At 69.9% G+C, this 49,588-nt stretch carries 45 protein-coding genes and 1 pseudogene; 23 read left to right on the forward strand and 23 right to left on the reverse strand.

Annotated elements, in window-relative coordinates; genetic code table 11:
• Window positions 1-231: 231 nt before the first annotated feature.
• Entirely contained in the window at window positions 232-2,784 is a 2,553-nt protein-coding gene (locus tag ABT367_RS19790; RefSeq protein WP_352254383.1) for a M14 family zinc carboxypeptidase, read from the reverse strand.
• A 133-nt stretch (window positions 2,785-2,917) separates the two neighbouring features.
• On the opposite strand from ABT367_RS19790, the gene ABT367_RS19795 reads away from it, so the two are divergent.
• Window positions 2,918-3,745, forward strand: a complete 828-nt coding sequence (locus ABT367_RS19795) for an EI24 domain-containing protein (protein WP_352254384.1) — start codon at window positions 2,918-2,920, stop codon at window positions 3,743-3,745.
• Between the two features lie 31 nt (window positions 3,746-3,776).
• Window positions 3,777-4,388 (forward strand): LysE family translocator, encoded by a 612-nt coding sequence (locus ABT367_RS19800; protein WP_352254385.1) that lies wholly within the window; start codon window positions 3,777-3,779, stop codon window positions 4,386-4,388.
• Here the strand turns inward: ABT367_RS19800 and ABT367_RS19805 are convergent.
• Window positions 4,380-5,390, reverse strand: coding sequence for a LysR family transcriptional regulator (locus ABT367_RS19805; RefSeq protein ID WP_352254386.1), 1,011 nt, complete (start codon window positions 5,388-5,390; stop codon window positions 4,380-4,382). The genes ABT367_RS19800 and ABT367_RS19805 overlap by 9 nt on opposite strands.
• Window positions 5,391-5,764: 374 nt before the next feature.
• On the opposite strand from ABT367_RS19805, the gene ABT367_RS19810 reads away from it, so the two are divergent.
• Both ABT367_RS19810 and ABT367_RS19815 read left to right on the forward strand, forming a co-directional pair.
• Complete coding sequence (locus tag ABT367_RS19810; protein ID WP_352254387.1) at window positions 5,765-6,571, forward strand: NAD(P)-dependent oxidoreductase; 807 nt, start codon at window positions 5,765-5,767, stop codon at window positions 6,569-6,571.
• Between the two features lie 70 nt (window positions 6,572-6,641).
• A complete protein-coding gene (locus tag ABT367_RS19815) occupies window positions 6,642-7,028 on the forward strand; it encodes a RidA family protein (RefSeq protein ID WP_352254388.1) in 387 nt (128 codons plus the stop codon).
• Window positions 7,029-7,040: 12 nt separating this feature from the next.
• Here the strand turns inward: ABT367_RS19815 and ABT367_RS19820 are convergent, their stop codons facing one another.
• Window positions 7,041-7,607: a TetR/AcrR family transcriptional regulator gene (locus ABT367_RS19820; protein WP_352254389.1), complete on the reverse strand. Its 567-nt coding sequence runs from the start codon at window positions 7,605-7,607 to the stop codon at window positions 7,041-7,043.
• Window positions 7,608-7,774: 167 nt separating this feature from the next.
• Here ABT367_RS19820 and ABT367_RS19825 point away from each other — a divergent pair, with 167 nt between their 5' ends.
• Window positions 7,775-10,216 carry a glycoside hydrolase family 3 protein gene (locus ABT367_RS19825; protein ID WP_352254421.1) on the forward strand — a complete coding sequence of 814 codons (2,442 nt, stop codon included), beginning with the start codon at window positions 7,775-7,777 and terminating at the stop codon, window positions 10,214-10,216.
• A 32-nt stretch (window positions 10,217-10,248) separates the two neighbouring features.
• Here the strand turns inward: ABT367_RS19825 and ABT367_RS19830 are convergent, their stop codons facing one another.
• Window positions 10,249-11,163 (reverse strand): SGNH/GDSL hydrolase family protein, encoded by a 915-nt coding sequence (locus tag ABT367_RS19830; protein WP_434975499.1) that lies wholly within the window; start codon window positions 11,161-11,163, stop codon window positions 10,249-10,251.
• Window positions 11,164-11,470: 307 nt separating this feature from the next.
• On the opposite strand from ABT367_RS19830, the gene ABT367_RS19835 reads away from it, so the two are divergent.
• The gene (locus ABT367_RS19835) at window positions 11,471-11,965 is read left to right on the forward strand and encodes a DUF3145 domain-containing protein (protein ID WP_352254390.1); all 495 of its coding nucleotides are present in this window, start codon (window positions 11,471-11,473) and stop codon (window positions 11,963-11,965) included.
• Between the two features lie 162 nt (window positions 11,966-12,127).
• Here the strand turns inward: ABT367_RS19835 and ABT367_RS19840 are convergent, their stop codons facing one another.
• From ABT367_RS19840 to fasR, 5 genes are all read right to left on the reverse strand, one after another.
• Window positions 12,128-13,399, reverse strand: a complete 1,272-nt coding sequence (locus tag ABT367_RS19840; RefSeq protein WP_352254391.1) for a beta-ketoacyl-[acyl-carrier-protein] synthase family protein — start codon at window positions 13,397-13,399, stop codon at window positions 12,128-12,130.
• Between the two features lie 122 nt (window positions 13,400-13,521).
• Complete coding sequence (locus ABT367_RS19845; protein ID WP_165335165.1) at window positions 13,522-13,770, reverse strand: acyl carrier protein; 249 nt, start codon at window positions 13,768-13,770, stop codon at window positions 13,522-13,524.
• 67 nt (window positions 13,771-13,837) lie between these two features.
• Window positions 13,838-14,836, reverse strand: a complete 999-nt coding sequence (locus tag ABT367_RS19850) for a ketoacyl-ACP synthase III (protein ID WP_352254392.1) — start codon at window positions 14,834-14,836, stop codon at window positions 13,838-13,840.
• Window positions 14,837-14,854: 18 nt separating this feature from the next.
• On the reverse strand, window positions 14,855-15,769 hold the full coding sequence (locus tag ABT367_RS19855; RefSeq protein WP_352254393.1) for an ACP S-malonyltransferase: 915 nt from the start codon (window positions 15,767-15,769) through the stop codon (window positions 14,855-14,857).
• 89 nt (window positions 15,770-15,858) lie between these two features.
• Window positions 15,859-17,088: a fatty acid biosynthesis transcriptional regulator FasR gene (gene fasR, locus ABT367_RS19860; protein ID WP_352254394.1), complete on the reverse strand. Its 1,230-nt coding sequence runs from the start codon at window positions 17,086-17,088 to the stop codon at window positions 15,859-15,861.
• Window positions 17,089-17,182: 94 nt separating this feature from the next.
• Between fasR and ABT367_RS19865 the strand changes: the two genes are divergently transcribed.
• The gene (locus ABT367_RS19865) at window positions 17,183-17,842 is read left to right on the forward strand and encodes a pirin family protein (protein WP_434975500.1); all 660 of its coding nucleotides are present in this window, start codon (window positions 17,183-17,185) and stop codon (window positions 17,840-17,842) included.
• Here ABT367_RS19865 and ABT367_RS19870 read toward each other — a convergent pair.
• From ABT367_RS19870 to ABT367_RS19880, 3 genes are all read right to left on the reverse strand, one after another.
• A complete protein-coding gene (locus ABT367_RS19870) occupies window positions 17,839-18,441 on the reverse strand; it encodes a GNAT family N-acetyltransferase (RefSeq protein WP_352254395.1) in 603 nt (200 codons plus the stop codon). The genes ABT367_RS19865 and ABT367_RS19870 overlap by 4 nt on opposite strands.
• Before the next feature lie 336 nt (window positions 18,442-18,777).
• Window positions 18,778-19,602 (reverse strand): serine hydrolase domain-containing protein, encoded by an 825-nt coding sequence (locus tag ABT367_RS19875; RefSeq protein WP_352254396.1) that lies wholly within the window; start codon window positions 19,600-19,602, stop codon window positions 18,778-18,780.
• A 103-nt stretch (window positions 19,603-19,705) separates the two neighbouring features.
• Entirely contained in the window at window positions 19,706-20,176 is a 471-nt protein-coding gene (locus tag ABT367_RS19880) for a GNAT family N-acetyltransferase (protein WP_352254397.1), read from the reverse strand.
• Between the two features lie 85 nt (window positions 20,177-20,261).
• On the opposite strand from ABT367_RS19880, the gene ABT367_RS19885 reads away from it, so the two are divergent.
• Together ABT367_RS19885 and ABT367_RS19890 are read left to right on the forward strand one after the other, a co-directional pair.
• Complete coding sequence (locus tag ABT367_RS19885; RefSeq protein ID WP_352254398.1) at window positions 20,262-20,747, forward strand: MerR family transcriptional regulator; 486 nt, start codon at window positions 20,262-20,264, stop codon at window positions 20,745-20,747.
• A gap of 5 nt (window positions 20,748-20,752) precedes the next feature.
• The gene (locus ABT367_RS19890) at window positions 20,753-21,763 is read left to right on the forward strand and encodes an aldo/keto reductase (protein ID WP_352254399.1); all 1,011 of its coding nucleotides are present in this window, start codon (window positions 20,753-20,755) and stop codon (window positions 21,761-21,763) included.
• Between the two features lie 180 nt (window positions 21,764-21,943).
• Here ABT367_RS19890 and ABT367_RS19895 read toward each other — a convergent pair whose 3' ends face one another.
• The 7 genes from ABT367_RS19895 to ABT367_RS19925 all read right to left on the reverse strand — a co-directional run bounded on the left by ABT367_RS19895 (window position 21,944) and on the right by ABT367_RS19925 (window position 30,315).
• Window positions 21,944-23,260, reverse strand: a complete 1,317-nt coding sequence (locus ABT367_RS19895) for an acyltransferase family protein (RefSeq protein WP_352254400.1) — start codon at window positions 23,258-23,260, stop codon at window positions 21,944-21,946.
• Window positions 23,261-23,312: 52 nt separating this feature from the next.
• Window positions 23,313-24,443, reverse strand: a complete 1,131-nt coding sequence (locus ABT367_RS19900) for an alpha/beta hydrolase (RefSeq protein WP_352254401.1) — start codon at window positions 24,441-24,443, stop codon at window positions 23,313-23,315.
• Between the two features lie 202 nt (window positions 24,444-24,645).
• Window positions 24,646-25,329 carry a response regulator transcription factor gene (locus ABT367_RS19905; RefSeq protein WP_352254402.1) on the reverse strand — a complete coding sequence of 228 codons (684 nt, stop codon included), beginning with the start codon at window positions 25,327-25,329 and terminating at the stop codon, window positions 24,646-24,648.
• Window positions 25,330-25,353: 24 nt separating this feature from the next.
• Window positions 25,354-26,904 (reverse strand): sensor histidine kinase, encoded by a 1,551-nt coding sequence (locus ABT367_RS19910; protein WP_352254403.1) that lies wholly within the window; start codon window positions 26,902-26,904, stop codon window positions 25,354-25,356.
• Between the two features lie 228 nt (window positions 26,905-27,132).
• Complete coding sequence (locus tag ABT367_RS19915; protein ID WP_352254404.1) at window positions 27,133-27,990, reverse strand: DUF4429 domain-containing protein; 858 nt, start codon at window positions 27,988-27,990, stop codon at window positions 27,133-27,135.
• Between the two features lie 237 nt (window positions 27,991-28,227).
• Window positions 28,228-29,418 (reverse strand): alpha/beta hydrolase, encoded by a 1,191-nt coding sequence (locus ABT367_RS19920; RefSeq protein WP_352254405.1) that lies wholly within the window; start codon window positions 29,416-29,418, stop codon window positions 28,228-28,230.
• A 246-nt stretch (window positions 29,419-29,664) separates the two neighbouring features.
• Complete coding sequence (locus ABT367_RS19925; RefSeq protein WP_352254406.1) at window positions 29,665-30,315, reverse strand: TetR family transcriptional regulator; 651 nt, start codon at window positions 30,313-30,315, stop codon at window positions 29,665-29,667.
• Between the two features lie 129 nt (window positions 30,316-30,444).
• Between ABT367_RS19925 and ABT367_RS19930 the strand changes: the two genes are divergently transcribed.
• From ABT367_RS19930 to ABT367_RS19940, 3 genes are all read left to right on the forward strand, one after another.
• On the forward strand, window positions 30,445-32,064 hold the full coding sequence (locus tag ABT367_RS19930) for an MFS transporter (protein ID WP_352254407.1): 1,620 nt from the start codon (window positions 30,445-30,447) through the stop codon (window positions 32,062-32,064).
• A gap of 155 nt (window positions 32,065-32,219) precedes the next feature.
• Window positions 32,220-32,624: a peptidase inhibitor family I36 protein gene (locus ABT367_RS19935; protein ID WP_352254408.1), complete on the forward strand. Its 405-nt coding sequence runs from the start codon at window positions 32,220-32,222 to the stop codon at window positions 32,622-32,624.
• A 99-nt stretch (window positions 32,625-32,723) separates the two neighbouring features.
• Window positions 32,724-33,032, forward strand: coding sequence for a small hydrophobic protein (locus tag ABT367_RS19940; RefSeq protein ID WP_352254409.1), 309 nt, complete (start codon window positions 32,724-32,726; stop codon window positions 33,030-33,032).
• Window positions 33,033-33,042: 10 nt separating this feature from the next.
• Here ABT367_RS19940 and ABT367_RS19945 read toward each other — a convergent pair whose 3' ends face one another.
• Entirely contained in the window at window positions 33,043-33,891 is an 849-nt protein-coding gene (locus ABT367_RS19945) for a potassium channel family protein (protein ID WP_352254410.1), read from the reverse strand.
• Between the two features lie 74 nt (window positions 33,892-33,965).
• Window positions 33,966-36,698, reverse strand: a complete 2,733-nt coding sequence (gene aceE / locus ABT367_RS19950; RefSeq protein WP_352254411.1) for a pyruvate dehydrogenase (acetyl-transferring), homodimeric type — start codon at window positions 36,696-36,698, stop codon at window positions 33,966-33,968.
• A gap of 492 nt (window positions 36,699-37,190) precedes the next feature.
• Between aceE and ABT367_RS19955 the strand changes: the two genes are divergently transcribed.
• The 6 genes from ABT367_RS19955 (at window position 37,191) to ABT367_RS19980 (ending at window position 41,907) form a co-directional block, all read left to right on the forward strand.
• A complete protein-coding gene (locus tag ABT367_RS19955) occupies window positions 37,191-37,622 on the forward strand; it encodes a DUF3052 domain-containing protein (RefSeq protein ID WP_199548695.1) in 432 nt (143 codons plus the stop codon).
• A 230-nt stretch (window positions 37,623-37,852) separates the two neighbouring features.
• The gene (locus ABT367_RS19960; RefSeq protein ID WP_352254412.1) at window positions 37,853-38,332 is read left to right on the forward strand and encodes a peroxiredoxin; all 480 of its coding nucleotides are present in this window, start codon (window positions 37,853-37,855) and stop codon (window positions 38,330-38,332) included.
• A 162-nt stretch (window positions 38,333-38,494) separates the two neighbouring features.
• Window positions 38,495-39,070 (forward strand): TerD family protein, encoded by a 576-nt coding sequence (locus ABT367_RS19965; RefSeq protein WP_165336559.1) that lies wholly within the window; start codon window positions 38,495-38,497, stop codon window positions 39,068-39,070.
• 196 nt (window positions 39,071-39,266) lie between these two features.
• A complete protein-coding gene (locus tag ABT367_RS19970) occupies window positions 39,267-39,842 on the forward strand; it encodes a TerD family protein (protein ID WP_165336558.1) in 576 nt (191 codons plus the stop codon).
• Between the two features lie 70 nt (window positions 39,843-39,912).
• On the forward strand, window positions 39,913-41,061 hold the full coding sequence (locus ABT367_RS19975; protein WP_352254413.1) for a DUF475 domain-containing protein: 1,149 nt from the start codon (window positions 39,913-39,915) through the stop codon (window positions 41,059-41,061).
• Window positions 41,062-41,163: 102 nt separating this feature from the next.
• Window positions 41,164-41,907: a TerD family protein gene (locus tag ABT367_RS19980; protein WP_352254414.1), complete on the forward strand. Its 744-nt coding sequence runs from the start codon at window positions 41,164-41,166 to the stop codon at window positions 41,905-41,907.
• 51 nt (window positions 41,908-41,958) lie between these two features.
• On the opposite strand, the gene ABT367_RS19985 is transcribed toward ABT367_RS19980, so the two are convergent.
• Window positions 41,959-42,807 (reverse strand): TerD family protein, encoded by an 849-nt coding sequence (locus tag ABT367_RS19985; RefSeq protein WP_352254415.1) that lies wholly within the window; start codon window positions 42,805-42,807, stop codon window positions 41,959-41,961.
• Window positions 42,808-43,027: 220 nt separating this feature from the next.
• Here ABT367_RS19985 and ABT367_RS19990 point away from each other — a divergent pair, with 220 nt between their 5' ends.
• The 3 genes from ABT367_RS19990 to ABT367_RS20000 are packed head-to-tail and all read left to right on the forward strand — an operon-like array spanning window position 43,028 to window position 47,645.
• Window positions 43,028-44,212, forward strand: a complete 1,185-nt coding sequence (locus tag ABT367_RS19990; protein ID WP_352254416.1) for an HpcH/HpaI aldolase/citrate lyase family protein — start codon at window positions 43,028-43,030, stop codon at window positions 44,210-44,212.
• 50 nt (window positions 44,213-44,262) lie between these two features.
• Entirely contained in the window at window positions 44,263-46,758 is a 2,496-nt protein-coding gene (locus ABT367_RS19995) for a phosphoribosyltransferase (RefSeq protein ID WP_352254417.1), read from the forward strand.
• A gap of 26 nt (window positions 46,759-46,784) precedes the next feature.
• A complete protein-coding gene (locus ABT367_RS20000) occupies window positions 46,785-47,645 on the forward strand; it encodes an HAD family hydrolase (protein WP_352254418.1) in 861 nt (286 codons plus the stop codon).
• On the opposite strand, the gene ABT367_RS20005 is transcribed toward ABT367_RS20000, so the two are convergent.
• Window positions 47,563-48,240: a DedA family protein gene (locus ABT367_RS20005; RefSeq protein WP_352254419.1), complete on the reverse strand. Its 678-nt coding sequence runs from the start codon at window positions 48,238-48,240 to the stop codon at window positions 47,563-47,565. The two genes, ABT367_RS20000 and ABT367_RS20005, sit on opposite strands and share 83 nt — an antisense overlap.
• 133 nt (window positions 48,241-48,373) lie before the next feature.
• Here ABT367_RS20005 and ABT367_RS20010 point away from each other — a divergent pair, with 133 nt between their 5' ends.
• Together ABT367_RS20010 and ABT367_RS20015 are read left to right on the forward strand one after the other, a co-directional pair.
• The gene (locus ABT367_RS20010) at window positions 48,374-49,513 is read left to right on the forward strand and encodes a sensor histidine kinase (protein WP_352254420.1); all 1,140 of its coding nucleotides are present in this window, start codon (window positions 48,374-48,376) and stop codon (window positions 49,511-49,513) included.
• Window positions 49,504-49,588 (forward strand): annotated as a pseudogene (locus tag ABT367_RS20015) (DNA-binding response regulator); the annotation flags it as partial. The gene ABT367_RS20010 and the pseudogene ABT367_RS20015, both read left to right, overlap by 10 nt.

The raw sequence follows: 49,588 nt of genomic DNA on the forward strand, positions 1-49,588 counted from the left end.
ACCCGAGATCATCACTCGAACCCTGCGACTGCGACCGCAGATTCGACAACACGGACGCACCCATGTCGAACTTCATCGGGCCTCCCCCGGCCAGTGGCCATTGATCGATGTAGGCGGAATACATCTCTATCAACCACGGTCCGGAGGAGGCAATCGACGTAGATCGACGATCACGAACCTGTGACACATGAGTCATCGATCCGCGATACGCCGCTCCCGAGGACGGCGGGATCAGCCGGAGGCAGCCCCCAGCAGGGCCCGTCCGATCTGCGGATACACCCCCTTCGGGTGCGCCCGGAACAGCGGCTCCGTACCGAAGAGGAACACCCGCGAGCCCTCCGCCCCGGAAGCGCTCACCACCGAGGCCCGGCCGGCCGCGTCCGCCGGTCCGCCCGTGCCGTCCTCCAGTGGACGCCAGTGACCGGACACCAGCGGGTTCCCGGCGGTGTACGACTGCTCGACGCGCACCCCGGGTCCGAGGTCCGTGAACCAGACGGGGGAGTAGACGAAGGTGTGGTCAGGGGCGCCGCCGGTGACCGGGCCGCCCGTATTGTCCACCCGCACCACGCCGTTGGCGTCGCCATTGCCCGCGACCGCCTTCGCGGCCAGCAACCCCGTATCCGAACTGAACGCCGCCCCCGTCTCGCCGAGGCCGACCACACCGCCGCCGTCCTCGAGGAAGGCGTCGAGTGCGCCGCGCGCCGCGGCGTTCAAGGCGGCGCGGTCCAGGCCCGTCGACACCATCAGGACATCGACGGCCGACCAGTCGAACCCCGCGTTCAGCGTCGCCGTCGACACCGGCACCACATCGAAGTTCATCTCACGCAGCGCGAAGAGCTCGCCGGAGGCGACGGCCGCAGCCACCCGGGTGCGCTCGAACGCCTCCGAGCCCCGGGCCCGAGTCGCCGCGAAGACCACGTCGTACTCGCGCGCGAGCTTCCAGGCCTCGCGCCGTGCGGAGGACGGGACGATCGCGCTGCCGTCCGCGGCCCTGCGTACCGAAATACCCGAAGCGAGCAGTGAGTTGAGCGCCGCGATCTCCTGCGGGTCGTCGAGACGGAGCTGGAGATCGCCGTACGGGGCCACATAGCCGGCCGAGGACGCGGAGCGCACCGGCGTGCGCGGGAAGTCCAGCCGTCCGTCCTTCACCTCGACGACCGAAGCGCCCCACAGCCGGCCGAGGCTCCAGCCCGAGATGTCGTACATCACCGAGACCTTGCCGCTGATGTCCCGCCCGTCCGCGAGCAGCACGTTCGCCATGCCGCGCTTGGGCTGTTCCAGATCCACGAGGTACGAGCCGCGCGGATACGTCCGGGAGCCGACCCGGATGTCGCGCAGGGCCCGCTCCACCCGTACGTCATTGGCCAGGAGATGGTCGACGAGCCGGGCCGCCGCCGTCGCCGAGCGCTGCGAACGACCCGACGCCGGGATCACGTACGCGCGTGGGAAGTCCGTCGTGTAGACGTCCTCGGGCCCGATGCCCGGCACGCCGGGGACGGTCTCGGGGGAGACCGGCACCTGCGCCTCACCCGCGTCCGCGCGCCGGAAGGTCTCGATCTGGTCGGCGATCAGCGCATCGCCCCGCTCCTGGACGAAGTCGAGCGTCGCGCGCATCGCCGCGCCGGCGATATCGGTGTTGATGGCCGAGCGGCGGCGCAGCTCCTCCACCGGAAGCGTGTCGTACGCACGGTTGTTGACCTGCATCGGGAACTCGATGGTGTGCGCGGCTGTCGCGCCATGGAAAGGCATGTACTGCGGCGTGAAGATCGGCGGCCAGTCGTCCCAGCCCTCCTCCGAGTCGCGGAAGGGGATCTGGGCGGGCAGTACGCCGTCCTTGGCCTCCGTGTATCCGAGACCGTTGACCGCGGCTTCCATACCGAGGGCGTTGGCGTACGTGTTCTTGAGGAACAGGTCGTACTCGTAGTTCTCGCCGTGCGGGGGAGTGGTCGGCTCGATCAGCGTGCCGTTGACGTAACCGTGCAGATCGATCATCACGGCCGGCTGCTTGTCGATGGCGATCTGCCGCATGGCACGCGTCTCCGGCTGCGAGGCCGTGACGAAGTCGCGGTTGAGGTCGAAGCCGTTGGCGTTCGCGCGGGTTCCGGCGATCCGGCCGTCCGGATTGGCCGTGATGTTGAAGTAGACACGGGAGCGGTCGAGCAGCTCCTCGGTGTCCGCGTCCTTCGCGCCGGCCAGCTTCTCGATGAGCTTCAGGGCCGCGTCCGTGCCCTCCCACTCATTGCCGTGGATGTTGTTGTTGATGAAGACCGGGGTCTTGTACTCGGCCTTGATCTGCCTGTCGCGGGCTGCTGTTGCCGGGGAGTTCTCGATGCGCTCACGCATCCGCTCCTGCTCGCGCGCCTCCCGCGCGGACTCGGGCGAGGTCACCGTCACCAGATACAGCTGATGCCCGCCCGCGCTGCGGCCCGCGATCTCCACGCTCACACGGTCGCCCAGCTTCTGCAGCGCGTTCAGCTTCGGCGCTATCCCGTGATACGGGGTGAGGCCGAGCTTGATGGACTTGTCGGCCGGATTCACCGGCACCGTGGGGAGCCGGCGCTCACGGGGATAGCCGGCCGTGTGCGAGAACTCGGGGACGAGGCCCTGAAGTGCCCGCTCTGCCGTGCTCTCGGGCGACTTCGCCGCCTTGGACTCCTGCGCCTCCGCGCTGCGGACCGGGGACGGTTCGGGCCGGGGATCGGCCTGCGCTCCGCCCGGCACCAGCAGCGTGCCGGTCAGAGCGGCGCCGACCAGCAGGGCGGGAACGGGTCTGGGTATGCCCACGCGTACCTCCACGATCCACTTGTTGACAGGTACGCGGTGTCTACCGGCTCAACTCCCGTACAACAAGAGGGCCTTGAGGCACCCGAGGCGCCAGTCGTACGCGGTGTCGCAGCCGACCCGTACCCTGTGCGGCATGCGTGATCTAGGAACCGGGTTCGGTTATCTCCTCAAGGGCCAGCGCTGGGTCATGGGCCACGGCCGCTGGTTCGGCTTCGGGCTGATCCCCGGTCTCATCACCTTCGTCGTGTACGTGGGTGCGCTGATCGGACTCGCCTACGGGGCCGACGACCTGGTCGACTGGGCCACCCCCTTCGCCGACGACTGGTCCGGAGCCTGGCTCGGGCTCTTCCGCGGCTTCCTGGTGTTCCTGGTGTTCGCGCTCGGCCTGCTGCTCGCCGTGCTCACCTTCACCGCCGTGACGCTGCTGATCGGCCAGCCCTTCTACGAGTCGCTGTCCGAGCAGGTCGACAAGTCGGTCTCCCCGGACGGCACCGCACCCGAGTCCGGCCTGCCGCTCCTGCGCGAGCTGTGGATTTCCGCGCGCGACAGCTTCCGGATCGTCCTACGGGCCACGGCCTGGGCCGTGCTGCTCTTCGCGCTCGGCTTCATCCCCGTACTGGGTCAGACCGCGGTGCCCGCGATCGGCTTCTGCGTCACCGGTTTCTTCCTGACCCAGGAGCTGACCTCGGTCGCGCTGCAGCGCCGCCGCGTCGAGGTGCGCGAGCAACTGGCCATGATGCGCGCCCGCCGCCTCATGATCTGGGGCTTCGGGGTGCCGATCGCGGTGTCCTTCCTGATCCCGTTCGTCGCCGTCTTCCTGATGCCGGGCGCGGTGGCGGGCGCGACGCTCATGGTCCGGGACCTCCTCGGCGAGGACGATGACGAGAACGAGAACGAGGGTGATTCCCCGGGCGATCCGGCGACGGTGCGACTCACCGTCCAAGATCCGGACGCCCGTTGAGTACCGGTAGCGCGAAGGACAGGATCCGTCCATGACAGAACTGATCGCCGTAGCGGTCATCACGGCCCTCGCCGTGATCAGCCCGGGCGCCGACTTCGCCATGATCGTGCGCAACAGCTATCTCCACGGCCGTACGACCGGACTGCTCGGCGCGACGGGAGTCGCGGCCGGTGTGCTGGTGCACGTCACGTACACGATGCTGGGCGTCGGCCTGCTCATAGCCTCGTCCACCGCGCTGTTCACGGCGATCAAGCTGATCGGCGCCGCGTATCTCGTCTACGTCGGGATCAAGACCTTCCGCTCCAAGCCGGTCGAGCTCGACCTCGAACGGACCACCGCCCTCTCGCCGTTCGGCGCGCTGCGGGCCGGATTCCTGACGAACGTCCTCAACCCGAAGACCACCCTGTTCGTCGTCTCGACCTTCACGCAGGTCGTCCAGCCCGGCACACCGGTGGTGCAGCAGGTGGGATACGGGCTGTTCATGTCGTTCGCGCACCTCGTGTGGTTCGGCGCGGTCGCGCTGTTCTTCTCACACTCGCGGCTGCGCGCGGTGATGCTGCGCGGTCAGCGCGCCCTGAACAAGGTGATCGGATCGGTCCTGGCCGGACTGGGCATCAGCCTCGCCTTCGCGCCGTCAAGCTGAGCCGTTCCGCCCGGCCGCCCGCAGCAGGCGTACGAAGGCGTCGGCGGCCGCGGGTGCCGAACGCCCGCGCAGGGTCGCCGCGTACACGGCCCGCGGCGGGATGTCGTCCTCGTGCACCGCGAGCAGGCGGATGTCCGGCCGCACACCGTCCGCCGCGAGCGCGGGGATGAGCGCGACCGCGAGACCGGCGGCCACGTACCCCTGCTTCGCGATCCACTCGGCGGCGACATAGCCGACGCGGGGGCGGAAGTCCTCGCGTACGGCCGGATGCAGCAGGCTGCGTTCCGTGTGCGGGCTGCCGGACACCCAGTCGTCCTCGACGAGTTCGGTCAGCCGCACCCGGCGCCGGCGGGCAAGACGGTGCCCGGCGGGGACGGCCACGTACATCGACTCGTCGAGCAGCTTGCGCAGGTCGTACGCCGCGAGGTCGGCCCCTGCCGTGGTCGAGACGACGGCCAGGTCGAGCTCGCCGTGGTCGAGCCGGGACAGGAGGTCCTCGGTCAGGCCCTCCGCGCAGCTCAGCTCCACCAGCGGATACCGCTCGCGGAACGCCGCCACCGCACGCGGCAGCAGCGCGGCACCGGCCGTGGGGAACGCGCCGACCCTGAGCCGCCCGCCCGACCCTTGCCGCAGCGCGGTCAAGTCGGCGCGGGCGCCGTCGAGTTGCGCGAGGACCGCTTCGGCGCGTGGCAGCAGGACCCGGCCGCGCTCGGTGGGTGTCACGCCGCGGGGCAGCCGGTCGAACAGCGCGCCGGCGCCGAGCGCGGACTCCAGGGCGTGGATCTGCCGTGACACGGCGGACTGGGTGTAACCGAGCCCGCGGGCGGCCTCGGTGAACGAGCCGAGCCTGGCCACTTCGAGGAAGACCCGCAGCCAGGCGGTGGACAGCGCGGGGGTGTCGGCGGGTCCGGTGGGTCCGGCAGGGGTGCGCGGGCTGGGTGGTGCAAGGGGAGGAGCGGCTTGAGCGGCTCGGCCGACGTCGTCCGGGGGCTGTCGGTTCATTGTGTGCCTCTGGTGTGTGGTGGTCGGTGGCGCGATGGCCCGGTGGCGCGGTGGCTGGGTGGCCCGGTGGCTCGGCCACTTGATGGCTCGGTGGCTCAGCCACTCGGCCAGTCGGCCACGCGGAGGTGTGGTGGCTCAGCCACTTGGCCAGTCGGCCACGCGGAGGTGTGGTGGCTCAGCCACTCAGCCACTCAGCCACGCGGCGGCCTGGTGGCCCAGCCACTTGGTGGCCCAGCGGCCTGGTGGCTCAGCCACCCAGCCACCAACCACCCCGCCCCCAGCCACCCGACCCCGACTATGCCATGCGAATGTCGCATGGATGCCATGCCAGACCCTCGCTTGTCGCATCGGTCTCCCGCTCCTAGCGTCGAGGCATGGAAAAGATCGCCTTCCTCGGCCTCGGACACATGGGCGCCCCCATGGCCGCACAAATCATCGCCGCAGGGCACCCGTTGACCGTCTGGAACCGCACCGCCTCCCGCGCCGAACTCCTCGTCGCCAAGGGTGCCCGCCTCGCGCCCTCGCCTGCCGATGCCGTACGCGACGCGGATGTGGTCCTCACGATGCTCGCCACCCCCGAGGCCGTACGGGACATCGCCCGGCAGATCGTCCCGGCGCTGCGCCCCGGCTCCCACTGGGTCGAGATGTCGACCGTCGGACCCGATGTCGTACGGGAGCTGTCGGCCGGACTGCCCCCGGAGGTCACCCTGGTCGACGCCCCCGTGATGGGCAGTACCGACAAGGCGGAGGCCGGCACGCTCGGCATCCTCGCGGGCGGTGACGCGGACGCCGTCGAGCAGCTGCTCTCCGCACTCGGCACGGTCACGCGCACCGGCCCCCTCGGCACGGGCGCCGCCCTGAAGCTGGTCGTCAACACGGCCGTGCTCGGGGGAGTGGCCCTGGTCGGCGAGGTGATGCGGCTCGCCGACGCGCTCGGCATCCCGGAGGACACCGCGAAGGCGACCATCGGCCGCAGCGCCCTGGGCGGCGCCGTGCCGCGCGCCTTCGCCGAGGGCGTCCACTTCGCGGTCGAACTCGCCGTCAAGGACGTTCGACTCGCCACCGAGATCACCCGGCTCCCGGCGATGGAGGCGATCCGCGACCACTTCGCGGCCCACCCCGACCTCGCCCACGAGGACATCGCGGCCGCGGTAACCCGTATCCGTACCGAAAAGCCGTAAGCGCGTACCGAAGCACCGAAGCACCGAAGCACCGAAGCACCGAAGCACCGAAGCCGATAGGAACCCGACCATGCAGATAACCCTGGACAACCCCACCTCCGCACCCGCCCCGCTCAGCCCGTACTACTCGCAGGTCGCACGCGTCGAACTCCCGGGCGGCGGCGCCCTGTTGCAGCTGTCGGGCCAGGTGGCCGAGGGGCCGGACCTCGCGGCCCAGAGCCGGGGCGTCTTCGAAGCCCTGGACGCCCTGCTCGAGGCGCACGGCGCGACGCTCGCCGACATCATCAACATCCGCACCTATCTGACGGACATCGACCTCCTGCACGAGTACGGCAAGGTGCGGCGCGAGTACCTCACGGGCACCCCGCCGACCAGCACCACGGTCGAGGTCTCGAAGCTCTTCCTGCCGTGGGCGCTCATCGAGGTGGAAGTGGTGGCCGCGCTGTCGGCGACCTAGGGCGGGGGAGCGCTAAGAGCCCTGCTCCCCGAGCAGTACCAGGAAGTTCCGGAAGGCCCCCGGCATGTCCACGTTCTCCGGGTCGAGCAGCCACTGGTACTGCAGGCCGTCGAGCACGGCCACGAGCAGCGGCGCCGCCTGCTCGGGCGTGAGCCCCGACGGCAGCCGCTCGCCGTACTCGGCGCGCAGCAGCCGGGCCATGTCCTCGCGTACGGACGCATAGCGCCGGGTGAAGTAGCCGCGCGCCGGATGGTCCTCCGTCACGCTCTCGCCCAGCAGGGCCGAGAAGGTCTGCACGATCGCGGGCCGCATCGCGTTGTACTCGACCAGCGACGCGAGCAGCTCCATCCGCCACTCGCGCGCAGACGGTGTGGCATCCCACTGGTCGCGCTCTTCCAGTACGGCGACGAGCAGCGCCTCCTTGGTGGGGAAGTGGTGCAGCAGCCCCTGCTGGGTCAGCCCCACCCGCTCGGCCACTGCGGCAAGGGACGCGCCGCGGTAGCCGCGTTCTGCGATCACCTCGAGCGCGGCCCGCACGATCTCCGCACGCCGCTGGTCGCTTCTCGTCTTCGCCGCCATGCCCACTCACCCTCGTCGGCGCCTCTCCGGATGCCACCGTACGGCGTCCGTCCACCCCAAAGATAACTGCCAGGTAACGAAACCTACCGTTTCACAGGTAGGCGGTGCAGGATGGGAGCGGGTCAGGGGTACGTCGATGAGGAGGTACGGCAGTGACTGAGCAGGCCATGGACACAGATGCGTACGAGGCGGTCGTCGAGGCCGCGCTCGGGAAGCTCGATCTCGATACGAAGGCCCGCCTCCTCGCCGGCCAGGACATGTGGACCCTGCCCGCACTCCCCGAGATCGGGCTCGAGTCCCTGGTGATGTCCGACGGTCCGATCGGAGTACGGGGAGTGCGCTGGAGCGCGGACGACCCGTCCATAGCCCTGCCTTCGCCGACCGCGCTCGCCGCCGCCTGGGATCCGGAACTCGCCTACCGGGCCGGGCAGTTGATCGCCCAGGAGGCCCGGCGCAAGGGCGTGCATGTGCTGCTCGCGCCGACCGTCAATCTGCAGCGCTCCCCGCGCGGCGGACGCCACTTCGAGGCGTACAGCGAAGACCCGTATCTGACCGGCGAGATCGGCACCGGCTATGTGCGGGGCGTGCAGTCCGGCGGAGTCGGCACCACCGTCAAGCACTTCGTCGCCAACGACGCGGAGACCGACCGCTTCACCGTGGACAACCTGGTGCCCGAACGGGCCCTGCGCGAGCTCTACCTGGCGCCCTTCGAGGCGATCGTCAAACAGGCCGCGCCCTGGGGCATCATGACCGCCTACAACGCGGTCAACGGCCTCACCATGACCGAGAACACCGCCCTGGTGAACGGCATCCTGCGCGACGAATGGGGCTTCGACGGGTTCAACGTCTCCGACTGGATGGCCGCCCGCGACACCGTGGGCGCCATCAAGGGCGGCCTGGATGTAGCGATGCCAGGCCCGATGACCGTGTACGGTCCCGCTCTCGCCGAAGCCGTACGCGACGGCCAGGTCGAGGAGGCGACCGTGGACGAGGCGGTCCGCAGGGTGCTGCGGCTCGCCGCCCGCGTCGGCGCGCTCGACGGCGCCGAGCCCGCCGTCACCGCACTGCCCGAGCCGGTCGACGGCGAGGCCCTCGCCCGCGAGATCGCCCACCGCTCCTTCGTCCTCGTCCGCAACGAGCTCCGCGACGGCCAGGGCATCCTGCCCTTCTCCGGCGTCGGCAAGGTCGCGCTGATCGGAGCCGCCGCCCGCGACGCCCGCGTGCTCGGCGGCGGCTCCGCCACGGTCTTCCCGCGCCGGGTCGTCTCGCCGCTGGGCGGGCTCACCGCCGCGCTCGGCGAGGGTTCTGTCGCGTACGCGAGGGGCGCGGAGCCGAGTGAGGAACTGGGCGTCGCGAAGGCGGGGTTCGAGCTGCGCGCCGTATGCCGCGACGCCGAAGGCCGGGTGCTCGGCGAGGCGCCGCTGGCCGACGGGGCGATCCAGTGGTTCGGCGGCGGGTTCCCCGAAGGGGTCACCTACGCGGAGCTCAGCCGGGTCGAGATCAAGGGCACCTTCACACCGCGCGTCGACGGCGCCCACCGCTTCGGCACCCGCGGACTCGGCACCCTGCGGCTCACCGTCGACGGGCGCGAACTCTTCGACGGCGAACAGCGGATGCCGGTCGACGGCGACCCCTTCGAGGCCTTCCTCGGCGCGCCCACCGAGCGCGGAACCGTCGATCTGAAAGCCGGAACACCCATCGAGGTCTCCCTGGACGTCACCCCGCCGAAGATCGAGGGCATGCCCATCGAGGCCGTCGCCCTCAGCCTCTCGCACGCCGAACCCCGGCGCGACGCCGACGAGATGATCGCCGAAGCGGTCCGCATCGCACGGGAAGCCGAGGTGGCCGTGGTCCTGGTCGCCACCACCGACCGCGTGGAGTCCGAAGGCTTCGACCGCCGCGACCTGCACCTGCCCGGCCGCCAGGACGATCTCGTACGTGCCGTTGCGGCCGCCAACCCGAACACCGTCGTGGTCGTCAACTCCGGTTCCCCGGTGGAACTCCCGTGGCGCGAGGACGTCGCCGCAGTGCTGCTCAGCTGGTTCCCGGGCCAGGAGGGCGGCGCCGCGCTCGCCGATGTGCTGACCGGAGCCGAGGAGCCCGGCGGCCGGCTGCCCACCACCTGGGGTGCGCTCGCCGACGCACCCGTCACGGAGGTCACTCCGAACGCGGAGGGCCAACTTCCGTACGGCGAAGGCGTGTTCATCGGCTACCGCGCCTGGGACAAGGCCGGCGCCACCCCCTCGTACCCCTTCGGACACGGCCTCGGCTACACCGACTGGACGTACGAGAGCCTGCGGGTGACGGGTGAGGAGGCCACCGTCCGTATCCGCAACACCGGGGCCAGGACCGGCCGCGAGACCGTCCAGCTCTACCTCGCCCCGCCCGCGGACGGCGCCGTCGAGCGGCCCGCTCGGGCCCTCGCTGGTTTCGGATGCGTCACCGCGGACGCGGGCGAGAGCGTCGAGGTGCGGATCCCGCTGCCGCGGCGGGCGTTCGAGATCTGGGACGAGAGCGCCGCCGCATGGGCGTACCAGAAGGGCACGTACACGCTGGAAGCCGGCCGTTCGCTCACGGACCGCAGGCTGAGCGCGACGATCGAGGCATGACGCGCGAGGGGCCTCACCTGCGTGTGGGGCCCCTACGCGGGCGACTTCTCCGCGGTGATGGCGGTGAACGCCAGCTCGGCGAGGCGCGCCTGCCCGTTCCTGCTCGGGTGGAACCAGTCCCACCTGCTCAGCTGCCCCTGACCGAAGCGGTAGTCGAAGACCGACCCGCCGTCGTAGCGGCAGTACTTGTCCTTCGCGCACACGTCCTCGAGGACTTCGTTGTACGCCTCCACGCGCGCGTGCACGTTCCCGCGCCGCTCGACCGCCAGGCTGTCCATGGCGTCCGGGTCGGCGAGCATCGACTGGCAGATACCGAGCTTCCAGATCTGCTTGGCCATCGCATTTCCCTTGCCCGAGGACCAAAGGCGCGAGAGATCCGGGACGCTCGCCACGAACACCTGGGTCTTGGGCAGTTCACGGCGCAGGGCGCGCATCCCGTCCTCGAAGTCCGCGCGGAAGGAGGCGACGGAGGTCATCGCCGCGGCCGTCCCCCGGCAGGCGTCATTCGCGCCCATCAGAACCGTCACCAACTCGGGTGACTTCTCGGCCGCTTGCTCCATCTGCTCCGGCAGCGCGCTCATACGTGCCCCCGTACGGGCGAAGTTCCAACTCTTCGTCGCCGCCGCTTCCTTGCCCAGCAGCCGTACGGCGAGGCTGTTCACCGACGAGTCGGTGCCCGTGGCCCAGGACGACTCCGGGCAGTCGGAGAGCACCTGGCAGGCGTCGAAACCGCGGGTGATCGAATCGCCCACCGCCGCCATCGAGCGCGGGCTGGTGTCCCAGGTGGGAGTGGGTGTGGGGGAGGGCTTGGGCCGGTCGGCGGCCGCGGCGCCTTGTGGGGCCGGGGAGTTGCCGCCTTGCGCGTCACAGCCGAGGAGCGCGGTCGCGAGTACGGCGGCGGTCGCCGCCGAGGCCGCGGTACGGCCACGGAACCAGTTCCGGATCACGGTCGTCCCTTCTCTCGCCGTCCTGTGCACAGGCGCCCCGCCGGGTGAATGACCGGCATTCCCGGGACCTGGACCCGACGGTACGTCACACTCGGGCCCGCACCGCACGGTAGTTTTGCTGCGGTCGACCCGGAGTCGGAGCGCCGTCCCGGTTCCGGTAAATTACATCACGTCAGAAATGTCCCCTTTCGGGGAGTTTCCTCGATTCCGTGGATGTCCTGGATTTCCTCGGGAATCTTGGCGAAACTCCCGGCAACTGCCCGGCCAGGTGCGAGGCCGCAACCCTCGCCCCACCCTGGAGGTCCCGGTGACGACACGTGGAGTCCTGTACGTGCACTCCGCACCGCGCGCGCTGTGCCCGCATGTCGAGTGGGCGGTCGCGGGTGTGCTCGGCGGCAGGGTCACGCTCGACTGGATCAGGCAGCCCGCGGCGCCGGGGACTTGGCGTGCGGAGTTCTCCTGGCAGGGCGAGGCCGGTACGGGCTCCAAGCTCGCCTCCGCACTGCGCGGCTGGCAGCAACTCCGCTTCGAGGTCACGGCCGAGCCGTGCGCCACGGCGGAGGGCGAGCGCTACAGCTCCACCCCCGACCTCGGCATCTTCCACGCGGTCACCGGCATCCACGGCGACATCCTGATCCCGGAGGACCGCCTCCGCGCGGCTCTCGCGCGGTCGGGAGGCGGCGAAAGCGACCTGGCGGCCGAACTCTCCAAGCTCCTGGGCAAGCCCTGGGACGACGAGTTGGAACCCTTCAGATACGCGGGCGAAGGCGCCCCGGTCCGCTGGCTCCACCAGGTGGTGTGACCCGCGCCGCTGTGGGCAGTCGTGCCGCAGGGCGGCACGGGTGGGCACAGCGGCACCCCACGGCTACGCCGCCCTGTACGGACCCGCACCCCCGACCCCGTACACACGACGAAGGCCCACCCGAACGAACAGGGTGGGCCTTCGTCGTAAGAGCGAAGAGGATCAGACGGTACGGAACGCCAACACCACGTTGTGCCCACCGAACCCGAACGAGTTGTTGATCGCGGCGATCGTCCCCTCGGGCAGCACCCGAGCCTCACCGCGCACGATGTCGGCCCCGTCCGAGGCGATCTCCTCGTCCAGCTCCTCGACATTGATCGTCGGCGGCGCGAGACGGTGGTGCAGCGCGAGCACGGTCGCGACGGTCTCGATACCACCGGCACCACCGAGAAGGTGACCGGTCATCGACTTCGTACCGGAGATGGCCACGTGATCGAGATCCGCACCGAGCACCTTGCGCAGCGCCTTGATCTCCGCGATGTCACCCTGCGGAGTCGAGGTCGCGTGAGCGTTCAGGTGCACGAGCTCCGACGGCTTGAGGTCCGTGGAGTCGAGCAGGTTCTGCACGGCCGCGGCCACGCCGCGCCCCGTCGGCTCGGGCTGCGCGATGTGGTGGCTGTCGGCGGACAGACCCTGGCCGAGCACCTCGCAGTAGACACGGGCGCCACGGGCCTTCGCGTGCTCCTCGGACTCGAGGATCACGACACCCGCACCCTCGCCGAGCACGAAGCCGTCACGGCCCTTGTCGTACGGGCGGGAGGCCTTGGTGGGCTCGTCGTTGTTCTTGGACATCGCCATCATGTTGGCGAACGCCGCGATGGGCAGCGGGTGGATGGCCGCCTCGGTACCGCCGGCGACGACCACGTCGGCACGGCCGGTACGGATCATCTCCACGGCGTAGCCGATCGCCTCGGCGCCCGACGCACAGGCCGAGACCGGGGTGTGGACGCCCGCCTGGGCGTTCACCTCCAGGCCGACGTTGGCGGAGGGGCCGTTGGGCATGAGCATGGGAACGGTGTGCGGGGAGACCCGGCGTACACCCTTCTCCTTGAGCACGTCGTACTGGTCGAGCAGCGTGGTCACACCGCCGATACCGGACGCGATGACCGCGCCGAGACGCTCGGGGGCGACCTTGGACTCCTCGCCCGCCTTGCCCTCGTAACCGGCGTCCGCCCAGGCCTCCTTGGCCGCGATCAGCGCGAACTGCGCCGAGCGGTCCAGCTTGCGGGCGAGCGGGCGGGGCAGGACCTCGCCCGGGTCGACCGCGGCGGGGGCGGCGATACGGACCGGCAGTTCGGCGAAGCGCTCGCCCTCGAGCGGCTTGACGCCCGAGCGGCCCGCGACGAGACCTTCCCAGGTCGATGCTGCGTCGCCACCCAGCGGTGTGGTTGCGCCGATACCGGTGACGACCACGGTGCGATTGGTCGGGCTCACAGGAATTCTTTCTCCACGTGTAGAGGGTCGTGAATAAGCGGCACTACCGCTAGGTGGCGGCAGACAGCCGGCCCTGACGGGCGGCCCTTGCGGGCCGACCCGGGGCCAGGAAGGACCTGAGGTCAGTCCTGGTGCTTCAGGATGTAAGACGCGGCGTCGCCGACGGTCTTCAGGTTCTTGACGTCGTCGTCCGGGATCTTGACGTCGAAGCGCTCTTCGGCGGCGACGACGACCTCGACCATGGACAGCGAGTCGACGTCCAGGTCATCGGTGAAGGACTTGTCCAGCTGGACGTCCTCGACCGGGATACCGGCGATCTCGTTCACGATCTCGGCGAGACCGGCGACGATCTCTTCCTGAGTGGCGGCCATGTTGGCGCTCCTTCTTGTGTATCAGTGAGGTGGCAGGGTCCCGTACGGAATGGTCCGTGCAGGGTGCCTAGGGGAGGGTAACGACGGTGGCTGCGTAGACGAGACCCGCCCCGAAGCCGATGACGAGCGCGGTGTCGCCGCTCTTGGCTTCCCCGGTCGCCAGAAGCCGCTCCATCGCGAGCGGGATCGAGGCGGCCGAGGTGTTGCCGGTGGTCTCGATGTCACGGGCGACCGTGACATGCTCCGGCAGCTTCAAAGTCTTCACCATCGAGTCGATGATCCGCATGTTGGCCTGGTGCGGGATGAAGACATCCAGGTCGTCCGCGCTGATTCCGGCCGCGTCCAGCGCCTGCTGGGCGACCTTCGCCATCTCGAACACGGCCCAGCGGAACACCGCCTGGCCCTCCTGCGTGATCGCAGGGAACTTGTGGACCGCGCTGTCGTACTCGGTCCAGGCGACGGTCTGCTTGATCGTCTCGGACTTGTCGCCCTCCGAGCCCCAGACCGTCGGGCCGATGTGCGGCTCGTCCGAGGGGCCCACGACGACCGCGCCCGCGCCGTCACCGAACAGGAAGGCCGTCGCGCGGTCCTCCAGGTCGGTCAGGTCGCTCAGGCGCTCGACGCCGATGACGAGCACGTACTGCGAACTGCCTTCGACGACCATGCCCTTGGCGAGCGTCAGGGCGTAACCGAAGCCCGCGCAGCCGGCCGAGATGTCGAAGGCGGCGGCCTTCTGCGTGCCCAGCTTGTCGGCGATCTCGGTCGCGACGGCCGGGGTCTGCTTGAAGTGCGAGACGGTCGAGACGATCACGGCGCCGATCTTGTCGGCGGTGAGCCCGGCGTCGGCGATCGCCTTGCCGGAGGCCTCGATGGACATCGCGGCGACGGTCTCCTGGTCACTCGCCCAGTGCCGGGTCGCGATGCCGGAGCGGGAGCGGATCCACTCGTCGGACGAGTCGATCGTCTCGAGGATCACCTCGTTGGGCACGACCCGCGTGGGCCGGTAGCCGCCGACGCCGATGATCTTGGCGTACGGCGCGCCCTTGCTCGGCTTGATCTTCGACATTGCTCAGAGGCTCCTTCGTCAGGCAGCGTGCTCGGCGATGAGCTCGCGAGCAGCGTCGAGGTCGTCGGGGGTCTTCAGGGCCAGCGTCTTGACGCCGGGCAGCGCGCGCTTGGCGATACCGGTGAGGGTGCCGCCCGGGCACACCTCGATGAGCGCCGTCGCGCCGAGCTCCTGGAAGGTCTCCATGCACAGGTCCCAGCGGACCGGGTTGGCGACCTGGCCGACCAGGCGCGAGATGACCTCGGCGCCGTCGGCGACGGCCTTGCCGTCCTTGTTGGAGACGTAGGTGACCGTCGGGTCGGCCGGGGAGAGCTCCTCGGCGGCCTTGCGCAGGGTCTCGACCGCGGGCGCCATGTGGTGCGTGTGGAACGCGCCGGCCACCTTCAGCGGGACGACCCGGCGGGTGCCCTCGGGCTTGTCGGCCTCCAGGGCGGCGATCTGCTCCAGGGTGCCGGCGGCGACGATCTGGCCCGCGCCGTTCACATTGGCCGCGGTCAGGCCGAGCTTCTCCAGGTGCGGGACCACGATCTCCGGGTCACCGCCGAGCAGGGCCGCCATTCCGGTCTGCGTGATCGCGGCGGCGTCGGCCATGGCCAGACCCCGCTTGCGTACGAGCTGGAGCGCGGCGGTGTCGTCGAGGACGCCCGCGAAAGCGGCGGCGGTGAACTCGCCGACGCTGTGACCTGCGACGGCACCGGGGGCGACCTCGCCGAGCGCGGCGGCGGAAAGCAGTCCGGCCGCGACGAGCAGCGGCTGCGCGACGGCCGTGTCGCGGATCGCGTCCGCGTCGGCCTGCGTGCCGTAGTGGGCGAGGTCGAGTCCGATGGCGTCCGACCAAGCGGCGAGCTTGTCGGCAGCGCCGGGGAGGTCGAGCCAGGGAGTCAGGAAGCCGGGCGTCTGAGCGCCTTGGCCGGGAGCGACGAGTACGAGCACTCTCACACTCTCTCTTGTGGACGGTGGGCGCCGCCCGTGGGGACAGGGACGAAGAACGGTCAGGGGAATTGTCGACCCCCGACAAAAGTCTAGGACTGCGGATCTCCGTCGGCCAGACGCCCCAGGATGAGGGCGATACGCAGCGTGAACGCGGAGCGGACATCCGAGGGCGACCAGCCGGTGACGTCTGTCACACGTCGCAGCCGGTAGCGGACGGTGTTGGGGTGCACGAAGAGCATCCGGGCCGCGCCTTCGAGACTGCTCGCCTGTTCCAGATAGACGCTCAAGGTCTCCAGAAGCGCGGAGCCGGCCTCCTCCAGCGGTCTGTAGATCTCCTCCACCAACTGCTCCCGCGCCGCCGGGTCTCCGGCGATCGCGCGCTCCGGAAGGAGATCGTCCGCGAGTGCGGGGCGCGGGGCGTCCTGCCAGGCCGAGCACGCCTTGAGTCCGGCGGCCGCGGCCTGCGCGGACCTGGTGGCCGCGAGCAGGTCGGGGACGACGGGCCCGGCGACGACGGGACCGGCCGCGTACGGGCCGATGAGCGCCTTCGCCACGGCGAGCGGATTGTCGCTGCCACCTGCGATGACGACCAGACGGTCACCGAGCACACCGGTCAGGACCTGCAGCTTCGCATGCCGGGCGGCCCGGCGGATGGCCTCGACGGTGAGCTCGCTGTCTCCGTCGGGTGCCGTGCCGAGGACGACGCAGACATGCTCCGGCGAGTTCCAGCCGAGCGCCGCGGCCCGGCTGACGGCGCCCTCGTCGGCCTCGCCGGACAGCACGGCATTGACGACGAGCGACTCGAGCCGCGCGTCCCAGGCGCCCCGGGCCTCCGCCGCCTGGGCATAGACCTGGGCGGTGGCGAAGGCGATCTCCCGGGCGTACACGAGCAGCGCCTCGCGCAGCACCGACTCGTCGCCCGGCGCCGCGACCTCGTCGATCGCGGACTCCATGACCTCGATCGTCGTACGGACCATCTCGACGGTCTGGCGCAGCGTGATCGCCCGGGTCAGCTCGCGGGGCGCGGTACCGAAGACATCGGTCGAGATGGCCTGCGGGGCGTCGGGGTGCCGGAACCACTCGGTGAACGCGGCGATACCGGCCTGCGCGACCAGACCGATCCACGAACGGTTCTCCGGCGGCATCGCCCGGTACCAGGGCAGCGTCTCGTCCATGCGCGCGATGGCCTGCGCGGCCAGGCTGCCGGACGACTTCTCCAGGCGCTTGAGGGTGGCGATGTGCGGATGGGCCGGGCGCGCTCCGGCGCCGGCCGGGGGCGCTCCGGAGTCGGGGTTTGGGTTCGCTGCGGGTTCGGGCACGGGACAAGACTGCCTTATCGGGGCGGCTCGGCTAAGTGGCGGGTCCCCGACCGACCGGTCACCATGCGCCTTTGTGGCAGCTACGGTGGGGTCCGTGATGGACGTACGGCGCTCCGGCGACCGGTACCGCGGCGGGGAGCCGGCGAGTGGTATCGAGTCGCTGCACGCGTTCTCCTTCGGGGCCCACTACGACCCGGACAATCTCCGCTTCGGACCGGTCATCGCCTGCAACGAGGAACACCTCGCGCCCGGCGCCGGCTTCGACGAGCACACCCACAGCCATACGGAGCTGGTCACCTGGGTCGTCGAGGGCACTCTGACCCACCGCGACTCCGAGGGCAACGAGACCGTGGTGAAGCCCGGCGATCTGCAGCGGCTCAGCGCGGGCGGGGGAGTGCGCCACGTCGAGCGCAACGACGGCGCCTCGTGCCTGGTCTTCGTACAGATGTGGCTGGCGCCCACCGCGGCCGGCGGCGACCCCTCGTACGAGATCGTCCGCGGTATCGCCGACTCCACGCCCTACGCGGTCCCCGCGGCCGGCGCGCTGCTCCACGTCCGCCGCCTTCGCCCCGCGGAACGTGCCGCGGTGCCGGACGCCGCGTTCGCGTACGTCCATGTCGTACGGGGCGAAGTCCGGCTCGGCGGTGTGGAGTTGCGACCGGGTGACTCCGTACGCCTGGTGGACGAGCCGTCCCTGGAGCTGGAGGCGCTGCGGGGGTGGGCCGAGGTGCTGGTGTGGGAGTTCGCGGGCTAGGAGCCCTTTGTTCCGTGCTGGGGCTCGCGCCACATCCGCCACATCGGAGGGCTCGACCGGTAGGTGATCTCCTCCTGCACGGTGAAGCCGTGCCGCTTGTAGAAGCTGAGATTCCGCTCGTTGCTCGACTCGAGGTACGCGGGGAGCCCTGAGGCGTCCGCCTGGTCGAGCAGCGCTCCCAGGACCATGGATCCCCGTCCGGTCCCGCGCGCGGACGAATGCGTCCCGATGAACTCCAGGTACCAGTGCTCGGGTTCGACGGGGTGCTTGCGTTCCATGTGCTGCAACATCCCGAGCAGAAGCGGCAGTCGGCTCCGCCCGGTCCGCACGAGCACCGGCAGGTTCCGTACGAGATCGCCCGCCCCGACTTTCCACTCGCCGGGCGGGCACCACACGGCGGCGACGGTCCGGTCGATATCGGTCCACAGACGCTCGCGGTCGGCCTGCATGGCCAGCAGATCCCTGAAGAACCTGCGCAGCCTCGGCACCCGATCCCGTGGCACGAGCCATTCCCAGATCGGATCGTCCTCGTAGGCGTCGGCGAGCACATCGGCCAGCGCGTGAACATCGGCCCGGGTGGCGCGGACTATGTCAGCCATACCGGCCAACTTAGCCGCCCGCCCACGACCGAACATCCACCGTGAGACGGATCCGAATCCTGAGCCCTACTCAGCCCCTCCGACGTCCCGGCGGGTATCCACCCTGGGTGGGTACGGCGGCTTCTGGGGTGGGGGTGGTCGGGAGTGGTGGGTGTGGTCGGGGGTGGGGTTTGGGGACGGAAAGGGTGGGCTCAGGGGGGTGGGTGCGAGGTGGGTGGGGGTGCGGGTTCAGTGGGTCGAGTGAGGTGCGGGATGTGCGGCCTTAGTGGGTCGGGCGAGGGACGGGGGCCGCACCCGACACCAGGCCGGACCGGACCAGGCCAGGCCGGACCGACCTCAGAGCGAACGGCCCCCCAACTCCGAAAGCACCGCATCCGTAAAGGCAGGCCAAGCCTCAACAGCCCACGCCCCGAACGCCCGACCCGCGAGAGCAACACACGCGGCAGCAGCATCCGGATCGATCCACAGGAACGTCCCCGACTGACCGAAGTGCCCGAACGTCCGAGGCGACGACGAACCCCCCGTCCAGTGCGGCGCCTTGGAGTCCCGGATCTCGAACCCCAGCCCCCAGTCATTGGGCTTCTGATGCCCGTACCCGGGCAGGATCCCGGAAAGCCCGGGATGCACCACCGACATCGCATCGAGCACGGTCCGCGCGTCGAGCAGCCGCGGCGCCTGCACCTCAGCCGCGAACTTCAGCAGATCCGAGACCGTCGACACCCCGTCCTTCGCCGGCGAACCCTCGAGCGACGTCTGCGTCATCCCGAGCGGTTCGAGCACGGCCTGGCGCAGATACTCCGCGAACGGAATGTCCGTCGCCTTGGCGATGTGATCCCCGAGCACCTCGAACCCCGCGTTGGAGTACAGCCGCCGCGTTCCGGGCGGGGCCATCACGCGGTGCTCGTCGAAGGCGAGCCCACTCGTGTGCGCGAGCAGATGCCGCACGGTCGACCCCTCGGGCCCGGCCGGCTCGTCGAGCTCGACGGCCCCTTCCTCGTACGCGACGAGCGCGGCGTACGCCGCAAGGGGCTTGGTCACGGAGGCCAGCGGGAAGCGCTGCGCCACCGGACCGTGGGTGCCGACGACGGTCCCGTCCGCGCGGACGACCCCGGCCGCCGCGCTGGGGACCGGCCAGTTCTCGATGAGGGCGAGGCTCTGCATGGCTACGAGCGTACGGTCCCGGGCAATGCGGAGCCGCCCGGGGTGCCGGGCCCGGTCCGCGGGCGATCCGGAGCCGTCCGGGAAGCCGGGCGGTCCCGGAACGTCAGAGCACCAACCGCATCGCCGGATCCGGAGTCCGCGCGAACCCGAGCGACGCATACAGCGGCTCGCCCGCATCGGAGGCCCGCAGATCCACCTTGCGCACCCCGCGCCGCCCGAACCAGGCGATCAACTCCTCCATGCAGGTCCGGGAGTAGCCCCGCCGCCGCAGCTCCGGATCCGTGGCCACGCTGAAGACATAACCACTGGCCCCCAGCGGATTCTCCGGGCCGCCGAGCCGGTACTCGATGGTCCCGACCGCGCACGCCGCAAGCCGGCCGGGATCGTCCGGCCGCTCCACCACGGTCGCGGCCAGCTGCCCCTCCTCGCCCACGAGCTTGGCGCGCAGGACCTCCACCGAGACCGCCATCCACGCGGTGTCCGACTGCACACCGAGGTACTCGTCGAGCATCACCTTGCGCAGGCGTACCAGTTCAGGGGCATCATCGGGCGTGGCGAGGCGGGATGTGACCATGCCGGGCACCCTAACCCCGTCCGCTCCGTGAACTCCTGCCGATATGGCTTGCTTGGAGTGCACTCCAAGGTTCTAGCGTGGGGGCATGACGGTGATGGAGAGCACCCCCGTACCAGTACTCGAGACGACCTCACCCGCGGCCCCGGTCGACGTCTGCGCCTCGGGCCCGCGCCCCCATCCGCGCCCCGAGGGCCAGGACCGCTACACGATCAGCGAGGTCGCCGAGTACACCGGGCTCACCGCGCACACACTGCGCTGGTACGAGCGGATCGGTCTGATGCCGCACGTGGACCGCTCCCACACGGGCCAGCGCCGGTTCACCAACCGCGACCTGGACTGGCTCACCTTCGTCGGCAAGCTCCGCCTGACCGGCATGTCCGTGGCGGACATGGTCCGCTACGCCGAGCTGGTCCGCGAGGGCGACCACACCTTCGAGGAGCGGCGACAGCTCCTGGAGAGCACGCGGCGCGACGTTCTGACGCGGATCGCGGAGCTCCAGGGGACGCTGGCCGTCCTCGACTACAAGATCGAGTTCTACGCGGGCGCCCCTGCGGCGCCGGAGAGGTCCTGAACCTGATGAGCACCATCGCGAAGGCACAGCTCGGCACCGGCGGTCCCGAGGTCTCCGTCCAGGGACTCGGCTGCATGGGCATGAGCTTCGCCTACGGGCCCACCGACGCCGACGAAGCACGGGCCACCCTCGACCACGCCCTCGGTCTGGGCGTCACCTTCTTCGACACCGCCGACATGTACGGCGCCGGCGAGAACGAGAAGTTCCTCGCCCCGTTCGTCCAGGAGCACCGCGACGAGATCGTGCTCGCCACCAAGTTCGGCATCGTCCTCGACCCCGACGACCCGCTGAAGCGCGGCATCGACAACTCCCCGGCGTACATCCGCAAGTGCATCGAGGGCAGCCTGAGCCGCCTCGGCGTGGAGAGCATCGACCTCTACTACATGCACCGCCGCGATGTGACCGTGCCGATCGAGGAGACCGTCGGCGCGATGGCCGAACTCGTCGCCGAGGGCAAGGTCAAGCACCTCGGTCTCAGCGAGGTCACCGCCGACGAACTGCGCGCCGCCCACGGCGTCCACCCCATCGCGGCGGTGCAGTCGGAGTGGTCGCTGTTCAGCCGCGACATCGAGCAGCACGTGGTCCCCGCCGCCACCGAACTGGGCGTCGCCCTCGTCCCGTACTCGCCGCTCGGCCGGGGCTTCCTCACCGGCTCCTTCGCCAACGCGGACAGCGACCTGGACGCCTCGGACTTCCGCCGCACGATGCCCCGGTTCAGCGGCGACAACGCCGCGGCGAACGCCGCCCTGCTCGCCCCGATCCGCTCGGTCGCCGAGTCCCGTGACGCGACACCCGCCCAGGTCGCCCTCGCCTGGGTGCAGCAGCGGGCCCAGGTGCACGGCCTGACCGTGGTGCCGATCCCCGGCACCCGCAAGCGCACCCGGATCGAGGAGAACACCGGCGCCACCCACCTGATCCTGACCCCGTCCGAGCTCGAACTCCTGGAGCCGATCGCGGGCCAGGTCGCGGGCGGCCGCTACGCGGACATGTCCTTCACCTCGGCCGGCCGCGAGTAGCGACCACGGGGGCGGGGGTGGGCACTGGGCCGTCAACTCCCATCCACTGTTGAGTTGTTGTACGACGGGCAGGTGCCGGTCCGCTGACAGCGGACCGGCACCAGCCGGCTGGTGGCGCGGGCGTCGCCCTGGGCCGCCATCAGTACGGCCGGCCGCAGGCGCCGGCTCCGGGGGCCGTCATCACGCGAGCCCGAGGGCGAAGACCGCGAAGGAGGCCGCGAGCAGACCGGCCACCGCACGCCGTACGTTCGCCGCACGCGAGCCCGCCTGCCACGGCGCCTCGAACCGCCGCGCCCAGCGGCCGATCAGGACCAGCAGCGCCGCGAACACCGGCAGCCACGCGATCCGCGCCGCGATCCAGCCGAGCGTGTCCGGCGCCGTGGTCAGACCGCCGATCGGGCCGATGAACGAACCGAGCGTCGCCGCACCGAACATCGCCGTCTGGTGCCAGCACAGGATCGTCATCGCCGACAGGTTGATGATCACGACAGGGGCCCACAGCGCGGGACGCCGGAGCAGTTTGCCGAGGCGGTCACGCAGCAGGATCGCGGCGCCGCTCTGCGCCGCGGCCAGCGCGAGCACAAGCAGGGACGGCGGGTGCGAGTTGGTGCGGGCCTCACCCGGCACGCCGACCATCGACGCCGGGTAGTGGAAGGCGAGCAGCAGCGCCGCGAACAGCGCCGTACCGCCGACGAGCAGCAGCCACGCGCCCCGCTTGCCGATCTTCTTCTCGCCCCAGCTGACGCCCAGTTGGTAGGCGAACATCCAGCCGGGCAGGATGTTCAGCATGCTCAGCCAGGACGGCATGGACTCCGCGAACGGCCCGTAGCGCAGGAAGTCCACGACCGCGACCGAGGCGAGCAGCGGTGCCGCGGCCCATGCGCCGAGGCGCTCGGCGGCCCGCACACAGAACGGTGTGAGCGCCGTGATCACGGTGTACACCCCGACGAACCACAAGGGCTGGATCACCAGCGTCGCCCCGGTGTGCAAGGTCGTGCCGGGCACGCCCAGTGCGTAGAGCACAGGGATCAGCGCCGCCCACACAGCGGTCACCCCGAGCACCGGGCGCCCGAGCCGGGCCACCCGTCCGCGCAGCCAGCGTCCGGAGGACTCCCTGCGCGCCAGGGAGCGGCGGTACGAGAGCACCGAGGCGTATCCGCCGACCAGGAAGAAGATCCCGAGCATCTGCAGCACCCAGCTCATGGGCGCGAAGAACTCGAAGGCGGACAGCGGGCTCGCATTGCGCAGTGCCCCCTCGCCGTCGACACGGAAGCCGCCGAGCAGCCAGTGCCCGATCGGCACCGCGAGCAGCGCGAGGGCGCGCAGCCCGTCGATCGCGCGGTCGCGATGGTCCGGCGTACGGGCGTCGATGCTCGTGGCGGTCTTGCGCAGGGCGCCGAGGGCCTTGGCCGGACGGGAGCCGGACCGGGAGCCGGATCCGGAGCCGGACCGGGACTCCGGGTCGACTGGTCGTGGGGCGAGTGCGGTGCTGGTCATGACGGTGTCCTCAAGTCGTCGAGAAGTACGGGGGGTCGGAGCCGCGACGGGCTCAGGTCTGCTCGCCGAGAGCGATGCGCGCGAACGCGCGCAGGGAGTCCGTGCCGGGCTCGAAGTAGCCCGTGTGGCCGTCGACTTGGGCAGTCGGCACGGTGCGGGCACCGAAGTCCGGGTCGGCCGGGTCGGCGCCGTGGCCGATGCCGAAGAGCTCCACGTTCGGTACGTCGTCGATCCAGTCGCCCTGGGCCTTGGCCGCCCAGACCCGCGCGTCGGTGTGGAGATCCGCGACGTCGTCCGCGTGCATCCCGGGCGAACCGGCCACGACCAGATCGGCGGCGGGCAGCTCGGGGGCCGCCTCGCCGCAGACCACCGAGCCGTAGCTGTGGCAGAAGAGCACCGGGTCGGGTGTGCCCGCGGCGTCGAGCCCCTGTACGAAGCGGGCCAGGCGCGGTGCACCCGCCTCGGCGAGCCGTCCGGTGGCGGCGTCCGGGCCGATCCCGACCGGCGTGGTGTACCCGGCCCAGGCGATCACCGCGCTGCGGTGCCCGGTGGCCGCGTACAGCGAACGGGCCATCCCCGTCGGTGTGCCGTACGGGTCCTTCTCGCGGTCGAAGCTGTTCAGATCGATATCGGAGCCCGGCACGATCACCGACACATGCGCGGCGCCGTCCAACGTGCCGTACACCTCGGCGACCTGGCCGCGCTCGCGCGGGTCGAAGGCGATGATCTGCCGGCCGTCCGCCCGGAGTGCGTCATAGCGGTCGGCACGGTCGCGGGCCGCCTCGCGGTCACGGGAGGGCAGCGTCCGGTCCTGGGCGCGCCGCAGTTGCTTGGCGCCCTCCTCCCGCAGGGCCCGTGCGTTGGCCTCGTACCGCAGCTCCACCGGTGCACCGTCGAGGTTGCCGACCACCAACGGGTGCCGGTCCAGCAGCTCCTGCTGCTGTGCGGTGCTCAACGAGCGGAAGAACGCGGCCACTTCGGCCGGCTTCGCCGTCGCCGGGTCGGGCAGCTGATGACCGAGCGCGCGGTCGGCGCGCCAGGAGCTGGCGCCCGGGACGGGGCCGGTCACCGGGGTCTGCTGATTGCCCGCGGCCCAGCCGGCGGTGCCCGCGACCAGCATCCCGCTGAGGGCGGCCGCGACCAGAGTCCTCTTGCCGCGTGCCTTCCAAGCCTGAAGCCGCATGACCGGTCTCCCCTTCGCATCCGTCCGCCGTGTTGCTGACGGAGGGAAGGTAGGAAGACGGTGGGTGGCAGGGCGTCACACTGCGGAGCCAAACCGCGGCTGATACCCCAGTACTAGGGGGTCTAGTGGGGGAGGCCTGTCAGGGGCGTGCCGATGGGGGAGCGTTCTTGTGTGCCAGGTAGCCCGGGGTTTCCAGGAGCTCCTATTCGTCGCCCCTGGCAGGGACGACAACCCCGGCCTCGTACGCGAAGATCACCAACTGCGCCCGGTCGCGCAGATCCAGCTTGGACAGGACCCGGCCGATATGGGTCTTCACGGTCTGCTCGGCGAGGACCAGATGACCGGCGATCTCCTGGTTGGACATCCCGCGCGCGATCAGCTCGAGCACCTCGGCCTCGCGCGGCGTCAGACCGTTCAACTTGAGGGCGGGGTCCTTGCGCTGCACCGGCCGCTGTTTCACGAAGTCCGCGATGAGCCGGCGGGTGACGGAGGGTGCGAGCAGCGCCTCTCCGGCCGCGACGATCCGTACCGCCGAGATCAGATCGTCCGGCGGCGCGTCCTTGAGCAGAAATCCGGACGCCCCCGCCCGCAGCGCCTCGTAGACATAGTCGTCCACATCGAAGGTGGTCAGCATCAGGACCTTGGGGCGGTGGATCACGCCCGGCGGCGGATCGAGCAGCCGCCTGGCCGCCTCGAGACCGTCCATCTCGGGCATCCGCACATCCATGAGGACCACGTCGGGATGGGTGGAGCGGCCGAGCTCGACCCCCTGTTTACCGTCCTCCGCCTGCCCGACCACATCGATATCGCTCTGCGCGGCCAGGAGCGCGGCGAAGCCCGCCCGCACCATGGCCTGGTCGTCGACGATGAGTACGCGGATGGTCACAGGAGTGGTGCCTTTCTCGGGCAGCTAGGTGTCCTGCTCGGACTGCGGGGTGTCCTGCTCGGACCGCGAGGTGTCCTGCTCGGACCGCGAGGTGTCCCGCGCGGGCCGGGAGGGGCCCTCCGCGGGCGGCTCCCCGTCCTTCTCGTGCAGTGGAATCCGGGCCTCGACTCGGAAACCGCCGCCGGCGTCGGGGCCCGCGTCGAGAGAGCCACCGGTCAACCGTACGCGCTCACGCATGCCGACCAGACCATGCCCGGTGCCCGAGGTCTCCAGGGCCGAACGTGGCTTCTGGGCGGGCCCGTTGACGATGGACAGGATCAACTCGCGCTGGTGTACGTCGAGTTCGACCCGTGCGAGGGCGCCGGGCGCATGCCGGATCACATTCGACAGGGCCTCCTGCACGATGCGGTACGCCGAGAGGTCCACGGCCGGCGGGACCCCGGTGACCAGCTCCTGCAGACGAGCCTCGGCGGGCGTCATGGCCACCTGGACGCCGGCCCGACGGGTGGCCTCGACCAGCTGGTGCAGCCGGTTCAGACCGGGCTGCGGGGTGCGCTCGGCCTGCGCCTCCTCATTGCGCAGCACCTTGAGCAGCCGGCGCATTTCGGTCAGCGACTCGCGCGCGGCGGCGGCGATCTCACCGAACTCCTTCTCCACCTCGGGCGAAAGCCCGGGGAGCCGGTACTTGGCCGTGTCCGCCTGCACGGTGATCACCGACATGTGGTGAGCCACCACGTCGTGCAGCTCCCGGGCGATCCGCGCCCGCTCCTCCAGCAGCGTGCGCTGCGCCCGTTCCGCCTCGCTGATCGTCTCCTGCTCGGCCAGCTTCGCCTGGGCCTCACCGCGCAGCCGCAGGGCGTACGTCACGACCAGGGTGACCCCGGCGAGAACCAGCATCAGGACCCAGGAGCCGTCGCTGTACGTCTGCGAGAGCTGCTCGAAGAACACCCCGGCCGCCGCGGTGACCAGGAAGATCGCGATCAGGGTCCGGCGGCTCTCGCGCAGACCGAGCAGCACCATCAGGAGCACATAACCGACGATGATCATGGGAGTCCACGGCCAGGACCGCCCGTCGACATGCTTGCCCGCATACAGCGCCAGACCACCGATCACATCGGCGGGGAAGATCACCCACCACGCGTGCAGGGGGCGGGTCAGGGCGAGCAGCAGGGGCAAGGTCTGGGCGACGGCGAGGCCGCCCGCCATGCCGCCGTTCATCCCGTAGTCCTGGATGAGCACCGTGACGGTGGTGGGCAGCAGGGCGGCGACGAAGGCGAACACCACTACATACGGAGTGGCCCGGACCCAGCCCTTCTGCGCCTGCGCGAGGGGAGCGCGCCCGGCGGCCGCGGGGGTGGTCAGCGCGATGCCGAACTCCCGCAGCCCGTCCCGCACCGCGGGCCAGGGACCGTCCGCCGTCTTGTCCAGGCGGACCGGGTCCGGATCGGGCGCCGCACCCGAAGCCGGACCCCCGCCCGCCGCCCGCCTCCAGGGCAGGCGTGGCAGCCACCGTCGTGCCCGGCGTCCGGGCTGGTCGGTGGTCTCGTCGGTCGAGGACTGCTGCGCGTCATTCATGGCCTGATCAGCGTAGGCAGGAAGCCGCGCCTCTCGCGTCATACCGCAGAGCCGGACCTGACCTCATACCCCGGTATTACCTCCGGCCCCAGCGCCACCGGGGGCGCCGCCAGGAACCCGAGCCCGGCCGACACTCCGTACCCCTGAAAGCTCCACCGCGCTCAACGCCCCACCGGGCTCAAAGCTCCACCAGCTCACAGCCCCACCGCGCTCAACGCCCCACCAGGCTCAAAGCTCCGCCAGCAACTCCGCCTTCTTCGCGGAGAACTCCTCATCCGTCAGCAGCCCCGCCCCGTGCAGTTCCCCGAGATGCCGGATCCGCTCCGCGATGTCCGCCGGATCCCGCCGCCCCGAGGGCCGCGCGTCCTCGATGGCCGTCGCACCCCGCGCGCGCACGGTCGCGAGCACCGCCGCCGCGAACGGCAGCGATTCGTGCACCGGTCCGTACCCGAGCCCGAAGACCACCGCGGCCGGATCCTGATCGGCCTGCGCGGGCTGGACGACCGAACCGGGCCGGCGGATCAGCCGCATGTAGCCGTCGAAGATCTCCGGCGAACGCCACTCGACACCGCTGAGGTCGGACACGGGGAAGGTCTGGTCGCCCGCCTTCCACTTCGCCGACGAGGCCCCCGTCCAGAACCAGCGGAAGCTCACCGCCTTCCCGTCGAACGAGGCCTTCCCGTCGTACGCCTTGAAGTGCAGCGGTCCCTGAGGCGCATCCACCATGAAGCGGTCGGCGGGCCCCTCGGAGGACGGCAGGACGGCGCGCAGCTCGTCGCGGTAGTACTCGGCGAGCGTCTCGCGCTCGGCCGGCAGCACCAGGCGGTACGGATCGCAGCCGTCCTTGAGCTGCCCGGCCGCCGCCTCCATCAGCGGATCGGCGCCGGCTCTCGGTACGGCGTGCAGCACCACCGTGCCCCTCTTACCCGGGGCCAAGGTCACATCCGCCAACGCCTCGTGGGGGATGCGGCGTTCACCGAGCGCATGGAACAGCTTCGGTGTCCTGATCCCCCGTTCGAAGCGGATGAGCACGGAGTCCGTGTCGAACTCCCAGGCGGCATGAAATCCGGCCAGTACGTCACCCATGCGGCTCATCGTATGCGGCATGCGCCTGTACGTCCCCCCTCGATACGTTCCGGCGTCTTCCCGTCCCGGCGCTCTTCTACGCGCGTCGGCCAGGTCCGGGACCGCAGCTCTTGCTCTCAGTGACCCGGAACGGGAAGCTCCGCCCGCGGACGGGGACGCTCCGTTCCCGGACCGCGGCACCGCGCCGCGGGACACCGTCCGTTCCCGCCGGTCGGACCCTGCCCCGTCCGCGCGGCCTCACACGTGAGCGCGGCACGTATCCCCGTCATCCGCGCAGCTGACCTCGTCGAGACGGCCGACGCCGATCCGCGCGAAATTGCGCAGGCTCTCCGTGCCCGGCTCGAAGTAACCGGTGTGCCCGACCGAGTCCTTGGCCGAAAGCACCCGCGCCCCGAACCCGGCCGACACCGGATCCACGCCGTGGCCGAAACTGCCGACTTCCAGATGCGGGACGTCCGCGATCCAGTCGTCTTCGTCGCGCATTGCCCACACCCGTGCGGAAGTTCCCAGGTCGGCGGCGGTCTCGGCGCGCATTCCAGGGCTGCCCGCGACCGCGATGTCCCCGACGCGTGGCGGCAGTTCACGCGCGGCGAGCCCGCAGACGACCGAGCCGTAACTGTGGCAGTACAGGGCGGTCGGCGCCTGTCCGGGCAGTGAGCGGAGCATGGCGTTGAGCCGCAGCGCCCCGTCCTCGGCGCGCCGGACCGTGAAGGCGTCCATGCCCACACCGGCGGGCGCCGTGTAGTCGGCCCAGGCGATCACGGCGGTACGGGTGTCGGGGTCCTCGGCGCGCTGGGTGCGGTACAGCGCGCGGGACATGCCGGACGTCGCCGAGTACCGCCCGAAGGTCTTCTGGAACGTGAGCAAGTCTGTGTCCACACCGGGCACGACGACCGACACCCGCTCGGCCTTCTCGAGGTTGCCGAGCACCTCGGCCACCCGCCCGCGGCCGGACGGATCGAAGGCGAGGAGGTCGCGGCCGGGCTTCAGGAAGGATTCGAAGCGGTGCATACGGCGTCCCGCGTCGCGTCTTCCCGTGTCGGACAGGCGTGTGTCGTTCATCCGCTCCCTTTCGGCCTTGACAGCCTTGTGCAGGGAGTGACGGTTCGCCGCGTAACGCAGAGTCACCGGTGCGCCGTTGAGGTTCCCGACGACCAAGGAGTAGCGCTCGGCCAGGCGATCTTGCTGTGCGTTGCTCAGCGTGGCGAAGAAGCGCGAGATCCGCGTGGCCGGCGCCTCGGGATCGGGCAGATCCCGGCCGTCGATGCCACCGCGGTTCCAGGCGGCGAGCGCGGCTTCGAGCGGTGTCGACCCGCCCTTGCTGCGGACCGCGGTCCAGCCGGTGGCCGTCAGCATGACGAAGACAACGGCAACGGCAAGGAGGGCGCGCCAGATGTTCAGCGAGGGCGTGGAGTCGAAAGAAGTCACGATCCGGCCACCCTAGGAGAACCGGACGGCCCACCGCACGGACCGTGGCGCGGATCACGTTACGTATCGGATGATCGGGCCAAAGCGGGCACTCGGTGGTTTCGCCGCTCACGGAACGTAACCATCCGTTCCGTTTCGCGTACGAAGCGGGGTGCGGCGACCGCCGCGCTGTCACCGGCCGCCTGTCACCGGTCGGCGGTCACCGGCCGCCTGTCACCGGCCGCCAGTCACCGGTCCGGTCGACGGTCATCGCCGCCAGTCCTCGGCCAGCGAGGGCTCCAGCCGTTCGAGCAGAGACGCCGTGAGCCGTCGCATGGACTCCACGCTGATCTCCTCCCCGGCTCCCCAGCGCCGCCCCGCCAGCTGCATCACGCCGCTGAACGCCGCGACCGCCACCCAGGGCCGAGGATCCTCTTCGGGGTCGAGGCCCTCCCGTGCGGCGACGATCCGCACGATCTCCTCCTCGGTCTCGGCCGTCCGCCTCATCTGTACGGCGAGCAGCGCGGGCGTCGACTCGATCATGCGGAACGCCCGCATGTACATCTCCACCGGCACGAACTCCTCGATGGATTCGCCGATCGAGTCCCAGGCGTCGAGCACCGCGCGCCGCAGCGCCTCGAACGGTGACTCCTCGGGCGGGCGGCCGCGCAGCGACTCGACGAAGCGGGCCTCGACCATCTCCTGTACGGCGAAGACCACTTGCTCCTTGCCCGCGAAGTAACGGAAGAAGGTGCGCTGCGAGACATCGACGGCGGCGACGATCTCGTCGACGGTCGTGCGCTCGTATCCCTGGGTCGTGAAGAGTTCGATCGCGGCGCGCACCAGCGCGTCCCGGGTTCGCTGCTTCTTGCGCTCGCGCAGCCCCGGCAGCCCCGGAGTCACTCCACGCCCTGTCACTCCACGGCCCTCTTTCTTCCCGTTTGCCGGGCTTCACGTCTCGGCTCAGATTACCTGTGAGCAACGTGACAGTTACCGACTAGTGGCTGACGTTGTCAACTGTCAGCGACTGTCACTAGCCTTTTCTCCATGACTAGTCAGACCACCGTCGACAAGGCCGGCAAGGCCCCCGATTCCCCGGCGAGTACCTCGGAACCGACCACGGCCAAGGGGCTGCGCGGCCACCCCTGGCTCACCCTGTTCGCCGTGGCCATCGGCGTGATGATGGTCGCCCTCGACGGCACGATCGTCGCGATCGCCAACCCCGTGATCAAGTCGGATCTGGGTGCCACCTGGCAGCAGATCCAATGGATCACCAACGGCTACTTCCTCGCCCTCGCGGTCACGCTGATCACCGCGGGCAAGCTCGGTGACCGGTTCGGCCACCGGCAGACCTTCCTCATAGGCGTCGTCGGCTTCGCCGTGGCCTCCGGCGCCATCGGCTTCTCCAACAGCGTCGGTTTCGTCGTCGCCTTCCGTGTCCTCCAGGGCCTGTTCGGCGCGCTGCTCATGCCGGCCGCGCTCGGCCTGCTGCGCGCCACCTTCCCGGCCGAGAAGCTCAACATGGCCATCGGCATCTGGGGCATGGTCATCGGTGCCTCCACCGCGGGCGGCCCGATCCTCGGCGGCGTGCTCGTCGAGCACGTCAGCTGGCAGTCGGTCTTCTTCATCAACGTGCCCGTGGGCATCATCGCCGTGGTGCTCGGTGTGGTGATCCTGAAGGACCACCGGGCCGAGAACGCGCCGCGCTCGTTCGACCTCCTCGGCATCGCGCTGCTTTCCGTCGCGATGTTCTCCCTGGTGTGGGCCGTCATCAAGGCGCCCGAGTGGGGCTGGGGTTCGACCAGCACATGGGCCTGGATCGGCGGCTCCCTCGTGGCGTTCGCGCTCTTCGCCTTCTGGCAGACGCGGGCCAAGGAGCCGCTCGTACCGCTGCAGCTCTTCCGCTCCGTTCCGCTGTCCGCCGGTGTGGTCCTGATGGTCCTCATGGCCATCGCCTTCATGGGCGGCCTGTTCTTCGTCACTTTCTATCTGCAGAACGTGCACGGCATGAGCCCCGTGGACAGCGGTCTGCACCTGCTGCCCCTCACCGGCATGATGATCGTCGGCTCGCCGCTGGCCGGCGTCATGATCACCAAGGTCGGTCCGCGGATCCCGCTGGCCGGCGGTATGGCGGTGACGGCGCTCGCCATGTACGGCATGTCCACGCTGGAGACCGGCACCTCCAGCCTCACCATGTCGATCTGGTTCGCCCTGCTCGGTCTCGGCCTCGCGCCGGTCATGGTCGGTGCCACCGAGGTCATCGTGGGCAACGCCCCGATGGAGCTCTCCGGCGTCGCGGGCGGTCTGCAGCAGGCCGCGATGCAGATCGGCGGCGCCCTCGGCACCGCCGTGCTCGGCGCGATCATGGCCTCGAAGGTCGACAACAGTCTCGCCGACAACTGGGCGGACGCGGGTCTGCCGCCGATCCCCGAGGCGCAGATGGGCCAGGCCGCCGAGGCCGTCCAGTCGGGTGCGGCGCCCGTACCGCCGAACACGCCGCCGGAGATCGCCGCGAAGATCACCGACGTGGCACACGACACCTTCATGTCCGGCATGGGCCTGGCCAGCCTCACCGCCGCCGGTGTCGCCGCCTTCGCGATCCTGGTCGCCCTGCTGACCAAGCGCGGCGCCAACGCGGAGGCGGGCGCGGGAGTCGGTCACATCTGACGTTCCGCACGCGAAGCAGCTGCCGAAATCCCCGCCGGGTCGCCCGGCGGGGATTTCCCCTATCAGGGTGACGGCCGCGGAACTCCCTTCCCGGCCGCTCCCGGCGCAGGTCAGAGTTGCGCCAACTGATCGGCACGACACGGGGGTTCACCACCATGCGCACGAAGAGCACCCAGCTCCGTACGACCATCACCGCGGCCGCGCTCGGCGTCGCCGCACTCGCCGGAGCCACAGCCGCAGCCACGGCACAGGCGGCGACCGCACCACCGGGGCCGTCGGGCTGCGGGCCGGGGGAGCTGTGCCTGTGGACGGCACCCGACTACACCGGCGACCGCACCACGTACGAACTGGCGGAGCTGACGAGCGAGGCCTGTACGGCGCTGCCGGAGGGGAGCAGCGCCCAGGCCCTCGCCAACCGCACGGCCCGCCCCGTCACCACGTACCAGTCCGCGGAGTGCGAGGAAACGGGCGACTTCGAGACCTACCCGGGCCGTGGGGGCGGCACGTGGGCCCCTGAATCGCCGTACAAGGTCAGGGCGTTCAAGATCTGGGAGAGCTAGCCCCGCGGCCGCTGTGTCAATCGGAGCCTGTCGCCGATGACTTGAACTGCCGGAGCGGGGCACTCGTACGTCAAGCCCCGTCCACCAAGGCAGGGAGTGATGATGGCGGGCTTCGGACACAGCACGCGCAGGCGCCCCCGCACACGAGGCCGCACATGGTCCCGGTCCGGGCCGGATCGCGCGACGCTGGGAATCATCGGAGTCATCTGCGCGATCGCGGGATTCTTCGCACTCAGCATCGTGCTGGGCCCGATCGCGATCATCTGCGGATGGCTCGCCATGGGCCGGCGCTGGGACGGCGGACACCGCCTTCCGGCGCTGGTGGCCGTGGTGCTCGGCGCGATCGACACCGTCCTCGCGCTGACATGGATCGCCGGTGCCGCGGGCCCCGGCAACGGGATGTTCTGAGAGCCCGTTGCTAGGTCCGTGGCCCGGGCCCCGAGGGCGACGGCAGCGTGGCCGGCGTAGGAGCGGAAGGGGCGCCGGCCGCCGCTGTCGTCCCCTTGGCTCCTGAAGGGGCTCCCGAAGACGCACCCGAAGACGCACCCGAGAGCGCCGCCACCTGGGCGCGCAACGCCTTGACCTCATCGGTCAGTTCGAGGATCGCCGCCGTCTGCCGGCGTTCCTCCGCATCGTCCTGCTCGAAACGGGCCATGAACCACGCGGCGATGTTCGCCGTGACCACACCGAGCAGCGCGATCCCCGAGAGCATGAGCCCGACCGCGATCAGCCGCCCCAGACCCGTCGTCGGCGAGTGGTCGCCGTAGCCGACGGTGGTCATCGTCGTGAACGACCACCACACCGCGTCACCGGGCGTCTTGATGTTCCCGGTCTTCTGCTCCACCGAGAGCACCGCGAGCGATCCGAAGATCAGCAGCCCCACGACCGCACCGCTGACGTACGTGGTCAGCCGGATCTGTGTCGCCATCCGGGCCCGCCGCCCTACCAGCATCAGCGTGGAGACGACCCGTAGCAGCTGGAAGGGCCGCAGCAGCGGCAGCACCACGGCCGCGAGGTCCAGCCAGTGATGCCGTACGAAGTGCAGCCGGTGCTCCGTCAGGACGAGACGAACGAGGTAGTCGGCGGCAAACGCGCCCCAGACCACCTTCTCCGCCAACCGGCACGCGTCCTGCAAGCCCTGCGGGGCGTCCGGCGCCACGATCGGCACCGCATACGCGACGGCGAAGACGACCGCGAGAGCAAGGAGCGGCCGCTGAGTGCGGTTCTCCCAGCGGATCTGCGGCGGCTGTTGTTTGAGGCTGGCCATAGCGCGCATCGTAAACAACGCATAAGGGCGGCGGGACCACCCGGTCCCACCGCCCTCAGCAGCTGATCTCCGTGCTACGCGTCGCCGCCCTCGGGGCCCGGGTCGGCCGCCGCCACATCGAGCAGCTGGTAGCGGTCGATGGCCTGCTTCAGGGCCGAGCGGTCGACCTTCCCGTCCTTCGCGAGCTCGGTGAGCACACCCAGGACCACCGACTGCGCGTCGATGTGGAAGAAGCGGCGGGCCGCGCCACGCGTGTCCGCGAAGCCGAAGCCGTCCGCACCGAGCGACTGATAACGACCGGGCACCCAGCGCGAGATCTGGTCGGGTACGGACCGCATCCAGTCGGAAACCGCCACGAACGGACCCTCGGCACCGGAGAGCTTCTGCGTCACGTACGGGACGCGCTGCTCCTCCTCCGGGTGCAGAAGGTTGTGCTCCTCCACGTCCACGGCCTCACGCCGCAGCTCGTTCCAGGAGGTCGCCGACCAGACATCGGCCTTGACGTTCCACTCCTCGGCGAGGATGCGCTGGGCCTCGACGGCCCACGGCACCGCGACACCGGAGGCGAGGATCTGCGCCGGGATCGTGCCTGCCTCACCGCGCTTGTACAGGTGGATGCCCTTGAGGATGCCCTCGACGTCCACGTTCTCCGGCTCGGCCGGGTGCTGGATCGGCTCGTTGTAGACGGTGAGGTAGTAGAAGACGTCCTCACTGTTCTCGCCGTACATCCGCCGCAGACCGTCCTTGACGATGTGCGCGATCTCGAACCCGTACGCGGGGTCGTACGCGACACAGGCCGGGTTGGTCGAGGCGAGCAGGTGCGAGTGGCCGTCCGCGTGCTGGAGACCCTCACCGGTCAGAGTCGTACGTCCGGCGGTCGCACCGAGGACGAATCCGCGCGCCAACTGGTCGGCCATCTGCCAGAACTGGTCGCCGGTGCGCTGGAAACCGAACATCGAGTAGAAGACGTACACCGGGATCAGCGGCTCGCCGTGCGTGGCGTACGCCGAACCGGCCGCGATCAGCGACGCGGTGCAGCCGGCCTCGGTGATGCCGTCGTGCAGCATCTGCCCGGTCGGCGACTCCTTGTAGGCGAGCAGCAGTTGGCGGTCGACCGACTCGTACTGCTGGCCGAGCGGGTTGTAGATCTTGGCGCTCGGGAAGAAGGCGTCCATGCCGAACGTGCGGTACTCGTCCGGCGCGATCGGCACGAACCGCTTGCCGATCTCCTTGTCCCGCATCAGGTCCTTGAGGATGCGGACGAACGCCATGGTCGTGGCGATCGACTGCTGGCCCGAGCCCTTCTTGGCGGTCGAGTAGGCCTTGTCGTCGGGCAGCTGAAGCGGCTTGGCGCGCACCACGCGGGTCGGGACGAACCCGCCCAGACCCTTGCGGCGGTCGTGCATGTACTGGATCTCTTCCGAGTCACGGCCCGGGTGGTAGTACGGCGGGGCGCCGCCCTCGAGGTCCTTGTCCGCGATCGGGATGTGCAGCCGGTCGCGGAAGTGCTTGAGGTCGTCGACCGTCAGCTTCTTCATCTGGTGGGTCGCGTTGCGGCCCTCGAAGTTCGGGCCGAGCGTCCAGCCCTTGACCGTCTGCGCCAGGATCACGGTGGGCTGGCCCTTGTGCTCCAGGGCCGCCTTGTACGCCGCGTAGACCTTCTTGTGGTCGTGACCGCCGCGGCCCAGGTGGAGCAGCTGGTCGTCGGTCATGCCCTCGACCATCGCGCGAAGGCGGTGGTCGTCGCCGAAGAAGTGCTCACGGATGTACGAGCCGGACTCGGTCGCGTACGTCTGGAACTGGCCGTCCGGCGTGGAGTTCATCTTGTTGACCAGCGTGCCGTCGCGGTCCTGGGCGAGCAGCGGGTCCCAGCTGCGGTCCCAGATCAGCTTGATGACATTCCAGCCGGCGCCGCGGAACTGCGACTCCAGCTCCTGGATGATCTTGCCGTTGCCGCGCACCGGGCCGTCGAGGCGCTGCAGGTTGCAGTTGACGACGAAGGTCAGGTTGTCGAGGCCCTCACGGGCGGCGAGCGAGAGCTGGCCGAGCGACTCGGGCTCGTCCATCTCGCCGTCGCCGAGGTAGGCCCACACATGCGACTTGGAGGTGTCGGCGATGCCGCGGTGCTCCATGTAGCGGTTCATCCGGGCCTGGTAGATCGCGCCGAGCGGGCCGAGGCCCATCGACACGGTCGGGAACTCCCAGAAGTCCGGCATCAGGCGCGGGTGCGGGTACGAGGAAAGCCCGTACGGAGCCTTGGACTTCTCCTGGCGGAACGCGTCGAGCTGCTGCTCGGAGAGCCGGTCCAGGAGGTACGCACGGGCGTAGACACCCGGCGAGGCATGGCCCTGGAAGAAGATCTGGTCGCCGCCGTCGCCCTCGTCCTTGCCGCGGAAGAAGTGGTTGAAGCCCACGTCGTAGAGCGAGGCCGAGGAGGCGAAGGTCGCGATGTGGCCGCCGACGCCGATACCGGGGCGCTGGGCACGGGAGACCATGACCGCCGCGTTCCACCGCGTGGCGTTGAGGATCTTGCGCTCGATCTCCTCGTTGCCGGGGAAGAACGGCTCGTCCTTGGTCGCGATGGTGTTCACGTAGTCCGTGCTGCGCATCTCGGGCACGGCCACGCGCTTCTCACGGGCCCGCTCGATCAGCCGGAGCATCAGGTAGCGGGCCCGCTCGCGGCCGCGCTCGTCGACCGCCGCATCCAGCGAGTCGAGCCATTCCTGAGTCTCTTCGGGATCGAAGTCCGGGACCTGGCTGGGCAGGCCGCCAATGATGATCGGGTTGCGATCGGATCCGGAAGCCACGCTGTTCCTTCGCTGTCGGAGTGTCGATCTGGGGTTTCACGCCGTTGTCCATCGTGTACCCCGGTGCTTCCCGCGTCATCTGTACCGACTGGTAACCAAGGCCCGGGACGCCCAAATCGCAACGATACGCCCAAGTAGGACCCTCGTTCCCCAGGGACCTTCGGCCTGGAGCGGCAGGCGAAGGTCCCGACTGAACAGCTCGCGCCTTCCCGCTGTATTTTTCCCGTACGTGCTTCGTACGGGTCGGGTGCTCACGCTCCCGCCCACTTGCCGCAGGCGCCCGCAAATCTGACGTATCGCTGTGGGATGAATCACCGATCGCGGAGAAATCGGGCATTGGGTTGCGGTGACACGGCCGGGATCGTCACCGTTTCGGCGGTCTCGGCGGCCGGGTACTTGCGCGATCCGCCCCGCCCGTGTGGACTACGGCCAACGCTTCGCGCACGCGCGAGGCGCAAACGACATCCGAAAAACATGATCAGGAGGCAATCCGTGAGCGCGACCGCGGACCACGCGGAGTCGAACCTGGCCGCCAGGCTGGGTTTCCAGCCCGAGCAGGTGGTCCAGGAGATCGGCTACGACGACGACGTCGACCAGGAGCTCCGCGAGGACATCGAAAAGATCATCGGCAGTGAGCTCGTCGACGAGGACTACGACGATGTGGCCGATGGCGTGGTGCTCTGGTTCCGTGAGGACGACGGGGACCTGACCGATGCGCTGGTGGATGCCATCGCGTACATGGAGGAAGGCGGCTCCATCCTCCTTCTGACCCCGAAGACCGGCCGCGACGGCTACGTCGAGCCGAGCGAGATCGGCGAGGCCTCGACCACCGCCGGTCTGTCCGCCGCGAAGAGCATCAGCGCCGGCAAGGACTGGACGGCCAGCCGTCTGAGCACCCCGAAGGCCGCGACCAAGAAGCGCTGACCACGGGCAACACGTCGAGCAGAACCCCCGCCGATCCGTCGGCGGGGGTTTCTTGCGTGGCACAGGGGCACAGGGCCACAGGGGCGCAGGGCCACAGGGGCACAGGGGCACAGGGGCACAGGGGCACAGCGCACCGGATCGCGGTGCGACGGGTGGTTGTCGGCGGCTGCGCATAGGGTGGGATTCACCCGATCAGGCCCTACGAGGTTCTCCGAAGGGACAGCTCAGGCATGACCACAGCCGGAACCGCAGCCGGAACCGCCGTCGGAACGAAGGCTCCGGACTTCGCGCTCAAGAGCCAGCACGGCGAGACGATCCGCCTCGCCGACCTCCGCGGCGCGAAGAACGTGGTGCTTGTCTTCTACCCGTACGCCTTCACCGGAGTGTGTACGGGAGAGCTGGCCGCGCTGCGCGACGCGCTGCCGCAGTTCGTCAACGACGAGGTGCAGCTGCTCGCCGTGTCCTGCGACGCGCCCTTCAGCCAGCGGGTCTTCGCCGAGCAGGAGGGCTTCGGGTTCCCGCTCCTGTCCGACTTCTGGCCGCATGGCGAGGTGTCGCGGGCGTACGAGGTCTTCGACGAGGAGAAGGGCTGCGCGGTGCGCGGGACCTTCATCATCGACAAGGAGGGCGTCGTGCGCTGGAGTGTGGTCAATGCACTGCCGGACGCGCGTGACCTGAACGAGTACGTCACGGCGCTCGACAGCCTCTGATTTTCCCTGATTTTCCCGGGACTTCCGGGTGAAGAAACGATCCGAGGTGATCCTTGCGGCGAAGAGCCTTTTTGCCGCGGGAACCCGTCACTAGGATCCAGTCGTTGATCCGATGCCAATGCACCACGGGGGCGCTGCCCCTGGAAACTATTTGGAGGACTCGTGGGAGTCAGCCTCAGCAAGGGCGGCAACGTCTCGCTGTCCAAGGAGGCCCCCGGCCTGACCGCCATCACGGTCGGCCTGGGCTGGGACATCCGTACCACTACAGGTCAGGACTTCGACCTGGACGCAAGCGCCATCCTGACCCAGGAGGACGGGAAGGTCAGCAGCGATGCGAACTTCGTGTTCTTCAACAACCTGAAGAGCCCCGACGGCTCGGTCGAGCACACCGGTGACAACACCACCGGTGAGGGCGAGGGCGACGACGAGCAGATCAAGGTGAACCTGGCGGGCGTGCCCGCCGAGATCACCAAGATCGTTTTCCCGGTGTCGATCTACGACGCCGAGAACCGTCAGCAGTCCTTCGGCCAGGTCCGCAACGCGTTCATCCGTGTCGTGAACCAGGCCGGCGGCGCCGAGATCGCGCGCTACGACCTCTCCGAGGACGCGTCCACCGAGACCGCCATGGTCTTCGGTGAGCTCTACCGGCACGGCGCCGAGTGGAAGTTCCGGGCCATCGGCCAGGGCTACGCCTCGGGTCTGCGCGGTATCGCGCAGGACTTCGGCGTGAACGTCTGACGTTCGACCCGGTTTCCTTTCGTACGTCGCGTACGTACGCCGGTGCGTGAGGCCTCACGCACCACCGCCGTACGTCCCTCAGGGGGCGTCCGGCTCGTCCGGCGCCGCACTCGCAGTGCGGCGCCGGACGTCCTTGACCAGCAGCATCGCGCTTGAACCGGCATCATCGCGCCGTAACTCCGGGGAGGACACGAATATGGGCGTCACACTCGCCAAGGGAGGCAATGTCTCCCTCTCCAAGGCCGCACCGAACCTCACACAGGTGTTGGTCGGGCTCGGCTGGGATGCGCGCTCCACCACCGGAGCCGACTTCGACCTCGACGCCAGCGCCCTGATGTGCAGTGGCGGACGGGTGCTCGGGGACGAGTGGTTCATCTTCTACAACAACCTCAAGAGCCCCGACGGCTCGGTCGAGCACACGGGGGACAACCTCACGGGTGAGGGCGACGGGGACGACGAGTCGGTCCTGATCGACCTCTCCAAGGTGCCGGCCAACGTCGAGAAGATCGTCTTCCCGGTCTCGATCCACGAGGCGGACAACCGCGGCCAGACCTTCGGCCAGGTCAGCAACGCCTTCATCCGTGTCGTCAACCAGGCCGACGGCCAGGAACTGGCGCGCTACGACCTGTCCGAGGACGCCTCCACCGAGACCGCGATGATCTTTGGCGAGGTCTACCGCTATGGCGGAGAGTGGAAGTTCCGGGCCGTAGGACAGGGGTACGCGTCGGGGCTGCGCGGTATCGCTCTAGACTTCGGGGTCAACGTTTCGTAAAGCCGCGCGCGGCGGGGGGTACCTCCGTACTCGGCGCGGGGGAGCCCCGTACACAACGATTGGGTAGCCAGTGGTACTGAAAACCTTCGGCTGGTCGTTCGCGGTCACCGCGCTCGGCCTGGTCGCAGCGGTGTTCATCGGGGGGTGGCAGGCGTTCGGGATCGTGGCGATCCTGTCCATCCTCGAGATCTCGCTGTCCTTCGACAACGCGGTGGTCAACGCCGGAATCCTGAAGAAGATGAATGCCTTCTGGCAGAAGATCTTCCTCACCATCGGCATCCTGATCGCCGTCTTCGGTATGCGGCTGGTCTTTCCCGTCGTCATCGTCGCCATCAGCGCAAAGCTGGGCCCGATCGAGGCCGTCGACCTGGCGCTGAACAACAAGGACCTCTACGAGCAGTACGTGACCGACGCGCATGCGTCGATCGCCGCCTTCGGTGGCATGTTCCTGCTCATGATCTTCCTCGACTTCATCTTCGAGGACCGTGACATCAAGTGGCTCGGCTGGCTCGAGCGGCCGCTGGCGAAGCTCGGCAAGGTCGACATGCTGTCGGTCTGCATCGCGCTGATCGTGCTGCTGGTCTCGGCGATGACCGTCGCGACCCACGCGCACACGCACTCGGGCCCGGTCGACAAGGCGTCGACCGTCATGATCTCCGGTATCGCGGGTCTGATCACGTACCTCATCGTGGGCGGTCTCTCCAGCTACTTCGAGAACAAGCTCGAGGAAGAGGAGGAGCGCGAACACGAGGAGGAGGAAGCCGCCAAGAAGGCCGGCAAGCCGGTCTCGGCGGTCAAGCTCGCCGGCAAGGCCGCGTTCTTCATGTTCCTCTACCTCGAGGTCCTGGACGCGTCCTTCTCGTTCGACGGTGTCATCGGCGCCTTCGCCATCACCAACGACATCGTCCTGATGGCCCTCGGCCTCGGTATCGGTGCCATGTACGTCCGGTCGCTCACGGTCTACCTGGTCCGCCAGGGCACCCTGGACGACTACGTGTACCTGGAGCACGGCGCGCACTACGCGATCGGTGCGCTGGCCGCGATCCTGCTCATCACGATCCAGTACGAGATCAACGAGGTCATCACCGGTCTCATCGGTGTGGTCCTGATCGCCGCCTCCTTCTGGTCCTCGGTGCGCCGCAACAAGCGGCTCGCGGCGGAGGAAGCGGGAAACGGTGAGGGCTCGGACGAGAAGTCCGAAGTCTCCTCAGGGGTGTGACCTTCCGGTAGACCAGGGAACGCTCTGAGGCGGGGCGGCCACGAGGTGCTGAACCTCGGGCCGCCCCGTTGTCGTGATGCGGGGCAGGGGAATGGGGGCGGGATGTCCTTCTGGGACGGTCTGCGGCGCGGGCGTGCCGCGCAGTTCGAATCGGGAAGCGCCGCGACCAACGCGATCGCGCTCACCAAGCGGCACCCGGTGGTGTCGCTCAACCGTCAGGGGGCGGCCACCGGCAATCTGCGGGTCAATCTGTCCTGGCGGATGCGTACGTCGGACATCGAGGGGCGCTCGCGGCAGAGCGGTCTGCTCAGGCACCCGTTCAAGATGTTCAAGCCCGACGTGGTGCAGGCGCACACGCAGGGCGTGGTCAACGTCGACCTGGACATCGGGTGCCTGTACGAGCTGACGGACGGCGCCAAGGGCGTGGTCCAGCCGCTCGGCAGCTTCTTCGGGAACCTCAACGCACCGCCGTATGTGAAGCTCAGCGGCGACGACCGGTTCGGTGCGCCCTCGGGTGAGACCATCTACGTCAATCTGGACCACCGCGAGTCCATCAGGCGGCTGCTCGTCTTCGTCTACATCTACGACCAGACACCGGCCTTCGACCGTACGCATGCCAAGGTCACGCTGTATCCGAGCAACGGGCCGCGGATCGAGATCGAACTCGACGAGCGCGCCCCGCAGGCGCGGTCCTGCGCGGTGTTCTCCCTGGAGAACGTCAAGGGCGAACTGACCGTGCGGCGTGAGGTGAAGTTCGTCTACGGGTTCCAGGCCGAGCTGGACCGGTTGTTCGGCTGGGGGCTGCAGTGGGGGCGGGGGTACAAGTCGAAGGTGGGGGACCGGTGAGGGCCTTGACCTGCGCCGACGTGCCCCGGCACGCCCGAGCTCCCGGCCGCCTCAGCGGCCGATGAACTGAGGTCCCTGGGGCGGCAGTTTGAAGTGGGGGTCCGGGGCGGGCGCCGGCTGGACGGGCTGCGCGGCGGGCGCCGGCTGCGGATAGCCGTAGGCGGGCCCGGGCGATGCGGGCTGCGGGTAACCGTAGGCGGGCTGGGTGGCAGGTGTCGGGTCCTGCCGCTGGTGCGGGTATCCATAAGCCGGCTGGGGCCCCGGCGCGGCGGGCCCCGGATCCGGGGGCGCGACCGGCGGTGCGGGGGCGGGGACCGGAGCGGGCTGCGCGGGGGCCGGGGACTCCGCCTTGTTCTCGGACTCGTCGACCGAGATGCCGAAGTCCGTGGCCAGGCCGACCAGACCGTTGAGGTACCCCTCGCCGACGGCGCGGAACTTCCAGCCCTCCTTGCGCCGGTACAGCTCGCCGCAGATCAGCGCCGTCTCGTTGCCCGTCTCCGGCTTCACATCGAAGACGGCATACGGCTTGTCGCCGCCCTGTGCCGCGTCGTACAGCGAAATGCGCAGCGACCGTACGTGCTCGAAGGGCACGTCCTCGGCCGAGGCGACGATGAGGATCTTGAGCACGGCCGGGTCGAGCCCCGCCAGATCCGCCTGGATCGTGTCCGTGAGGCCTTCGACCAGCCGCTTCTTGCCGAGACGCCAGACCTTGCCCGAAGGGTGGCGAGGCTGGTTGAAGAAGACGAAGTCCTCGTCGGAGCGGACCCGGCCGTCCGCGCCGAGCAGCAGCGCCGAGGCGTCCACGTCGGGCACATCCGAGCTCGGGGCCCAGCGCAGCACCGCGCGTACCGCCGTCGCTTCCAGCGGGACGTTCGACCCCTTCAGCATCGTGTGCGTCATGACGGTCATCCTGCCTGTTGCGGGGGTGCCGGGACAACGCGGGGGCTCTACCGGGTGCGGGCCGAAGGCTTACGGTGAAGGGCGGAATCCGACACATGCGAGAGTGTCGGTCATGGCCGGGTTACCTGAATTTCATGCGTGAGGGGAACTGCCGACACAGGTCCCTACGTACTATTACCGGCCACATCAAGCGGTCGCCTTGTCGTTACGGGGGAGTCTCATGCGTCATTTCGGGCATATAGCGCCTGAGATCCGGAAGGGTTTGTTCCACCAGGAGCCCGGCGAGTTCGATGCCGACTCTCCTGCCGGGCTGCTCTCGGCCGCCCTCGGCGCGACCCTGTACAGCCCTGCCACCCGGCCCCGGCTCGCCCAGGACATCCTCAAGCAGGGCGGCCGCGGGGTGGTCTCGATGGTGCTCTGCCTCGAGGACTCGATCGACGACGCCGAGGTCGACGGCGCGGAGGCGAACCTGGTCACCCAGTTCGCCGAGCTCGCCGCCCTGAGCGCGGACCCGGGTTCCCAGGCCGCCGGCGACCTGCCGCTGCTGTTCATACGGGTGCGCAAGCCCTCGCAGATACCCGATCTCGCGCGCCGCCTCGGATCCTCCGTCTCGCTGCTGTCCGGATTCGTACTGCCGAAGTTCACCGAGGAACGCGGAGTGCCCTTCCTGGAGGCGCTGACCGCGGCGGAACTGGCCAGCGGGCGGCGGCTGTTCGCGATGCCGGTCCTCGAATCGCCCGAGCTGCTGCATCTGGAGTCCCGGGCCGACACCCTCGCCGGCATCTCCCGCACCGTCGACAAGTACCGCGACCGGGTGCTCGCGCTGCGACTCGGCGTGACCGACTTCTGTTCCGCGTACGGGCTGCGCCGGCCGCCGGACATGACCGCGTACGACGTGCACATCGTCGCTTCCGTGATCGCCGATGTGGTGAACATGCTGGGCCGGGCCGACGGCACCGGCTTCACCGTGACCGGCCCGGTGTGGGAGTACTTCCGCCACCAGGAGCGGATGTTCAAGCCGCAGCTGCGCTCCAGCCCCTTCCTGGGGCGTGCCGAGGAGCTGCGCACGGCGCTCATCGAGCACGACATGGACGGACTGCTCCGCGAGATCGCGCTCGACCGGGCCAACGGACTGCTCGGCAAGACCTGCATCCACCCCTCCCATGTGCTGCCGGTGCACGCCATGTCGGTCGTCAGCCATGAGGAGTTCAGCGACGCCCAGGACATCCTGCGGCCCGAGAAGGGCGGCGGGGGCGTGATGCGCTCCGCGTACACGAACAAGATGAACGAGGTGAAGCCGCACCGCGCCTGGGCCGAGCGCACCCTGCAGCGTGCGCAGGTCTTCGGTGTGGCCCATGCCGATGTCGGCTTCGTGGAACTGCTCACGGCCGGGCTCCCGGGCTGAACGTGCCGGACGGGACAGCTGCCGTGACGAACGTAAGGAAGACAGAGAACGTGGTGTGGTCGGGTACCTGGGTCGGCGAGCGACTCGGCGTGGAGCTCATCGGCGATACGCAACTGAACGACATGCTGGGGCTCGCGCTGCGCCGCAACCCCAAGCGTGCGCACCTCCTCGTCTCCCAGGTGCTCGGCAAGCATGTGCCGCAGAGCCCTCGGGTGGTGTGGCGCTCGGGGTACGAACTCGGCCTGCGGGTCAAGGAATTGCTCGGTGAGCAGGACGCCGCACGCGCGGTGGTCCTCGGGTACGCGGAGACCGCGACCGGACTCGGCCACTCGGTGGCGGACGGTCTGGCCCTCGCCCCGTATCTGCACTCCACCCGACGACCCGTGGCGACGGTGGCCACGGCGGGCGGGTTCGAGGAGTCCCATTCGCACGCCACCTCCCATCTGCTGCTGCCCGAGGACCCGTCGCTGCTCGCCGGGGACGGTCCGCTGGTCCTCGTCGACGACGAGTTCTCCACCGGCAACACGGTCCTGAACACGATCCGCGCGCTGCATGAGCGCTATCCGCGCGAGCGGTACGTGATCGTCGCCCTTGTCGACATGCGCTCGGCCGAGGACCGGGGGCGGCTCGCGGAGTTCGCCACGGAGATCGGCGCGCGCGTCGACCTGGTGGCCACGGCCTCGGGGACGGTGCGGCTGCCCGAGGGGGTCCTCGAGAAGGGGCAGGCGCTGGTGGCCGAGCATGAGCAGGCCGCCTGGCGCCCGGAGGCGGGGGACGGACCGGTGGCCGACCGGCTTTTCGTGCCGCGTCAGGAGCGCCGGCAGTCCGTGCGGCGCGTAGAGCTGGGCTGGCCCGACGGCGTCCCGGATGGCGGACGGCACGGTTTTCTGCCCGGGCACCGTGCCGAGCTCGATGCCGCGCTGCCCGCGATGGCCGGACGTATCGCGGCCGAGCTGGGCGCGGCGCGGCGCGTACTCGTCCTCGGCTTCGAGGAGTTGATGTACGCCCCGCTCGCTCTCGGTGTGGCCCTGGAGGAGCAGACCGACGCCGAGGTCCGCTTCTCGACCACCACCCGCTCGCCCGTCCTCGCCGTCGACGACCCGGGCTACGCGATCCGCAGCCGGCTCACCTTCCCCGCCCATGACGCCCCGGCCGACGGGCCAGGGCCGCGCTTCGCGTACAACGTGGCGGGCGGTGGCTTCGACGCCGTGGTCGCCGTCGTCGACTCCAAGGCGGACACCCCCGAACTGCACGCCCCCGACGGCCTGTTGGCGCAGCTCGGCCTGCACACCGAACAGGTCCTGCTCGCCGTCGTGCCTTCTTACGTACCCGCCCCGCCTCGCGCGGCGGCACCGACCAGCACCCCCGAGGACCACCTGATGCTGCCCGAGCCCCTGCGCGGCCCCGCCTTCTCCTCCTACGGACCGGACGAGGTGGGCTGGCTGCTTCAGGACCTCTCGGAGGTCGAGCTCGAAGCGCCGACCGAGGAGCGCGAGGAGGCGATCCAGAGCGGCGGCGCCCACTACGCGGAGTCGCTGCCCGTGGAGTACCAGCCGAGCGAGCAGTACCAGGACCTGTTCAAGGCGGCCCTCGACACCTCGGCGGCCCGGATCGCGCAGGCCGTCGGCGTGGTCACGGAGACGGTGCTCGCCGAGCACGCGGGGGACACCACGCCCGTACTCGTGTCGCTCGCGCGCGCCGGTACGCCGGTGGGTGTGCTGATGCGCCGCTGGGCCCAGCACCGCCACGGCCTCGACCTGCCGCACTACGCGGTCTCGATCGTGCGCGGCCGCGGTATCGACGCCAACGCGCTGCGCTGGCTCGCGGCCCATCACGACCCCGCCGATGTGGTGTTCGTCGACGGCTGGACCGGCAAGGGTGCGATCACCCGCGAACTCGCCCAGGCCATCGAGGAGTTCGAGGCCGGCGGCGGGGCCGCGGGCTTCTCGCCGGAGATCGCCGTGCTCGCCGACCCGGGCTCCTGCGTCCGCACCTACGGCACCCGCGAGGACTTCCTCATACCCTCCGCCTGTCTCAACTCCACGGTGTCCGGGCTGATATCGCGCACCGTGCTCCGCTCCGACCTGGTCGGCGCGGACGACTTCCACGGCGCGAAGTTCTACCGCGAGCTGACGGACGTGGATGTGTCGGGCCTCTTCCTCGACACCGTGGCTGCCCGCTTCGACGAGGTGGCCGAAGCGGTGGACCTCCAGGCCAAGGAGCTGCTCGCGGCGGACCGGGCGCCCACCTGGGAGGGCTGGGCCGCGGTGGAGCGGATCAGCGACGAGTACGGCATCCACGATGTGAACCTCGTCAAGCCGGGCGTCGGCGAGACGACCCGGGTGCTCCTTCGCCGGGTGCCGTGGAAGATCCTCGCCCAGCGCGGCGCCGGAGCGGACCTCGACCACGTACGGCTGCTCGCCGAACAGCGCGGTGTCCCCGTCGAGGAGGTCGACGACCTCCCGTACACCTGCGTGGGCCTCATCCACCCCCGCTTCACGCGCGGCGCGACCGGTGCCGACGGCAAGGCGGTGGACGCGAAGTGAGTACGCCTCCCGTGACTCCGGCTTCCATGGCCCCGGCTCCTGTGACCCCGGCTTCCACGGCCCCGACGTCCCATGGCCCGACCCTCGTCGCCAGCGATCTCGACCGGACCCTGATCTACTCCCCGGCCGCGCTTCAGCTCGGCATGCCCGACCCCCAGGCGCCCCGGCTGCTCTGCGTGGAGGTGCACGAGGGCAAGCCGCTCTCCTTCGTCACCGAGACCGCGGCCGTGCTCCTGGACGAGCTGGCCCGCAGCACCGTCTTCGTGCCGACCACCACCCGCACCCGCAAGCAGTACCGCCGGATCAACCTGCCCGGGCCCCGGCCCCAGTACGCGATCTGTGCCAACGGCGGCCACATCCTCGTGGACGGTGTCTCCGACCGGGACTGGCGTCGCCAGGTCGCCGCGCGGCTCGCCGACGAGTGCGCCTCCCTCGACGAGGTGCGCGAGCATCTGCGCCGTACCTCCGACGACTCCTGGCTGCTCAAGGAGCGCGTGGCGGAGGACCTGTTCGCCTATCTCGTGGTCGAGCGCGCGCTGCTGCCCGAAGGCTGGGTCAAGGAGCTCGCCGAGTGGGCCGAAGGGCGCGGCTGGACCGTGTCGCTGCAAGGACGGAAGATCTACGCGGTCCCGAAGCCGCTCACCAAGAGCGCCGCCATGCGCGAGGTCGCCCGCCGTACGGAGGCGGGCCTCACCCTCGCGGCCGGCGACTCCCTGCTCGACGCCGACCTGCTGCTCGCCGCGGACCGCTCCTGGCGTCCGGGCCACGGCGAGCTGGCCGACGAGGGCTGGGCGGCCCCGCAGCTCACCGCTCTTGAGGAGCGCGGAGTCGCTGCGGGCGAGGAGATCCTGCGGCAGCTCCTCGACGCCGACCGCGACCGGGCCTGAGGATCCGCAGGGCCACGAAGAGCAGTACGGCGACGGCAGCCGCGATCAGGACCACCTTCGAGTACACGGACACATAGCCCGAGACCTGCTCCCAGTTCTCCCCCAGGAGATAGCCGGACAGGACGAAGACGGTGTTCCAGATCGCGCTGCCGAGCGTCGTCAGACCGAGGAAGACCGGCAGCCGCATCCGTTCGATGCCCGCCGGCACGGAGATCAGGCTGCGGAAGATCGGCACCATCCGGCCGAAGAAGATCGCCTTGGTGCCGTGCCGCTGGAACCAGGCCTCGGTCCGCTCGATGTCCGACAGCTTCACGAACGGCACCTTCGCCGCGATGGCCACGGTGCGCTCACGGCCGAGCAGCGCCCCCACCCCGTACAGGGCGAGCGCGCCCACGACGGAGCCGATCGTCGTCCACACCAGGGCGGCGATCAGATTCATGCTGCCCGTGCTCGACGCGAAGCCCGCGAGCGGCAGGATCACCTCGCTGGGCAGCGGCGGGAAGAGGTTCTCGAGCGCGATGGCGAGCCCGGCGCCGGGGGCCCCTAGGGCGTCCATGAGCGTGTTGACCCACTGCGTTGCGGTGTCTTCGATCATTTCTCCACCGTAGGAACCGGTGCCTGAAGCCACACTGAAGCCGACCGCAAGGATCAGGTGCGGTGCACCGCAGTCAGGAATTGCGGTTTTCCGCAGTGCGCACGCCCTGCCTCCCTGCCTAGCCTGGGTGATCATGAAATCTCTGGTACGCCGCGGGCTCCGGCTCACCGCGGGACTCGCGCTCGGCGCCTGCTCGGCTCTCGTCGAGCTGCTCTTCGCGCTGCTCTCGGGTCTGGCGCTGCTGCTCGTCCAGGCCTGGCCGCGGGCGCGCGGCGCGGTGCTGCGGCCGGTGCACCGGCTCGCGCGGCGGCTCGCGGAATGGGAGCGCAGGCGCCTCGCCGTGTATCTGGGAGCCGAGTCATCCTCCGCGTACACCCCCGAGCGGGCGCTGCGTTACGTCGCCGCGCGCTGGTCCCTCGGACTGCTCGGTGCCGTATGCCTGTTGTGCGTGCTCATCGGGGCCGCGTACGGCGCGTATCTGTTCCTCGGCTGGTTCGTGAGCGACGTGAACAGTCCGAGCACCGTCCTGTTCAGCGGCCTCGCCGGGCTGTTCCTGCTCTTCCTGGCGCTGCAAGGGGCGCTCGCCGTGGCCGACTTGGAGAAGAAGCTCGCGCGCCACCACCTCGGACCCAGCGAACAGGAAGAGCTGCAGCGCAGGATCGAGGAGCTGGCCGTCAGCCGGGCCGGTGTCGTCGAGGCCGTCCATGACGAACGGCGCCGTATCGAACGGGACTTGCACGACGGAGTCCAGCAGCGCCTCGTCGCCCTCGGCATGCTGCTCGGCCGGGCGCTGCGCGGCCAGGATCCGCAGCGCCGCGAGGAACTCCTGCGCCAGGCCCATGAGGAGAGCCGGCTCGCGCTCGGTGATCTGCGGGAAGTCGCCTGGCGGGTCTATCCGGTCGCCCTCGACGAAGAAGGGCTCGCCGCCGCCCTGGAGACGGTGGTCGAGCGGACCTCGATCCCCGTACGGCTCGACTACGGGCTTGCGGAAGAGCCCGACCGACCCGTCGCGACCGTCGCGTACTTCGTGGTCTCCGAGGCCGTCACCAACGCGGTCAAGCACTCGCGGGCGACGTCGATTTCGGTACGCCTGACGGAAGGACCCGGGCGGCTGGTCGTCACCGTCGAGGACGACGGCGTCGGCGGCGCCGACCCGACGGGCGGCGGGCTCGTGGGTCTGAGCCGCCGGGCCGCCGCGCTCGACGGCACACTGGCCGTGCACAGTCCGCCCGGCGGACCCACCCTGATCACCGCGGAGCTGCCGTGCGCGTAACGCTCGCCGAGGACTCGACCCTGCTGCGCGAGGGCCTGGTACGGCTGCTCGTCGACGAGGGCCACGAGGTGCTCG

Source organism: Streptomyces mesophilus (assembly GCF_040300965.1).
In the GTDB taxonomy this organism is placed as follows: domain Bacteria; phylum Actinomycetota; class Actinomycetes; order Streptomycetales; family Streptomycetaceae; genus Streptomyces; species Streptomyces mesophilus_A.

Excerpts from the sequence above, each read along its gene's own strand:
- ABT367_RS19795 (WP_352254384.1), top strand. The coding sequence starts at position 2,918 with ATGCGTGATCTAGGAACCGGGTTCGGTTATCTCCTCAAGGGCCAGCGC.
- ABT367_RS19800 (WP_352254385.1), top strand. The coding sequence starts at position 3,777 with ATGACAGAACTGATCGCCGTAGCGGTCATCACGGCCCTCGCCGTGATC.
- ABT367_RS19805 (WP_352254386.1), bottom strand. The coding sequence starts at position 5,390 with ATGAACCGACAGCCCCCGGACGACGTCGGCCGAGCCGCTCAAGCCGCT.
- ABT367_RS19810 (WP_352254387.1), top strand. The coding sequence starts at position 5,765 with ATGGAAAAGATCGCCTTCCTCGGCCTCGGACACATGGGCGCCCCCATG.
- ABT367_RS19815 (WP_352254388.1), top strand. The coding sequence starts at position 6,642 with ATGCAGATAACCCTGGACAACCCCACCTCCGCACCCGCCCCGCTCAGC.
- ABT367_RS19820 (WP_352254389.1), bottom strand. The coding sequence starts at position 7,607 with ATGGCGGCGAAGACGAGAAGCGACCAGCGGCGTGCGGAGATCGTGCGG.
- ABT367_RS19825 (WP_352254421.1), top strand. The coding sequence starts at position 7,775 with ATGGACACAGATGCGTACGAGGCGGTCGTCGAGGCCGCGCTCGGGAAG.
- ABT367_RS19845 (WP_165335165.1), bottom strand. The coding sequence starts at position 13,770 with ATGGCCGCCACTCAGGAAGAGATCGTCGCCGGTCTCGCCGAGATCGTG.
- ABT367_RS19850 (WP_352254392.1), bottom strand. The coding sequence starts at position 14,836 with ATGTCGAAGATCAAGCCGAGCAAGGGCGCGCCGTACGCCAAGATCATC.
- ABT367_RS19870 (WP_352254395.1), bottom strand. The coding sequence starts at position 18,441 with ATGGCTGACATAGTCCGCGCCACCCGGGCCGATGTTCACGCGCTGGCC.
- ABT367_RS19875 (WP_352254396.1), bottom strand. The coding sequence starts at position 19,602 with ATGCAGAGCCTCGCCCTCATCGAGAACTGGCCGGTCCCCAGCGCGGCG.
- ABT367_RS19880 (WP_352254397.1), bottom strand. The coding sequence starts at position 20,176 with ATGGTCACATCCCGCCTCGCCACGCCCGATGATGCCCCTGAACTGGTA.
- ABT367_RS19885 (WP_352254398.1), top strand. The coding sequence starts at position 20,262 with ATGACGGTGATGGAGAGCACCCCCGTACCAGTACTCGAGACGACCTCA.
- ABT367_RS19890 (WP_352254399.1), top strand. The coding sequence starts at position 20,753 with ATGAGCACCATCGCGAAGGCACAGCTCGGCACCGGCGGTCCCGAGGTC.
- ABT367_RS19895 (WP_352254400.1), bottom strand. The coding sequence starts at position 23,260 with ATGACCAGCACCGCACTCGCCCCACGACCAGTCGACCCGGAGTCCCGG.
- ABT367_RS19900 (WP_352254401.1), bottom strand. The coding sequence starts at position 24,443 with ATGCGGCTTCAGGCTTGGAAGGCACGCGGCAAGAGGACTCTGGTCGCG.
- ABT367_RS19910 (WP_352254403.1), bottom strand. The coding sequence starts at position 26,904 with ATGAATGACGCGCAGCAGTCCTCGACCGACGAGACCACCGACCAGCCC.
- ABT367_RS19915 (WP_352254404.1), bottom strand. The coding sequence starts at position 27,990 with ATGGGTGACGTACTGGCCGGATTTCATGCCGCCTGGGAGTTCGACACG.
- ABT367_RS19930 (WP_352254407.1), top strand. The coding sequence starts at position 30,445 with ATGACTAGTCAGACCACCGTCGACAAGGCCGGCAAGGCCCCCGATTCC.
- ABT367_RS19935 (WP_352254408.1), top strand. The coding sequence starts at position 32,220 with ATGCGCACGAAGAGCACCCAGCTCCGTACGACCATCACCGCGGCCGCG.
- ABT367_RS19940 (WP_352254409.1), top strand. The coding sequence starts at position 32,724 with ATGATGGCGGGCTTCGGACACAGCACGCGCAGGCGCCCCCGCACACGA.
- ABT367_RS19945 (WP_352254410.1), bottom strand. The coding sequence starts at position 33,891 with ATGGCCAGCCTCAAACAACAGCCGCCGCAGATCCGCTGGGAGAACCGC.
- ABT367_RS19960 (WP_352254412.1), top strand. The coding sequence starts at position 37,853 with ATGACCACAGCCGGAACCGCAGCCGGAACCGCCGTCGGAACGAAGGCT.
- ABT367_RS19970 (WP_165336558.1), top strand. The coding sequence starts at position 39,267 with ATGGGCGTCACACTCGCCAAGGGAGGCAATGTCTCCCTCTCCAAGGCC.
- ABT367_RS19980 (WP_352254414.1), top strand. The coding sequence starts at position 41,164 with ATGTCCTTCTGGGACGGTCTGCGGCGCGGGCGTGCCGCGCAGTTCGAA.
- ABT367_RS19985 (WP_352254415.1), bottom strand. The coding sequence starts at position 42,807 with ATGACGCACACGATGCTGAAGGGGTCGAACGTCCCGCTGGAAGCGACG.
- ABT367_RS19990 (WP_352254416.1), top strand. The coding sequence starts at position 43,028 with ATGCGTCATTTCGGGCATATAGCGCCTGAGATCCGGAAGGGTTTGTTC.
- ABT367_RS20000 (WP_352254418.1), top strand. The coding sequence starts at position 46,785 with ATGGCCCCGGCTCCTGTGACCCCGGCTTCCACGGCCCCGACGTCCCAT.
- ABT367_RS20005 (WP_352254419.1), bottom strand. The coding sequence starts at position 48,240 with ATGATCGAAGACACCGCAACGCAGTGGGTCAACACGCTCATGGACGCC.
- ABT367_RS20010 (WP_352254420.1), top strand. The coding sequence starts at position 48,374 with ATGAAATCTCTGGTACGCCGCGGGCTCCGGCTCACCGCGGGACTCGCG.